This window comes from Lysinibacillus sp. A4, from assembly GCF_024919535.1.
GTDB lineage: Bacteria > Bacillota > Bacilli > Bacillales_A > Planococcaceae > Lysinibacillus > Lysinibacillus capsici.
The window spans coordinates 1-57,671 of the sequence record NZ_JANWTB010000015.1; the positions used below are offsets into that span (position 1 = coordinate 1).

Genomic DNA, 57,671 nt, shown 5'->3' on the forward strand with positions numbered 1-57,671 from the left:
CTCCAGATGGTTATACTTACCGTACGGATAACAATGGACGTATTACTGAATGTGAAGGAACGCTTATTCTAGGCACTGCAGAACGAAACGCATACACACAGAGAACTGTGGGAGGAAAAGATAGATTACCTGATGACGACGGTGGACACTTAATAGGAGCACAGTTTAAAGGGCCAAAGGATATCGATAACCTAGTTCCACAAAATAGCCAAATTAACCGTTCTGGTGGTGAATGGTTCAATATGGAGACTGAGTGGGCAAATGCATTGAAAGAAACACCTCCGAAAAAAGTTACTGTACAAATTAATCCGACGTATTCTGGAGATTCAATGAGACCAGATGCATTCGAAGTAATTTATCATATAGAAGGACAAAGACAAGTAGAAAAGACAATTAAAAACCAAGCAGGAGGCTGATTTATTTGAGTATGGAACAAGAAATGAATAGAATCTACCATGAAATTGCAGAAATTGTGAATGAGATGATTCCAGAAAAATGGGAAAGTTTTTATTGTTATGCGCAAGTTTCAGAGACAGGGGGAGGGACTTATTTTTTCTATAATACCCCATATAAAAAAGAAGAATTTATTTATAGTTTAGATATATCATCATATTTTAATATTGATAAAAATGAGTTTAATATTTTAAAAAGAAAACTATTTAGTTTAAGCGAAAAATTAAGAGAAGTTTTTATTTATCATGGACAGGAACTGTGGCACTCTTTTACATTATCGCTTGAACAAAGTGGAAAATTTAAGATCCATTATGATTATACTAATTGGTTTGAGACAGATTATGGATTTAATGAACAAATGGTGATATGGGAGTATAAGTATTTAGGAATTATACCAATAGATGAAAAGCAAAAAAAATTGATTGAAAGGTATTTAGAAGAATATCCAAATAACCCGATTTAATTAGGAATACGAATATTATGGATAAAATTTAAAGGTTATATTTACATGGATTAAAGTATAATTTTTTGATGGCACCTTTAAATAAGAAAATTTATCGACCAATAATTGATTATGGAATGTTGATTTAGCTAACAAATCCAATATGCAGAATGGGGTAATTAATAAATAGAATCTCAAGGTGTCGAGATAGTTTATTAAGATGGCAATATGGCTTACTCTCCAATAAGTAGGGAATAATTACAATTATGAGAGAAGTAGAATTTGCAGAAAAGATTGGACGTAGAGATATTGTGAATATGCTTTTTGAAAATTACATTCAAGAGAGATTGTTGACGAATTACTTAAAATGATAAAAGAAGTAAGTTGATATATTTGAATATTTTAGAGAAAATCGATAATGGAAATTGTGCAGTTGAAGAGTTGATAGAACTACTTGATGAAAAGAATCCAATAATATTATATTATGCAATGATTGCTATTGGTAAATATGAGATATTCAATGAAGATATAATTAAAACACTAAATGAATTGTCCTTTAAAAGAGAGTCTAAAGATAAGTTGATAGGATATTATAAAATTGGTGATTTAGCTATGGTGACGTTAAAAAAAATTGGATTTAATCTAGAAGTTATCCCTACTTATCAAAAACTTGATGATTTTGAGCAAGGAATGATATTAAAATTATATAGTGAGATAGATTGGTGAAATATTGATTTTTAGAATAAGTGCAAATGCACAAATGTTAAATAATGTTTCAGATTTTGATACAAACTTACCCTAATTTAACAGCCTTATGAGAATATTCTTAGAAATAATATATTTAAGCTGAAACTAGTAAAAAGTATGTAACCAAAGTGTTTAAAATTATTAGATGTTATATTTAACTTAACAGCTCAGGTGCCATTTTAAATGTGGTTGTGAGCTGTTTATTTTTATTGTAAATACTTATAAATATATAAAATATATAAAATATATAGTTACTTTGTCAAAAAGGATCAGGTAAGAATCCATCTCAGCATTGATGAGTGACATTTACCTCCAAGGAGGGTGCCGTCTTTCTACAGCTCCATCAGGATAGCGGCATCACTGTGCATAGTAAGCCCTCCTTGCTGGTCAAAGCCAACGACACGATCACCTTTGCCGGAAAACGTGTGTCCATGAGTGCAGCGGAGTCGATGCGTTTCACATGCGGCTCAAGCAGTCTAGTGTTTGATGGCAATACCGATATTCAGGGACAAGTAGTGACGATGGATGGCTCCATTAAAGCCCCTGTTTCCATCGCTGCGCAAGAAGAGGAAGCAGACCTGGAGGCAGCCCTAGACGTCATGGGGATGATCCCTGTTGGTGGGGGTGATGCCTAATGGGTCTATTAGGATTAGCAGGAAGCTTACTAGGGATGATTCCGAAAGTAGGCTCCCCAGGTGGAAAGAAAAAAGGAAAGAGCGGCGGGTCAAAAGGAAAGAGCACTAAGAAATCCTCCAAAAAGAAGAGCTCTACGAAGAAAAAACAAAGAAAATCCAATAAAAAGAAGAAAAAACGCAAGAAGAAAAAGAAGAAGTGGGGTAAATTCTTTACCAAGGCACGGAAGCTCTATAATAAACTAAGCAAAAGTAAAATAGCAAAGCAATTTAAAAAAGTAGTAAAAAGAGCTGTCCTAGCGGGAAAGAAAACCTATAAACAAGCAGTAAACAAAACGAAAGCCGTTTATAACCAGACAAAGCAAGCAGTAAAGGAAGTAAAACAAACAACGAAGGAACTAGCCATCAAAACGAGTTCAGCTGCAAAAGTGGTGATAAAGGACATCAAAAAACCAGTTGTCAAGTCACTTAATAGCTTCAAAGAAATCGGCAAAGAGTTCAAAAGTGGTGAGTAGATAAAGCACTCGATTCTCCATATGATTTTGCAAATTATCTAACTCTAGGTGCAGTAGATGGCATTTGGTCTGGAGCCAAAGGTAGAGCAGATAAGATGCGCAACATTTGGTTTACGGGAAATATTTTAATAAAGGGATTATCTCTCATTATGCAGTAGAATTGATGGAAATTGGTGACGAAAGTGAATTTGTTCATGAACTTGCTTGGGGAATATCTAGTGAAGATTTAGATAAACTCATGTTAGCTATAAGAACTAATTATTTTCCTCAATTAAATGAAGAAAGCACAATATTGGTTAATTATATGCCCCAAGAACTTCCAACTACGCATGAAGATATAATGAAAAGGTTTGAAAATTTTTTAAAACGAGAGAGAATTAGATATAGTTAGCTATTTTAATGGGCAAAGAAAGAAAAGCATAAAAGACAAGTAAAAAAAGTGAAAGAATGGATGAATGGTGGAAAATGAAAAGGGAAGAATTGTTTAAGATTGAACAAGAAAAATGGATTTCTAAGATTTCATTAGAAAACAATTTTCAGTTAGCAGCTATTCGTCGGGTAGCTGGAATTGACATTGCATATTGGACAGAGGGGAAGCAAGATTATGGGGTTTGTTGTATTGTCGTAATCGATTATATTACCAAACAAATTATCGAAGAAGTAGAATATTGGGGTCAAATAGATGTGCCATATATTCCAGGATATCTTGCTTTTAGGGAACTTCCGATGGTGATAGAAGCAGTGAAAAAGCTGCAATGTGAACCAGATCTTTATATGTTTGATGGAAATGGTTATTTACATTATAGGCATATGGGAATCGCAACACATGCCTCATTTTATTTGAAGAAACCCACAATAGGCGTTGCAAAAAGCTACTTAAAGATAAAAGACACGGATTTTCAAATGCCAAAAAATGAAACAGGAAATTTTACTTATATTAAGGTTGATGGAGAAGTATATGGAGCAGTATTGAGAACGAGAAAGGATGTAAAGCCCATTTTTATTTCATGCGGTAACTGGATCGATTTAGAGACTTCAATAAAAATAACTCTACATTTTGTAGAAAAAAATAGTCGATTACCAATTACGACACGTTATGCAGATTTAGCTACTCATGAGAGTAGAAGGAAATATACTCAATAGATTCATTAACAGGTAAACATATTTGTTAGGGTATAAGAAGGAGTTTTTGGTTACTCATAGATTTAGAGGTTATGTGATATAAAAGGTGTCGTACAATCAATAAAGAAATCACCCTACAACGTTATAAACTTAATAAATAAAAGTTCTTTTTTTTCAAATACATATTGGGAAGTTTATGATAAAACACATCAAGACCTTTTAGGACTGGATTCATGTAAAGAGGAATCTGTTTTTTTATAAATATATAGAATCTACATAAAATAAATATCTCACAAAAATATATGGCTAGATTATCTTTTGAAATCAACTGCTTGAATCACCTATTTAAATGTGATTTAAGCTTTTTTTATGAATAAAGGTTAGTGTTAATTCGACTTTCTAATATAATAAGAAATTCTTAACGAGAGATGGATAAAAAATCAAAATGTCAAATAGATGTATCAAACCTCAAATGGAAAGAAGATCACTATTTAATAAAAAGATATAAATTGGTATACTTACATTAATTTGTATTTTAGTTAAAAGGTAGATAATTTGATCTATATTTGCATACAGGTTTTCAAAGCTTATAAGGGGGAAGGAGCAAAAATGCAAGCAACTCAATGTGAATTGAGCTTACCGATAAATAGTGTTCTGAATAATACATATAAAATAAAAGAAGTTGTTGCTACTAGTAAATTATCCATCGTCTACCTTGCGGAAAATATTAACAATGCAGAGCAACTAATTGTTAAAGAATTCTTTCCAAAAGAAATGGCTATACGGGATTTAGATAATAGAACAATCATCAATCGTTTGCCTTCAACAAAGCAAAAATTCAAGGATCTAAAAGGAATTTTTCTAAATGAAGCATTTATTATGCAGCAAATAAATCATCGTAATATAGTCAAATATACTGATCATTTTGAGGAAAATGGATCGATTTATATCATTATGGATTATTATGAAGGAAAACTATTAGATCAATATCTAAAGGATTTTCCTGTCCAGGATCGAGACCATTTATACAAAAGTATCTTTCTTCCTTTAATAGATGCACTGTGCTATGTACATAAACTGGGGATTCTCCATCGTGACATTAAGCCAAGTAATATTTTGATAGATTCAGAAGGTAATCCATTTTTACTAGATTTTGGGTCAGCAATTTTTTATAAAACAGCTAAAGATAATCAAATTTTTACAAGCTCAGGTTACTCTCCTCTTGAGCAATATTCTAATAAGTCCGCGCAAGGTGTATATACTGATGTATATAGTTTTGCTGCAACATTTTACTTTTCAATGACAGATAGTATTCCTCCTGATGTTTCCCAGCGGCTTATTGAGGATAAAATTGAACAAGTAAAAGAACATAATAATAGTGTAAGTCTTCTCTTATCCTACATCATTATGTGGGGGTTGGCAGTACAAGTAAAAAAACGGTGTCCTTCCCTACAAATCATGAAGTGGGTAATAACAGTTGAAGAATTTGTCAATAGGATAAGGAACTATTTAAAGGTAAATAATTCTAAATGACCAATTATCTAGAAAAAGTAATCCATTCTTATCATTTTGTAGTGTAAGATCAGCGCTCTGTACAGCCTAAGAGGATTAAAAAATTCACCCTAGGCTGTCTTTTTTTATTAAAAAAAGTGGAAAAACACATTTTTTTTAAAAAAAATATCATAAAATTAGGTATGTTTAATTTTTCCTATTAAACTATCAATTTACATTTTAATTAACAAAATATTACAATGTAAATATTGACAATAAAATAAGATATTGTATAGTTACGTTGTGATACATAATGTCATTTGTGATGTAGATAAAATGGTTATAAAATTTTAACTTCAGTTTAGCTAAACTGCAGTTTCTTTTTCTTTAAATGGAATTTTATAACTAAAAAGTTAATTTTAAGTTACCGCTCGCAGATGATTGTGCTTACTCGAAATCCGATGTAAAAAGGAGGGATGGCTGTATAATAATACAGCCGAATGAATGGATATTATTAGTCAAACAAACAGAACCATGCTATTTGAAGAAATTAATCCTGAAAAGATGGACTTAATTACGCTTGTTGGAGATGTAAAGGGGATCGACAGTCTAAGTGATGAAAAGATTAAAGAAATTCATCAATATCTTCTTGTCAAAAGCTTTGACGAATTTTTAGATAAGTTTTCTCCAACGGTTTATTCATTCTACAATGCCGCTAATCAAAAGGTAATGTATACCCTGAAGAAACCTGAAGGTATTCAAGATGATTGTATTTCTGAAATAGCAATCGATCAAAATAATGATTTTTTAAAGATGCTCTTCACCCTCATTGATACCAAAAGAAGCCAGGGCATCACAAATGTAGATTTTAAATTCGAAAATCTACTTGATATGATCTCTCCTAAGAAAGTCATGGACGACATTCGCCAAGTTCGTAAGGAAATTCATTACCTTTACGGTGAATATGAGAAGCTAGATGAGGGTGATCCGAAAAAATTAGATACTGGTGACAAGCTGAATCTGATGTTTGAAGTAGCCAGTAAAAATTACAACAATGTCATGGCCATGCTACCTTTAGCAATCGAAGATATTAAAACTAGATTATTGTTAGGCGTTAATCAGGATGAAGGAGAATCCGAAAAATTACAAATTGGGACCCTTTCTATTGGTGATAATGGCGAGTTGAAAATTATTGAGGCACCTCAAAACAATAGCTCGGAACTGATGGTGATTGAAGAAAATAGTAACTATGGTTTAAGTACTGTTTTTGAAGAAGATTATGAGGCCATTACAGAGTCTCCTTCTTCCTATGTAAAAGATTTAGTTGTAAGAACGTTCTCTCCTCTACCAGCTGTGAAGGCGGAATTTGATGTGGAAACAGAGGTTCAAAATTACAATACATACCTTGAGTTCTATAAGAATGCGAAGGATGAATTTGTAAAAACGGTCAAGCCTCTAGTGGAAAAGCTCCTAGGCATTAAAATGTACTTTGATCAGTACACAACGAAAAATAAAGGGATGCAGCCATCATTGCTTGTGACAAACACTAAGCTCGATATGCTCGTGAAAAGTAATAACCTACCACGATTACGGACGTATTTAAATACTGTAAACTCTAAAAATGACTTTACGGATACGGTGTGGTACGGCATTGTTCCTGCACTGGAGCTAGAGGCTACTGGAAAAATGAAGGTCAGCCGATCTAGATTTAAAGGGAATGAAAAGGTTGCCAAGCAAGAAGGCAATACAATGGAATCCCTATCGATTCTTCTAGATACGATAAAAGATTACAAAGTGCAGGTTTTCTTTAACTTCATGGCGGAGGAAGAAACAACATTCAATGGGATTGCAACCGCAGGGATAGATCGTCTGATTGATAAATGCGCCGTGCTTGTTCGAAAAGACTATAGTGAGTTTGCGATACCGTGCTTACCGAACTTCACCATAATTCCAAAGGATAAATCAGGTGTCGTTATTGATGCGAGAATGTACACGACGGAAAATGGCGCCCGTTTATCTAAAGAAAAGGAAGATATTTTAAAGCTATGGATCGAAGGGGTCTATGTCGGGGCTAGCTATGTAGCCGCAGGCATTGTTTCCGCCTACCAATGCCCTGAGTATTTAAAGGAGTCCTTCAGAAATGTAAAACGTAATTATCCTGGCGTACGATTCGATATTGAAGCCGGTGAAAACTCGCTTAGAGCTGTTACAACAATGGCAAAGGAAATCTCAGGCTTTACGAATAATATTAAAGATGCGATTAACAGCAGAAGCTTTGGCTTTGTGTTCTCGTCAGAAAATGCCCAGCTCCAAGATAAAGATATTAAACGTATTACTGTCTATAAAGCTAGAAGCTTAGCGATGGAAGAGGATGGATTCGATTCTATCTACAAAACACAGGTGAGTACGTATATTGAAAGAATACTGCGATTCCAATCAGGTGACTTTAAGCATGAAAATATTGTTAGGTTCTTCAGTAATAATCCAAGCAGTCAAAAAAGTAAATGGCTGAATGATAAAGGCTATGTCAACTCCATTATCCATGATGGAGATGATATCGGCTACATTATCGATGAGAAAACGAGCACGTGTCAAATTGACCTTGTGTTTAATGGCAATGTGAAGAATTTAGAAGTAATGATTACAAAAGGGACAAGTGCTGTTAAAGCCTAACAAGTTTAAACATACAATTATTCAATTTTTCAGTCGTATGTTTAAGATTTTTTAAATCTTTTAACATAAATAAGAATCTTCATTAAGGTGGAGTGTTACATATTTCTCGATGTTTTATTGAGAAATGAAAACAGCAAGTGTTAAAAACTTTCATCTTATGAACAGGAGATTCAAAAAATATTAGGAGGGAATTAGAATGGGTTTTGTATTAAAAGTAGAAGGATCAGAGGCAATTGAACTAGGGTTAGAAAGCATTATGTCTGTTGAATATGAAACAGATACGCCAAATGATTCTAACGCACGTTCTACAGATGTTGGAGCCACTTTAAAAGTAAGAGGTAAAATTCTTACAGCAACTGATGGTGATAATTCTGATGATACGATGAAATTAGGTTTATGGTCATTAGTACCAGCTGAAAAGGCTGACTGTTACCGTAAAGTGACATTAGAGGTTGTTTCAGCAGATCAAGTAGTAAGAAAAATTCATTTCCCAAATGCTTTTGTGGTGGATTATACAGAAAGATATGGTGACACAGAAGGTATTGGTGAATTCTTCTTATTTGTTAAACAAAAGAAAGACAAAACAGATTTGGCAAAAATCGAAGGCGGCTACGCTGTCTAAGAGTGAGATAGCACACTAAAAATTATCTAAGGGGCTTAATATAGCTCCTTAGATAATTTTTGAATAATCCTAGTACTGGGGATGAAAAAATGAAAACACATTATGACACATTAGGTATTAGTAAAGACGCGACACAAGATCAAATAAAGCTCGCTTATCGAAAGCTTTCAAAAAAGCATCATCCTGATGTAAGCGGAGGAAACAAAGAGTCTGAAAAAATTTTCTTAGAAGTAACAGAGGCATATAAAGTTTTGAAGGATGAAGCGGCTAGGAAGGCATATGATGCTCGACTAGATGGCGCTGCGCAAAGCTGGAATCATGAACACTCAGCTAACAAGCAATCGACAAGTCAACAATCGACTGCAAAAAGGCCAGATTTTAATATGAACAATATTGAAAAAAACTTTGAACATTTCTTTGGCTTTAATCCTAAAACAAAGGAAACGTCCTCAACGTTACATAAGAAAAATAAGAAGAATCCTCTTGATACTACAGATTTATTCGAACGTTTCTTTAATAAATAATTCAAAATGGCAAGAGGGAGTGTGATTATATGCAGGAACCATATTCAAGTAAAGATTATAGTAACAATGCAAGGAAAAAAATGTTTATAAGACTCATCGATATTATTATTATCACAATTGCCTTCTTTTTTATCCTATATGTTTTTGTTATGAATCAGGAAGTCCTTTTAAAATTTGTTATCGGAACCGTAATGGTGATACTTGCCATTATTTATGGTTCTCTCAAATACGAGGCAAAATCACTCACTCAAGCGAAAACAAACAACGACATTTCAAAGCTTGTACTACTTAATGAACGCGGGATGAAAGTAGATGAATGGGAGCTTGGTGATCAAATTTCATTGCTTATCGGGAAAAGTACAGCTGAACATAAGGCAGATATTGATTTATGTGGAACGGAATATGAATCTCTTGTGAATTATGAGCATGCTGTATTAAATTGTGTAGCTGGTATTTGGTATATAGAGGATATTGATTCAGTAAATGGTGTTGGCTTAAAAAAAGCTAATAAGCGCGTTAAAAATAGATTAAAACAAGAGATCCCTTACCCATTAGGTAATGGTGACACGATATACATAGCAAATACGCGAATTTTGGTGAAATAGAGAAAGAAATTCGGAACATAGATGGGGGATAACGAAATGAGTTTGATAAGATGTACAAATGGTCACATGTTTAGTTCAAGGAGACATCGCAATATTTGTCCATATTGTAACGTGATGGTGGAGCAAGAGCACAGACAAAATAGCCCAACAGCTCCTGTCGTTGAATCAGAAGATAAAACATTGCCCTATTTAGGAGAAATGGATGGAATTGATCCAGTAACAGGTTGGTTGGTTTGTATTGAAGGCCCTCAAATGGGGAGAGATTATCGCATCTTAACTGAAAAGAATTTTATAGGTAGAGCAGAAGACATGCATATCCGGATAGCAGGAGATAATTCCATCTCGAATCGTAATCATGCTGTCATTGTATATGATCCGAAAAAGCGTAATTTTTATTTATTACCAGGTGATGCCTCGGGATTAGCTTATCTGAATAATGAAGCCGTTTATACCCCAACTGAATTAGCAGCTTATGATGTTATTCAGTTAGGGAGAAGTATGTTTTTATTTATTCCATTATGTGGCGTTCACTTTGAATGGGAAAACAATCAAAGTGAGGAATGATGATATATGGACCAAAATTTAGTGCCTTACATAATTGCCTTAATTTTCATCATTATACTCATCGTTTTGCTAATTATCAGATTTATTCTAGCTCAAAAAATGGATAAAGGGAAAATTTATATTGGGAATGGTCAAACGATTGGAAGACGTGATGAACAGGATGATTATTTCTCCACAACCGAAACAACGCATGGCACAATTGCAGTGCTTGCAGATGGTATAAGTGGTTTAGCCAATGGTCGTATGGCCAGTACTATCGCTGTAACGACATTTATAGAAGAATTTAAAAAGCTTACTACCTTAAAAAATCTACCTAACTATTTTAAGGAAGCAGCCATAGCAAGTAATCATATGATTTTAGAAAATTTAAATGGCTCGAACGGAGGAACTACCCTAGTCACGGCCATTATCGACAAGGAAGGTTTACTCCATTGGGGGGCTGTAGGAGATAGTGTTATCAAAATTTTTAGAAATGGCGAATTTATAGCGGTTAACCAAAAGCATATTTTTGAATCAGTATTAACAGAGCGATATATTTCTGGTGAAATAACTCAGCTTGAGGTGCAAGAAAATCCTCTGAAAAAGAGACTTATCAATTATTTAGGGTATGAAGGCTTTAAAAATTTAGATATAGGGAAGAGCCCTATTCAGCTAAATAGGGGCGATAAGGTCTGTCTATTTAGCGATGGAGTCTATGATACGTTAACAGAGGTTGAAATGGAAAAAATTCTCTCACAGCCAACTCCTCCCTATGATATTGCTCAAGACATTATTAAAGCTGTTGAACAAAAACGCTTAAAAAATCAAGATAATGCAACCATCGTTATTCTAGAAAAAACATGGTAAACATTTTACATGTTAAGGAGGAGTAATCATGAGAAAAGAAAACAGCGACTTTAAAACTAGTTTTCTATCTGAAGCTGGTTCATTTTTGCAGAACAAAGATTACTTTGCCTATACAGAGCTCGACGATGTAGCCTGCTGGGTAGCTGTAAAAGGGTTAGATTCTGATCAGGAAATAAGTAGCGCAGAACTTGCTGTGAAGGCAATTTTGGAAAAGTTTATGGAAAAACCATCTATGTCCAGGAGAAGTATTAAAAAATATCTAAAAAATGCGCAAGCTATACTTCAGGCTCAAAGCTTAAGGGTGAGATTAAAGGCAAGTATTGTTATCGTCATATCAGATTACTCAAAAATGATTGTTGCAGTCGCGGGAAATTCGAGGCTATATCATTTTCGAAATGGTACTTTATCGTATAAAACTACTGATCAAAGCTTAGCGCAGGAGATCGTAAACAGCAGAAATCGTTCACTGGATATAAGCCAGCACGAGGAAAGAAGCAACCTACTAAATTATCTTGGTAAACCTGAAGATTTTAAGCCCTTTGTGTCTAAGAAAATGAAGTTATTGGATGGAGATGTGTTAGTGCTTTGTACGGCGGGCTTTTGGGAGGATGTTAATGAGATTGAAATGGCCGACGCACTGGAGGACACGAAAGACCCTGAGCAATACACGGATTTATTGGAAGAGGTGCTTCTAAGTAGGCAAAGGAAGGTTGTAAATAATTATACAATTGCCACTATATTTGCTAATAAGGTTTATCAGGAAACAAATAAGAAAAAAATGAAGTACATTAAAATGATTGCTGCCGCATTAATCGTAGCGTTAGTCGTTGGGGGCAGTACTATTTTTTATCAAGCGAAGCAAGCCAAAAAAATGGCAGAATTAACCGTTGAAATGAAGGACCATGAAAAGAGCGGAAATCTTTATTTTCAAGATGGAAATTATGAAAAAGCGCTTCTGGAATATAGTGAGGGCAGAAATGCAGCCAAAAAATTGAAGGATCCAATACATAGAAATTTACTGGCTAAAAAGTTAAGAATTACTGATCTCATCTTAAATGGAGATAAATCAGCTGAAGCAGGAAAATTTACAGATGCTCTTGAGCAATATGAAAAGGCTAAAAAAGAAGGAAAGCTCATTAAGAACTTTGGAAAGGAAGCTACTGAGCAAAGAATAGCGAATATGGATACGATTGTTCAAATTGCTGAAGCTGTGAAGGATGGAGATTTTCGATTTGAAGCAGAAGATTACAATGGGGCACTTGAAACATATGAAAAGGCAAGGAAAAAGGCCCTCACCATCTCCTATACTGGCGAGCCTCAAATAAAGACAAAAATAGAAGAGACAGAGGCTAAAATTGCTGAATTGAAAAAGGCCCAGAAGGAATTGAAGGCAGAAGGTTTAGAAAAAAGTGGAGATCAGAGCTATGCACGTCAAGAGTACGGAAAAGCGATTGAATATTATACACTTGCACAGGAAATTTATCAGGAGACAGAGCTACTGTCAAAGGTTTTAGGTCTTGAGCGAAAGGTTATGAACGCCAATGATAAATTAAATCCACCTCCTCAGGCACCGGCTACTGATATAGACCCATCTTACGAAGCGGCAATACCATTTGAAGAAGGAGCAGCTGCTAATGAGTCATCTGATGCTGAAGTGATGAAAGAGGGAAAGTAAAGTGATAAAAGAGCTCATGTTTGAACGGTTACGCAAAATAGAGGATTTAGAGCAACGTCAACTGCTAAAAGATATTGTCAGTGGCGTTTTTGTAAATTTAATTGACTATCAGGATGAAATGAATAGAAAGCTTGAAGAGCGAGTATTTAACGAAATGGAAGATGTTGAGAATAGGTTTGACATTTATGTCACGCTTAGTGCAAAGGAGGATGTTGACCCGATTCATCAATGTTTATTTCCGATGCGACCAGCTGATTTAGAAACGAAAGCAATCGATACAGCCAAATTACTTCAATCGTTAAAAAACAAAGAACAAGCCGTCCTGTGTACTTTATTTCTAGAGTGTGACTCGATACAAATTCAGCAGTTATTAGTTGAGAAACGACGCTTTAACGGAACTCTCATCACAACAGAAGGACAACTAGAGATAAAGGTAAGCCTTTCAAGAAATTCAGACTATTTGCAAGAAATCGATCAGCTATATCCGATATTCCAAATTAATGGATTGCCATGGAAAACCATTAATCACCCATACGCCTATAAATTTTTGGATGTACATTTAGTGGATTGTCCACCTTTCAATGAAGATACTGAAATCATTGAGATAATAGTTGATTTAGAGGAATACGAGCCAAAAAAGAGAGTGGACATGGTTCCACTATGGAATATTGAGCGACATGAGGTCAAGAATGTGGGCTTCCCCATTCCTGCTATCGATAAGGTCAATTATGAGCATGTCCTTTCAATCCGCAAAATTGGCAACGAGCATGGGTATCTTGTTGAAGCGGATGAGGAGAATGTTCGCTACGTTAAACGTTCAGATAATGAATTAACCATTGTTTCACCACAAGACAAATCAGGAGTTTGGCAGTTAATCAAAATTGCAAAAATGGAAGATGAAAAAATTGGAAAGCTTCATTATGAGCTTGTTTCCAATCGACGAATAGAGCATTTTATGCACAAATTTGCTAGTAAGTATACTGCAAATGTTAAAACGAAGGGGGAGATTACTAGGATGATTAACTCCTTCGAGGTAGCTGTTAGCGTTGAGCTAGTAGATGTGGAGATAGTGGACTCTTTTTCAAGAGCAGGTTTTACGCATTCAGTAAACCCTTTCTTAACAGAAATGATAGGAGAAAATAGTCATAAAAAAACGATGCTACTAAAGTTTAAGGCAAAAGAGAAAAAAGATTTTATAGCAAATGATATTTTGAGCTTTTTAGTATCCGAGGTACAGCGACATTTCTTTGAATATAAATGTGTAGGTGTGTGGCTATGAATTATATTTGGGATTTGCTCATTAAAGCCGAGGATGAAGGACTTTCTAAAAAGGATATAAATTTTCACCTTGCCGAGACATATTCGCCCTATATGGAGCTTAGTCCACAGTTTTTAAATACACAGTTGGTTGAGCAGCACGTCGAAGTAAATCCGTACTATCGCTACTTTGATATTTTTAACAATCTTTTTCACCCGGATAATACATCTGATAGAGCGTTTAGGGAATATTTTTTTGACATCGTACTGCATTTCTTAGCTGACATTGATCGTATGCAGGGGATGAATAAAAAAGAGTTTTTTATTCGCTTTATTTTAAAAGATATCGAAGCCAATGTATTTGGCAATGTAGTACGTCATAATATTTGTTCGTTTTCAAAAAAGGAACAAGAAATCGTGGTCCTGAACATGCTGAGACTGTACCAGACCGGGGATGAAATTTACTTATTAAAGGATACGCTAAAAAGGCTCTTTAAAGGTTGTTTCATCTATGTAAAATCAGAGGAGCAAGATGAGCTGCTTTTATATATACGTCAGAAGAAGACAGAGCAGAATGAGCAAAAGGTACAGCTCATACAGGAAATATTTTTGCCTATCAGCTTCCATATAGAGGTTTATTGGCAATATCACTTCGGCATAATCGATGCAGAGGAAACAATGAAGCTAGATCGAATAGCTCTTTACTAAACAGGGCAGAGGAGGGATTCGTAATGACGACTAAATATTCATATAAACTGTATGCGAATAAGCGTTATACAGAAAAAAAGTTTATGACCTATACACGAGTAGAATTAATGGAAATGACAACCTTCCAGCTGAGGAATATTTGTTATAAGGAAAAACTTGTGACAGGGCTTATTAATACATTAACCAGAGACGAGTTAATCGACAAAATTTTACGATATCGTGGCGCTGAAGAAAACCCTCTAATTAAAGAAAGTAAGGATGGGGGGTTCGAAAGAGTAGAAGCGGCTGTGCAGCAGTATTTAAAAACACCACTGTCTGACAATGGTGAGATAAAAATTCCTGCCAAAATGAGCTTATATAGCGGTATGAAAATTGATAAGCCAGACCAGTATTTCGTAGAAACAGGAGGATTTCTAGTTGAATCCAATGTACTGCTAGTCAATGAGCAGCTAGATCTTTGCGGCATCCTTCATGTTATAAAAGACGATCAGCAGCCAAACAAGTACTATTTTGCGGCAGATGAGGCACTAGAAATTCGAAAGACTAACAATAAAAACTACAGCTTTATATTTTTACGAAAGCAAGATTCTGAGTATATCTATAAGACTTACTATCAGGAGACCCCACTTCCGCCTACAAACCTTCACTACTATAAGGTTCCAATACCAGATTTAGAGATTAAACAGCTGGAAACAACCGATGCGATTCTTGCCATTGATTTTGGAACTACCAATACAACGGCTGGTGTTTACTTAGAAAGTGATTATGTCTCTTCTCCTTGTAGCCATGACCTATTAAATGACAGAATTCAGCTAAATAGCATTAATTTTGTCCAGTTTCCAGATCCGCTTCACCAAAATGAATGGATCGAAGTAGTGCCGACAGTCATGACAGTGGCAGATTGCTCAAATCAAGATCAAGTGAGCTATTACTATGGCTATGAAGCGTTAAAAATGATGAAAAAAAATAGCTACACTTCATTGGCAACGAAATTCCAAGGCATTAAACGCTGGGTTAGTAATTATGCCAAATTGGAAGAGATAATGGATGCGAACGGAAATACAGCACTTGTTCCGCGAAGTCAGATATTAAGAGAGTTTATGCTTTATATTATTCAAATGGCAGAACATCAATTTAAATGTCGCTTCAAGCATTTACATATTTCCAGTCCTGTAAAGTTGAAAAATCAATTTTTAGATATGTTTCAGACAATTTTACCTGAATACAACATCGAAACAGAACATGCTCTCGATGAAGGGATGGCGGTTCTTTATAATACAATCGCCAATCAAATAGAGAATAATAGCTTCTTGGATGGGAAGGAATATAAGGCACTGGTCATTGATTGTGGTGGTGGAACAACCGACCTTTCCTCCTGTAAGTTTCGAATAGAGGATGGACATATTTCATACAAAATTGATATTCATACAACCTATGAAAATGGAGATACCAATTTTGGTGGCAACAATATTACCTATCGTATTTTCCAATTTATGAAGATTGTCTTTGCCAATTACTATAGTCGGGGAAAAAGTGCTTATGATATTGATGCACTCATTGATATTCCAGGCAAGGATATTTATCGATATGTAGACGATCATGGGGTTGACGAGGTATACAAACAATTTGAAAAAGCCTTTTCAGATGCTGAGTATATCATTCCAACTCGCTTTAAGGAATATGAAAATCGCACACGTGATGAATACTTACGTGTCAGAAATAATTATTATTTCTTATGGGAAATGGCAGAGGAAATGAAGAAGGAATTTTTCCGTAAAACAGGCATTTTAAGAAGCCGCTTTTATTCGGACAGTGATATGCAGCACGATAGCGATTTAAATGTGACAGCAGTAGATCGATGGTGCCTATCTCTGCTTGAAAACAATCAATTTAAGGAAGTTTATGATTATCCAAATGTCTTTTTCAACATAAAAGAAATTAATCATCTTATAAAGGCTGATATTTATGATATTGTGCGTGAGTTTTTAGAGGAATTTTATGAGAGTGGTCTTTTGGGCGAATACTCTATTATTAAATTAACTGGACAGTCCTGTAAGATTGATGCATTTCGTGAGGCCTTAAAAGAATTTGTACCCGGACGAAGCATTGAATTTAGGCAAAAAGCTGAAAATATTGGTAAAGTGCCAGAATTAAAGCTTGCTTGCCTTAGAGGAGCACTGCGTTATTTAAATGCGAAAAAGATAGGCATGATTGAAACAAAAGTGACAAATCATGCTCCTGTTGTACCTTATGCTGTAAGTGCCTTTACACATAATCGCCAGGAAAAATTACTTATTAGTAGCTTAGAAAGGCTAAACCAAATTCATGGTACTATTTCCCGTCCATGGGGTGTAACAGAGGTGGAGTTTTTCCTAACTGGCAGTGACAATCAGTCATCCTATAAATACACTTACTTTAATCGTCCTGAGAATTTTAAGCCTGTTCTTTATGAAAATATTGCGGCAAACTATTACGATAAAATTCCACAAGACGAGACGGATTCTATCATGAATGGCGAAGTGAAATTCTTTGTTTTTGCAGGCGAAGATCATTGGGGCTTTCATGTGGTGCCAGTAGCACGAAAAGACGAACAGCTGTTTATTGGAAAGAAGGAATTCTTCGCCTTTGAAGCTGATTTATCGGAACTAGATTTCTTTGACGGATTAAAGTAGAGCAAGCTCACGTGATAAAAAAGAAAAGAGGTGGGTGACAGCTTGTTTGCTAATCAATATCCACATTTTCATAAAGGTCGCATTTTAAAGCGAGAAATGCTGGAGAATTTGCGAGATTACCCAAGAGATTTTTTAGATTTATATTTTCAAGATTATTCAAACGGCATCATTGCTGGTGTCCATATTATTGTAGCGGATACACGTCTTATCATTACAAAAGGCATTATTAAGCATAAAGGAAGGCTCTATATGCTAGATAGTAGCTATGAGCTTCCTTATGAAGCTACAGGAAGTGAAACGATTTTAAAAGTGCGATTTGCTGAAGAAGCAAATGACTTAGACTTTAGCAATTACAGAACAGAGATTGTCTTAGACGATTCGTTAGAGCTTGCTCATAATGAACTAGAATTAGCGCGCTTTAAATTAAAATTAGGTGCCAAATTACGCTCACAGCATACCGATTTTTTCGACTTTGCGACAGAATATAATACTGTTAATTATCTTCATTGTCAGTATGCAGGGCTGGAAAAAAGCACCTACCATCCACTCATTTTGCAATACTTTTCGCGAGAGCTTTTAAAAAATCGACCCACTAATCCGTATGATATTGCCTTTGCCTTAGAGTGCTTAAATCAGGAGAGAGTGCAACGAGATGTAATTGATTTCTATATTTGCAACCGGCTAGAGTTGGACTATCAATCTTTATCTAATAGCCAAATTCATAAATATTTAAATCGCATTTTGTTGGAATCTAAGGGCAGTAGTCGGATGAAAGGGGTCGGTCAAGGGCGACCTAAGCGCATGATAGTTGATTAATAGTCTACTAGTGAATTAAGAGGTTGGCTAGTTAGAGGAAGATAAGAAATACGAATAACAAAGGAGGGGAAAAAATGAATTTCATGGATGAAGAAGTCATTGAGATGACGAAGCATGCAAGGCAGAAGAAACGACTGGAGAACATTGAAAACCAATTGTTACATACTGACATCGTTCAAGCCATTAAAGAAGGCCAGCTAACGATTGAAGATGAAATGATTGAATTTGCAGAGAGTAGTTTTTATGAGGACCAAATTCGGATGTTTATCCCTACAGCTTTTGAAGAGATGGAACCTGAATTAATGGATATTAAATATCCATCAAGCCGTAGACCCGATTATATCTACACAAGTGAAAGTACATCTATTAACATCACGATGAAAATGATGGAGCAACAGATTCAAGAAGAGGAATTAGAAGATTTCACACATACGATGATGAATATCCTTCGAAAATTACAGCCAGATGCTGATATGTTAGATATTGGCATAAAAGAAGTGGATGGTCGTCAAATCGGCTATTTTGATTTCATTACGAAGGCTCTAGATTCTAAAATTTACAATTTAATGTTTTTGTTTATGGTAGGCGATAATGTAGCAACAGGCTCGGTCAATTGCTTGAAATCAGAAATACCTATTTGGCAACCCATTGCATACGGCATGATGGAATCAATCTCAATCGAAAACAAATCATTAGATGGAGAAGGTGTTGTTTGATGGAGCGAGTAAATAAGGAAACAGCTTTAACGTATAAAGATATGGTTGTGATGCCCTATAATATCCGCGTTAGTGAAATCGAAATTACACAACAAATGAACGAGCATGCAACATTGCGTTTAACAGGCGTGATTCCAGATGAACTTGAAGATTCCTACGTCTATATGACAGATGCAGAAACAGCCATTGAAGTATTACAAATTGGTAGCAATGGACAATCCACACCTATATTTAATGGGCTTGCGTTAGATGTCCAAGTGAAAATGGTTATGGGTACGTATTATTTGGAGGTTAAAGCCGTTTCACATACGTATAAGTTAGATGTGAAGAAGAAAAATCAAACATATCAAAATGCAAGCATGCCCTATAGTGAATTAATCAATGTATGTATTGCCGATCAACCAGGCGCGGATTTTATGGACCATGTCACAAAGGGGGCTAGTCTTGGTAGCTTCACGATGCAATATTTAGAGACCGATTGGGAATTTCTTAAGCGAATGGCATCGAGATTTCATACAGGCTTGGTGCCAGATACCATTCATGGGGCGGCAAAGTTCTACTTCGGTGTACCGTTTCAACCGGGTAACACACCAAAAATGGATGCCCTTAATTACCGAGTTAAAAAAGCAATCGGCAACTTCCTAATCTCTAGTAAAAATCATCTCGATAGCATTACGGATAGTGACTACATGTACTATGAGGTGGAGTCGACTCAATCATTCAAAATAGGTAATGAAGTTACTTTCCAATCAATGAAATTGTATGTTTATAAAATTGTCTCAAAGCTAAAAAATGGTTTATTAAAGCATATCTATACGTTAACACCACAAAATGGCTTTAGTGTTCACACGACTTACAATCAAGCTATTATTGGTGCCTCTATTCAAGGAAAAGTAATTGATGTGGCTGGGGACAAAATTCGTATTCATGTCAATTTTGATGAGGGGCAAGAAAAGGACACGGCCTATTGGTTTCCATATTCAACAATCTATGCATCGGAAGATAATACAGGATGGTATTTTATGCCTGAGCTATCTGACAACGTTAGAATTTATTTCCCAAGCAATCGTGAGGATGAAGGGATTGCCATTAGCTCCGTATCAAAAGCACCTCCCCAATCTGGAGCAATGTTAGCAGCAACGAATCCTACTAGTCAAGATGGTGGTGGGCAATCAGGTGCTACAGCGCCAGAAGATAGTCGCCAAGACCCGATGCGAATGGCTGACCCAGATGTGAAAACACTGAGAACGAAGCATGGGAAACAAATTCTACTAGCTCCTGATCGGATTGTCATTTCTGGTGGGGGATTAATGATTTCACTTATGGATGATAATGGTATTTCAATCATAAGTGATAAAAATATTAACTTAAAAGCAACAGATAAAGTCGTCATCAATGCGAAGCAAATTATGATTAATGCAAATGAGAAAATTGAGATGACGTGTAAAGATAATTCCATCAAGATGGAAGACAAAATGGAAATTAAGGGAACGGAAGTACGAGCAAATTAGTGAGGAAGTGGATGCATGAAACGAGAAGAAGCATTACAGCATTTTATGGATGAATACGTGTCAGTTCATGTCAGCCGATTGCAAGAGAAAGTTGTTCGACGGTTTCGCCAAAACAAGGAACTTTTGCTACAGCCAATCATTCACTCCCTTGAACAGTTGTTTGCGAATATTAGAGAGCAGCAAAGGCAGGGAAGATTAGCATCTGTTGCTTTTATTCATTTTTCATTGCTAAGAACGTCTTTGCTAGAAAACAAGTTTACGTATTTGCTAGAAGCCTATGGAGAAGCTTGGTATTACGAATGGACAGAATGCACGGCACAGTATGAAGCGGATTGGCTGAGTGAGGCAATTACAGAGTTACAAACAATACTTGAAAAAGAAAGAAAACCCTATCTCAGCATTCAAGCAGCGGACGTTCGGGTCATTATTCAGCAGACAGTTATCCTATTTCATCACTTTATCATTCAATTGATACGCTATCTCTTTCGCTATCAAAAAGAATGCGTACCAAAAATCAATTTTCAACGAACAGCGTGCTTACGTTTTCGTGTCGGTGAATATAAAGGGTTCAGTGAAGATGTTGCAATCATCGACGAACGGGAACGTGAGGAGAAGAACCTTCTTTTATGGTTAGAGAACAAAGAGACCGACCAATCGTATACGTTTGAAAACTTCTCGAACCTTCCCTTACAGCAGAAAGATTTCAATCAGCTGGACTTCTCCTATGCGAATTTCAAAGAGAGTAATTTAGAAGGCTCCTCATGGAAACACAGTGTATGCATTGGTACTAGTTTTCAACAGTGTAGATTAGCCAATGCTGATTTTTCATATGCAGCCATTCAAGATGCTGATTTTCGACAGGCTAATTTAGCAGGCGCGAATTTTACTCATGCGCAGGGAAAAACGCTAAGGCTTTCCAATTATGAAGTTGCGAGCTATCTTGGCACAGATTTCAGTAATGCGAATTTAGAAAATGCAAGATTTGAGTTTGCGCAGATGGCAGGTGCCAATTTTACAGGTGCCAATCTAAAAGGTGCAACCTTCTTTAAACGCGATCAAGAAAAGTATCTATTCAGCCCAGAACAGATAAAAGACATTCATTGGATTCATTAACTTTGTACAAAAGTGATGAAGGGAAGCAATGGTGGTTACAGGAGGAAAAGATGGAGTATTTTATTCTTCGGCAAGATCAAAGTATTACTAATCCAATTATTCCTATGAAGACAGACCTCGATGATGATTTTGTCTGTTCGTCTGTTTTTGGAGAAGTGATAGAAAAAGAGAATGCACTCTATTTGGATTATTTAGAAAAGCCTCGGAGAATCGTGTCTGAACAATTAAAAAAGTTATTAGTAAAATACGAGGATAACTTAGCATTTACGGCCATTGTTTTTACGGATGTTATGAAAGGAACACAGCGCATCTATTGGCTTTTGGACATTGTGAAAAAGCATTGTATTTCACATGAAACGACGTATTATCCAGACGGACGCATAAAGGAGCTTGTGATTAACCCCAAAAGTGTGGAATTGGATTGTATTTTTCAGGTTGATGGCAAAAGGGAATCTTTTACCATCGTTAATTTGGATGTGGCAGAAAGTCTCTTAAGGCGATCATTTTTTGGAATTCAGCTACAGCGAGTAAAGCTAGAGAAACGATAAATTATGAAACACTGTAGCTACAGTGTAAACGCGAAAATGATCACAAATAATCTGAAGGGAAGGATAGCAAATGGCTCAAGTTGTAGAAAATTTGGAGACAGAGGGTTCGGGACAAGAGCAATTTAGTTATGTGGTACATGGAGCAATCATTTCCTGTGAGCATGGTAGCCATCTGAATTATTTAAATTTACCACAGGATCATGGCGTTTATATAAAAGGCAAAGCCGTTATGAATGTAGGCGATCGAAACCCTGAAAATATCCCAACCTTTGGTGTTTGCTTGAAATTAAAAAAGCCGTGTACGCCAGCATGTTCCATCGACTGGATGGAAGGGATGGAAAATGTCAATATCGAGGGGAAGCAAGCGCTATTAAACCGTTGTCATACGCAATGCTCTGCAGGCGGAGGCAAAATCGATATAGTTCATGATGGACAAGAGGATTTGGAAATACCAAAACAAGGTTTTTAAAAAATAAATTGCTTGAAAGGAGGTAAGCAATGACAACGCTAGAAAAAAAAGAAGTCCACATGATTAGTACGTATGAGGATCTTGTGCTTGAATGGCCTTATCCTCTTATTCATTTAGATAAACTAACCATTAAACATAAAGGCAATGACCATGCGAGATTGTACTTTACAGGAATGATTGCTGAAGAGCAAGCACAAAAGTATATTCAAAGGGTCAGTCATACTGATGAAGTGGTTGTGAAATTTGGACGAGAGCAAGGTATTTTGTTTTCAGGACGAATCGAAAATGCAGAGTTACAGGCTGTTCAAGGTGTGCATTATGTCTTAGTTGAAGCGGTATCGTTTACAGCAAACATGGATATTGAGAAACGCTCCCGTTCTTTCCAAGATGCGAATATGACGTATGTAGAGTTAATGAATCATATTGTGGGAGCCTACCCTCATGGTGATTACATCGACCATGCTTCTAATAGCCAAGCCATTGGTCATATTTCCATTCAATACTTAGAAACAGATTGGGCATTTATTAAAAGAATGGCCTCAAATCTAAATGCGGTTGTTTTCCCAGATTTAAAAGGAAAAGGGCCGCGATTTTGGTTGGGTACACCGCAAAGTAGGAAAAGCATATCAATCGACCATTTACCTTCCACATTACGAATGGATTTCGATACGTATCGGCTGATTACTGAAAACGATGGCACTGATGTAAGCGAAATCGATTATACTTTTTGTGAGTTTGAAAGCACAGAGGCCTATGAGCTAGGCACTACAGTCCAATTAAAAGGAAGATCCTATGTTATTACGGCTCGGGAAGTCTGTCTTGAGGGTGGTGTCTTAACGTTTCACTATACTGCCCAACCAGAGAAAAGTATTCGCCAGCGATTGGTACGCAATTTAGATCTTATTGGGGCAGCTTTTACAGGAAAGATCATCGATGTCACACAGAACACGGTGAAAATTCATTTGGATATCGATAAAAAACAGGATAAAGCAAAGGCCCATTGGTTTGCTTATTCTGCCGATGCGAATGGGGTTATGTATTTAATGCCTCAAATAGGAGCACGTGCCCAATTACATTTTCCGAGTGCAGTGGAAGAAGAGGCTATCGTTATTAGCTCTGTCCGGGTTGACCCAGTCACACCTGAGGGTGGTCAAAAGCAGACGAAGAAAATGGCGGACACGACCGTTAAATCATTAGCGACCAATGCTGGGAAAGATGTGACATTAGGTGTTGGGGATATTACCTTTAGTGCAGTAGATGGGGTATTGGACTTAAAGATGGATGATGGAGAAGGTGTAACATTTCTTAGTAACAGTACCATCATGCTTGCAGCGGACGAAACACTTGACATTAGCGGTATGAAAGAGCTATCTGTAGAGGCGGAAGAGTGGATTGCCATTTCAGCAAAGGAGCAAAGTCATGTAATCCTTGCTGCTGACACACAGTTAATTAGTACACTTATTGATCAGGAAGGTACAGAGAAGAAAAGCCAACCTCCGAAGTTAAATGAAGAAGCAATCGAAGCTACGTCGAAAGTTGACGTCATTTTCCCCCAAAAGGCAGAGGTGAAAAAAGAGAAAAAAGGCTTTTTTAGTAGTTTATTAGATGGTGTAAGTTTGGCACTGGATGTAGCTGGATTCATTCCTGGTATAGGGACAATTGCAGATATTGCGAATGCAGGTATTAGTTTAGCTCGGGGAGACTATATGGGCGCAGCCATGAACTTAGTGGGGGCGGTTCCAATAGTTGGTGATGCAGCAAAAACAGCATACAAGGCCAAGAAAGCAGCAAAAGTGGCAGAGGCAGCGAGTAAAACGGCAAAGGCTGCGGATAAGGCAGTTGATGCTTCAAAAGCAGTTAAAGGGATGAAAGCAGCTTACACAAAAGTATCCAAGACGCTAGATACCGTATCAGCGGTAGCCAACAAGGGCTCAAAGAGCGTCAAGACAGCAGCAGATAAAGTCATCGCCTCCATGGACGAAGTGCTAGCTGTTTCGAAGGCAGTAGACGGTATGAAAGCAATGGCCAAAACAGAGCTAACGAAATTTAACCATGGGGTATTAAAGAAATTTAATTGTACAAAAGGGTTAAGTGATAAATTCTGTAAAAAAGGCTTTGAACCTGTTGATTTAATTACAGGACGAATGATATATGAAGGTGTAGACTTTGAGCTACCTGGACCAATCCCTCTTTCATGGGAACGAGCTTGGTACAGTGATAGTAGCAGGGTTGGCTTGTCAGGTCATGGTATGCACTTTATCTACGATCTTGCCTTAGAGATATTTGAGGAAGAAGACCTGATTGGGATTGTAGTAACAGATGGTCGTGCAGTTGGGTTTCCAATTTTACCAATAAATTTGCCATATTTTAATAAAAAAGAAAGAATGACCCTGATGAATACAGGGGAAGAGTATCATTTGTTTGAGCATGATACACGATTAATTTATGCATTCGAACAAGTAACAACCTCAACATACCGATTAAAAGAAGTAAAAAATGAGCAAGAGCACCATCTTCAATTCGCCTATAACAATAAAGGTTTCCTATCTCAAGTAACAGATAGCGTTGGCAGAATTCTAGATGTTACGACCAATGAGGCAGGAAGAATGACAGAAGTTGCCTTACGTAATCAGAACAATCGTGAAGTATTGGTGCGCTATGTTTATAATGATGTTCAGGATCTAATCGAAATTCAGGATGCATTAGGTCAGAGCACGCATATAACCTATGTGAATCACTTAATGATGCAAAAAATCGACCGCAATAAAAATAGCTTCTTCTGGCGCTACGATGGCCCAACAACAGGGGCACGAGTAATCAGAACATGGGGAGATGGCAATGTTCTAGCAGGTGAGCTTGCCTATTTCGACGGCTATAATGAAATCACTAATAGTTTAGGACATACAAGCTATTACTATTTTAATGAAGATAACTTGTGTACGAAAATTGTCTATCCAGATGGCAGTGAAGTCAGCTATCAATATAATGAGGACTTTGAATTACTCCAAGAAGTAGATGAAGATGGCCGCACAACAACATTCAGCTATGATGAATGGGCAAATCCGGTAACCATCACTCTTGCAGATGGCAGTACATTATCCTCACAGTATGATACTAAGGATAGGCTCATTCAAGCAGTTAACGCAGAGGGCGGAAGTCGTCAGTGGATCTATAATGAAGACGGTACATTGCAGGCAATTATGTTAGAAGACGGTACAAAGACTGAATTTTCCTATAATGAGTATCGTTTAATTGACACAGTGACAAATGCGCAAGGTCATATGGTAAGCTTAGCGTATGATGCAGATTTGAACTTGAGCCAAGTGACATTACCAGACGGGACAAGCTCCACTTGGACATATGACCGCCGAGGTAACTGCATTAGTACAACCAATCCATTAGGGGCGACAGAGAAGTTCCGTTACGATCACTTGAATCGCCTTGTTCGCGCAAATCTTTCAGATGGTAACGATGTGCAATTACAGTACAATGCCTATGACGATATTATTTTTGCGAAAGATAACCATACGCAAGTTGCCTTTGATTACACGATTCTTGGTAGCCTAACGTCTCGAAAACAAGGTGGTAAGAAAGTACAATTCACTTATGATACAGAGGAGCAATTAACCGCTGTGATCAATGAAAGAGGCGAAGCATATACGTTTGAACGTGATACGAAAGGCCATATCATCAAGGAAATCGGCTTTGATGATATGGAAAAAACGTATGAGCGAAGTCCAGCAGGATTGGTTCAGCGCATCCAACGTCCAGGAAATCGTTGGACAGCGTATCAGCATGATGATCTAGGGAATGTCATACGATCAGACTACTATGATGGCACATGGGAAACGTTTGCCTATGACAAAAACGGCTCGCTAAAAGAAACGGAAAACGACCATGTAACCGTCAAACTAGAACGAGACCCATCCGGCCAAGTCATCAAGGAGTGGCAAAATGACCAGTGGATTGCCAGTAGCTATGACGAGTTAGGCAATCGCTCCCAAATAACAAGCAGCCTCGGTGCCAAAATCGATGTCATGCGTAATGAGCTGGGCAATATCTTACAAATGACTGCCTCTCGCTCCGAGCAAGCCCAGTGGACAGCCTCGATGCAATACAATGAACTCGGGCAAGAGATTGAGCGAATCCTGCCAGGGGATGTCATCAGTAAATGGCAATATGACATCACAGGTAGACCAACACACCATCGCGTAAGTAGTCAAAGCCGAAATACGCGAAGACGTGTGTATAATTGGGATGTGAATCACCAATTACGCAGCATGGTCAATGAGCTAACTGGTGTAAAAGTAACGTATGGTTACGACGAATTCAGTAACCTCGTCTGGGCCAATCAAGACAGTAAATTTGATTTCTTATACCGTAGCGTCGATGATGTCGGCAATCTATATGAAACAAAAGACAAAAAAGATCGTGTTTATGGTGCTGGCAGTAGATTACTAGAATCACAAGATGCCCAATTCTCTTATGATGAAGAAGGAAATCTCGTAGAGAAAGTCGAAAAGAATGGTGATACGTGGAAGTATGAGTACTATGGCAATGGCATGTTGTCGAAGGTCATTAAGCCAGATCATACGGAAGTTACTTTCAAGTATGATTCATTAGGTAGGCGAATAGAGAAGCGTTCTGAGGATAAGGCAACGCATTTTGTATGGGATGGCAATACGATTCTGCATGAGTACTCCACACAGAATGTTGCAGATACTTTAGACAATCTGAAATCTTTACAGACTGATACCGATATAGCAGATGATCTTGTTACATGGGTGTTCAATGACGGCTTCGTCCCTTCTGCAAAGATTACGAGTGAAGGTCATTATAGCATTATTAGTGATTATCTTGGAACGCCTGTTGAAGCCTATGATGAAAAAGGGAATAGGGTTTGGACAGCTGAACTTGATGTTTATGGACGAGTGAAAGAAGTTACAGGTGAGAAAGACTTCATTCCATTCCGTTATCAAGGGCAGTATGAAGATGTGGAAATAGGATTGTATTATAACCGATTCCGATACTACGACTCAGATGTGGGGATGTATACTCAGCCAGACCCGATTGGGCTTGCAGGGAATAACCCAACGTTGTATGGGTATGTTAGAGATCCGCTTATGGATATTGATCCATTTGGGTTGATAAATTGGAAAAAAATTAGTTGGACTGCTACTCGACCAAAGGGTACTAAACAAACATATGATGTATATCAAAGGGATGATATCGACTGGGATAAAGTAAGAACACTTGGTAGTGCAAAGGGGAGAGGAATGACAAATAGAGATGCGGCGAATAAATATGGATTAGCACCTCAACTTGCTGATGGTAGCTTTGTAACTTTACATCACTTAGGTCAAGATTCGAGGGGAGCATTAGTAGAGGCAAGTACTCGATATCATGGAGTAGGAAAATATGGGCAGGATATATTGCATAGCCAATTTGGAAGAAACAAGCCACATCCTATTTATCCAATAAATAGACCTCAATTTAATGTTGATACTAGAGAATATTTTAAAACACGATGTAAAAAATAGAATTTTGGAGGTAAATAAAATATGAAAGATATGAATGAATTACGAAATAAATATAAAGCTTTATATGATATTGATGGAGTTTCTAAAGAGGATTTAGATAAAATTGAAAATGAACTTCAAATAAAGCTACCTAGTGATTTCCGTGAAATATCTGGCTTTTACAGTGGAGGTATTGTTGGTGGGATAGATATCCATTCTTTTCTATTTTCTGAGCCAACTAATTTTATAAGCGAAACTATAAGAATCCGAGAAGCAGTTGGTTTGCCGAACAGATTTATTGTAATTGCTGAAGAAGCTGAAAGTATTATTGTTATGGATACTGAAAAAAAACCATCAATTATGTGGCTTGATTCTGTAGAAGTAACTAAATTAGAAATGCAGGATTTTATTTCTAAACCAGATGTATGGGAGGACTTTTCTGACTTTTTTAATTACTTACTAGATGAGGAAGAGGAAGAACGGAAATATTAAAAAGTTTAATAAATAAGAGTAATATTAAATTAAGAAAAATACTATTACTGATTTAAACGAGACATATGTAAAGTAAATGAATTAGATTTTACTTTACATATGTTTTTGTGTTATTTGAAAACTTATATCTGGCTTTTTGGTAAAATAACAAAATAATACTTGTAACATACAAAAAGTAAAAAACAATTTTTTTATAATTGTATTAATAAAGGATAAGGCAACTCATTTTGTATGCATGGCAATACGATTCTACATAAGTATTCCACGCAGAATGCTGCAGATACTTTAGATAATCTAAATACTTCACAAACCGATACTGCTATTGCAGATAATCTTGTTACATGGGTGTTCAATGATAGCTTCGTCCCTTCTGCAAAGATTACGAGTGAAGGTCATTACAGTATTATTAGTGATTATCTCGGAACGTCTGTTGAAGCCTATGATGATGAGGGTAATAGAGTTTGGTCTGCTCAGCTTGATATTTATGGACGAGTGAAAGAGTTCACTGGTGAGAAAGACTTTATTCCATTCCGTTATCAAGGGCAGTATGAAGATGTAGAAACAGGATTGTATTATAACCGATTCCGATACTACGACCCAGAACAAGGGAATTATACTCAAATTGACCCGATTGGACTTGCGGGTGGGAATCCTACCTTATATGGATATGTCCGGGATACAAATAACAATATTGATAAATTTGGTTTATATTCAGATTTATTGGATACTGGTATGGGACATCATTTGATGCCGAGATCAATAGCAAAGGCTTTAGACATTTCAGAGTTAAGTCAAATTCATTCAATTTCTTGGTATCCAGATGAAGGAGCGGGAACGGCAGAACTTCACAAAAAATTGCATAGAAAGCTTATAGAAGATGGAATACCTTATCATGGTTCAAAATTTACTGGTACAACAGATGAATTTTTTGAAAAAGCTGCTAAAGCTTACAAAGACATTGACGTTAAAGGTTTTTTAAAAATCCCATACACAAAAGAAAAGTTATTCAAAGATTTAACTCCTGCAGAAGCTTTAGAGAAATTAAAAGAATTACATTCTAATGGAAAAATCCCTTGTAAATAGAAAAAAAGGAGATGTTATAATGGATAGAATTTTAGATACTGGGAGTTACGGAATTTGTTTATTTTCAATAGACGTCCTGCAAGACTTTTTAAAGAAAGAAAAAGTTAGGACAAAAAAAATTTTAAAAAATTTTCAGGATAATCATAATCGTTATTTAGCTTCACTTAAAAATGGTATTTGGATACCTTTTTTGCCTATAAATTCCATAGAGTATATAATCAAACTTGAAAATTGTAATCAGTCATTTGACGATGAATGGGAAGAAAAATTCGTTTATCATGACTTTAATATTGAAGTTAAAGATTCATTGTGGATTGCAGATATTGGTTCATTTTATGAATTTGATAAAAATGAATTTTTAGGAAATGATGAAGTATCTTATGAAACTTTAGATGGTAAAACACTATATTCCGGATTTAGATACAGTGTTTCTTCTGGTAAATATTCGGTATCTATAAAAGGATTTGCGCGTAAGAAGAAATTAGATTATCCAAATTCAAACTTTGGTTTTTTGTTTTCTCTAAAAAAAGTAAACGAATTTGAAGGTTTTAATGATCCACGGGAAGATGAAAGATATAACTTTAATGTGGCAAAGATAGATTAAAATAGTATAGGAGAGATACCTAAGTATCAATTCTGAGGGGCAATAAATCACACTAAAGGGATTTTTGCCCCTTTTCAAATTACAGTGATTTCAAGAAATATGGAATAAGATTCTCGATGAGTGTTTCACGCAGAATGATACAGTTGAACGAGAAAACTTAGTTGAGTCACAAAACAAGCATGAATTACAGAACAATCTAGTTACATGAGTATTTAATGAAAGGTTTGTCCCTTCTACAAAGATTACGAGTGAAGGGTAGAAGCTTTTGACGAAGAGGGTAATAGGGTTTGGTATGCTCAGCTTGATATTTATGGACGAGTGAAAGAGTGTTATCAAGGGCAGTATGAAGATGTGGAAATAGGATTGTATTATAACCGATTATCTCGGAACGCCTGTTGAAGCCTATGATGAAAAAGGGAATAGGGTTTGGTCAACTGGACTTGATATCTACGGTAGAGTGAAAGAGTTCACTGGTGAGAAAGACTTTATTCCATTCCGTTATCAAGGGCAGTATGAAGATGTAGAAACAGGATTGTATTATAACCGATTCCGATACTACGACCCAGAGCAAGGGAATTATACTCAAATTGACCCGATTGGACTTGCGGGTGGGAATCCTACTTTGTATGGTTATGTCGGGAACCCAAATAATTCATTGGATATATTTGGTCTAGCCCCTAAATCTCCAATGCTTCCTGGTGTAGATTTATCAGAATTGAACTTAATTATGTATAAACCAACAAAAGTAACACCAATAAATGGATCGTATTATCAAGGTATAGAACGTGCTTGGGAATTAGAAAAAGAATTGGTTGAAAAAACAGGGAGTGGATCTCATCTTTGGGATGAAGCTGAAATAGAAGAACTAAAAAGCCGGGGAAAAGTGAGTGGTTATACAGGACATCATATTACTAATCATAAGAACGGGGCTTTAGGGAATGCTTGGAAGGGAGATCCAAGAAATATTAGATTTTTACCTAATGCTAAACATGTTGGAGGATATAATGAACATTTATATGGTGAGAGAGGTCATAGAGGAAGTTATACTAATGCAACTACTGGTAGACTAATTGATCGCCAAGCAATGATATATAGATATAACAGTGAAAGGAGCTGTAAAAAACGATGAAGTATCTAGCTCGTTCAATTTCTAAGCAAGAAAATGCCAATAAGATAAAATGTTTAGGAACATCTACAGAAACTAAACGGGAGTTAGGAAAAGTTTTCAAACTTCCAATTTTAAGCCAAGCGCTTTTGAAATGGTACAGTGATTTACCAAAATCCAAAGATATAATGTTTTATTGGACTAACGATTTCTATATATTTGGTATAGAAAATCTAACAGTTGCGTTAGTAGGTTACAGGTTTATAAGAGATGATAAAGGTTGGATAGATATTTCAAAGACAATGAAATGGCGTGAAAATTGGATTATTATTTCCAGTTGGAGTGGAAATCCAGTGATTGCCGATATAAGTAAAGCAGAAACTCCAATTTATTACGATTATGTTGGAGAAGATTTTTCACCAAAACTACTAGTGGATTCACTAGAAAAATTCGACTATTTTCTATCTGTTTGGCTTGATAAACACGATGATAGATACTATAAAAGAGGTGAATATCAATCTGATTTTTATGATTTAATGGAGAAAGAGTGGAAAGTTAAGTTAAGTGAGGAGGAAATTAGGGTTTTATGCGGATTTCTTCCTATTGTAAAATCAAAAGATAATTTTGCTCCAATTGAGCAACGGATTATAGAAAAAGCAAAAAAGAATTATGTGTATCTGGATAATCCAGGTGAAAATAAATCAAAAGTGATACTAGCATTAAAAAAAGAAACAGGATTATCACTTGATGAGATACGAAACGGTTTAAATAATAAAGGATTTCTAATAGCTGCGGGATATGGAGAAAATATTTTAGTTTTAGCTGAATACTTTATTTCTTTAGGTGCAAAAGTGAGGATTGAGCAGAAATAAATCATTATAGTGTATTCATTAGAAACTAAAATATAGAGGAATTTAATTTATGAAAAAGAGGCTTATAAAGCCCGAAATAGATAGGTTTGAAAATTCAGAAAAATTTCAAGTTAATCATAATCGTTTTTTTGTTTTAAAGTAGTATTTACCTTTTTACCTTAAACATGAAAATTGTAAACAGTTATCTGAAGTTGAATGGGAAGATAAGGACTATTGAAGATATTGGTGCAATTAATGAATTAGAAGGCTTAATAATCTATGGGAAGATGGAAGGTATAACTTTAATATAGGGGGTAAAGTGGTAATTTTTAAAAATATAATAAGAGAAAGATTATAATATTGGCAATATCATAGTTAGATAAATAATAGTAGAAATATAAAAAAGAAGGCGCTTAAGCCTTCTTTTTTCATATCATCGCGTAAGCGAACAGTTTTCATTCCGTTGCATTTAAGAAATGTTTTGAGAAAACAGTCTGTTAATAGAGACTGAGAATAAACATACATGCAATCTTCAAGCTTGAGCGAGATCCATCTGGTTCTGAAGAGACTTTATTCCATTTAGATATCAGGGGCAGTATGAGGATGTAGAAATCTGATTGTATTATAACCGATTCCGATACTATGACCCAGAGCAAGGGAATTATACTCAAATTGACCCGATTGGACTTGTAGGCGGGAATCCTACATTATACGGTTATGTTAGTGATCTAAATGCAATGATAGATCCCTTTGGATTAATAGTAAGGCAACCAATCATTTTCCTTTCTACTGGTGAGGAGTAATACATCCTAAAACTATAAGTCCGAATAATCCACATGGTATATTTACTATAGATGCAACTGGTTCATATTTTGATGATAGAGCCGCACTTGCAAAAGAAGCTGGAATTAATGATCCAGGCAAAAATTATCGATCTCATCATATAGATTACGATCCTAAGACGAATACAATGAGAATGCAATTTGTACACGAAGAATACCATAAATACCCCACATGTAGGCGGTGCTGATGACTTTAAAAAGGATACAGGTTTTAAATATGGTTCGCCAGAAGCAGTTGCGGAAGCAACTAAAAGAAGAAATAAATTAAAAGGAGGGTGTGTAACCTAAATGAACAACAATTTTAAAAGTAATTCTAATGAATTTTTTAATAATGATATTTTATTTGAGAATTCTTGGAAGAGTATATCGCTTTCCCAAATAAATGAAATTGTACCTGATGAGTTTCCAGGTAAAAAAGATTTTATAAAGTTTTACCTTACTACTAATGGTGGAGTGTTTTCTAAAGGGGCATATATTTATCCGCATAATTTTTATGAAGCTTCAAATAAGGATTATTATTCTATAGAAATTGGTAGTTTTTTTCATATCCCCTTAATCGAAGATGAGGAAGATTCTGATTATACAACATCTATTGAAAGAGCAAAAGATAGAAGGATAGATTATTCTGAGGAATTTGAAGACTTTGTTCTATTTCATATTCCTTTTGCTGATAATCATGCTGATAATGATTTTTGGATTGATATTCAAACAGGAGAAATTAAATACATGGATTATGAAGTAAGTTACGACCCTGAGAATGCTATTATTGTTGCTCCTTCATTTCTTGATTTTTGCAAGCATATTCAGGCAAAACTTAAGTAAGATAATATAGTTTTCAGAAACATGTGTATGAGGAAATAAGACTACGAGGGCATCTAGAGCATTATATAATTATCTGGATTTTTAAGTTGTACAAACGATATTGTTGTTGTATGGATGATGTACACTTTATCCTAATGTTTTGTTTCTTAAAGATTTCAAGATTCTTTCTGAAGTTGTGAGCTTTACTATAATTGAACTAGTAGTAAATATTTATGATGAATATTTCCAAACATAGGTAAGAAGACGCTATTAGCACTTCTTTACCTATGTTTTTGTGTATTAGAGAAGAATTAATGTATCGTGTATTTGGTGTTAATCTATCTTTGGACGTTCAAAGTTATTAAAATTTTCATAACGGAACTTCTCCTTAGTGGATTGTTTGCGCTATTTACCTCGAATATATATAAATGTTTCAAATGTTTTAACATCAATTAATTTTGATGGTTTAGATATGCAAGAATCTCTTGCAATGCTGCGAGGTGAAAACATCAGATTTAATTTAGAAAAAATAGAAGATAAAACTATTTTTAGAGATATTAGAATTAACAATTTGTATCAACGCCATTATTGAAGCTATCTCCCCATTTATACGAAATAAAGTTCGTACTAGTAAAACGCCAACCAGTTAAAGAGTATGCTGAAGCTGTGTTTTGAAATATAGAAAATAATAAAACAAAAGACAGAAGCATAACAGCAAGTTTCGATTTTGATTTCAAGTTAAAACCCCTAGGTATTTTTTAAACAACCCCATTTTATACCAATAATTAAAATATATAAATAATTTTTATAAATTAGTTAATTTTAGTAAAAAGGTAGTTCGAAAGTCTTGGTCAGCCTTGATATCAAAACTTAAAGAGTTGTGGAACGGATTCTTGTTCAACTAACGAAGAAATTTAGTTGAATATGTAACTTTTGGTGGATAATTGGTGTCTATATAAAAGAGGTGGGTAAATAAAATAAAAAAATTATTCTATGGTTTGATCGCATTAGCTTTATTCATGATTACAGGATGCAATATTCAAGGGGGAACTACAACAGTATCAATTGACAGTATAGATGCCGAAGAAGCTTTAACATTAGATTCTGATGCTGATATTTTTCAGTATGATGGAGTTATCTACAAAGCTAATATTGATTGGGTTGAAAAATTGTCTTTAACAAAAGATGTTCAAATCGGTGAAATAAAAACAAAAAATGATGCTAATACAGATTTTAGAGATGAGATGTCGAATAAACTTCCTGTTGGTACAAAGATTTTTTCCACCAAAGAACGAGGAGATATTTTAATTGTTGAATCTGAAGGAGAAATCAAAAAATATCTTGCAATTGTTGAAGGGTAAACAAAATTCCTTGTTCAACAAACGTGGTGCTTTAATTGAATAGATGAATGATGTATCCATCTCATACGAGGTGGTCTTTTTTATTTATACATTGCCGAAAATTAACAGTATTGTATTGTTTTTTGGGAAATGCTTTTTTGTTTGTTTTACCAAATAAGACTCATGGAAATCAAATTATAGGTCGTTTACGTTCGTTTAAGATGGTTATTTTATTCAAGGTTATTATACTCATACTTTGATTTTAAATGGCTTAAGACGTATGGAGGCTTAGAATATTTTGTTTATCATAAGAAGTAAAGATTAAATTCTGATGCTATTTATGCAGAATTTTATACATGCTGCGATTGGTGATCCAATCGAAAAACATTGTTAAATCAACGATGTATAACCTATGGATATTTATCGCGAAAACTCCAAATCTATAAAATTACAACAGTCATTGTAGCGAGGATGTTCGGGGGCATTTCCCATTTTGTATACAGCTTGGGCTTTTTTTACGAATAAGACTAAATATGTATGAACGTGAATAAAACCTTTTTAAAACCTTTTTTTAGGAGGTTGTTAAATCAAATCGAAATTCCCCTTTATAGAGTGTTGCAACAAAATATTGCATAACTTTAGGAGGAACTATCTTATGGCTACAAATTATACTTATTCAAGCGAACTTTGGATGATGGGTCGCCCCTTCGTTCACATGATTAAAACACCTTTATCTAACATTTGCACAGAAACAATCTGTAAACCCTTAACGAGTACATCGTATTATGGTATCAATGGCGGTTTTTTACAACACTCAATCTTACGATCAAACACCTACATCTTCTAGCTCTATCTGTGTTGACGTTAATGAAATTGGAAATTCAATTACTGTGAATGGTAAAACATTCGCAAAAAACCATAACTATAACTTAAACGCTTCAGGTAATCAAACTGCTAAAAAAACAATGGTGATTTACAAAGATGCAAATGGCTCATAAAAAGCTACCTACCGTAACAGCTTCACGTTATACAATCTCAAATGAGTTCCCGAAATTTGAATAAATTATCGGTGGAACATCTTATACATTAGCAGATTGGGGCGAAAAGGCGTATTACGCTCCACTTCCTCGTACAGTATTAGCTTGGAAGGGTGCAAATGCTTATTTCTTATACCGTAGCGTCGATGATGTAGGCAATCTATATGAAACAAAAGACAAAAAAGATCGTGTTTATGGTGCTGGTGGTAGATTACTAGAAACACTCTTACAAATGACTGCCCACTTGAAAATCCAGCATATAGGTATGCAAAGAAAGATGCTGAGGTTTTCATATTAGGTGAAATACCTAGAAATGCTATACTATTCATAAAAAGGGAAAGTGTCTTTAAATTATGAAAATTGATTATGGAAGTGGTTTTGATTGTTAAATATATGCGAATTAAAGTTTTAGTCGAAACAGGACTTTTATTATTGGTTGAAAAATGTATTTGGATATTCCAAAATGGAGGTAAACAGTGGTAGAGAGTCACGCAAGGACTAGTAATAGTCTATTATACTATAAATGTGATAATATTGAATTTTTAAAAGGTTATGGACAATTATATACAGAATTTGATGATGGCGTTGCAACTAGGCAGATCAACATAATAAATAATGATATATATAGTTCTTCATCATTGCACGATTGGAACGAAGATGTTGGATCTTTATTGTATGACGGACATATCGAGAGTTTAGATTTAAGCGATAGTGTACCTATTACTCAATTAGAATTTGAGAATAAATGGCAGGAGGGAATTGTAGCTAACAATTCTCACATAAACTACTTAAAGGGTGATGCTTCTCTTCCTTTCGAAGAACATACACTCATCATTCATGTTGTTAATATTTTAGGAAAATGGGGAAAAGGCTTTGTTTTATCTTTATCAAAGCAATTCCCTTTTGCCAAAAATGAATATATAAAATGGTCGAAGGATAAAGAAACTTTTGGGTTAGGAGAGGTTCAGTTTGTATGTGTAGACCAGCAGAAAGCTACTTTTGTTGCCAATATGCTTGCACAGCATGGTGTGAGGAAAAATGATAAAGATCGTACAGCCTATATTGATTATGATGCGCTTCGTTTATGTTTAAGAAAAGTTGCGAGATTTGCATTAAAAAATCGATTATCGATACAGATGCCTAAAATTGGTTCAGGTTTAGCAGGAGGGGATAGGAGAGAGATTGAAAAAATAATAAATGAGGAATTGATTTATTATAAAATTAAATGTACTGTTTTTGAATTGTGATAAATTAAATAAAAGTTAGGGGTGGCATCAATGGTAGATACAAAATTGAGGGAGCGAGTGTTTGACACTTTATACGGCGGGATTATTGGTGATCTAATGGGCGTACCTGTTGAGTTTAAACAAAGAGGAACTTTCCATGTGCAAGATGTGATGGGGTATGGTACTTATAATCAGCCACCTGGCACTTGGTCTGACGATACTTCGCTAACACTCTGCTTGGTCGAGAACATTATTGAAAATGGGGATACCAAAACATTAATGAACAAATTTGTACAATACATGGAGCAGGGCTATCTTACACCATTTGGCGAAATGTTTGATATTGGAATAACTACAGCAGAAGCCGTTTCCAACTATAAAAAAGGTGTTCCGCCAGCACAATGTGGTAAAACGGGCGAGTTTGATAATGGCAATGGTACACTAATGAGGATAGCTCCTTTAGTATTCGTGGTCATGCATGAGTTAGATTTTGCTAAAAGAAAAGATTTAGTACATCAATATACAGAGATTACTCATGGTCATCCGCGTTCCATAGTAGGATCCATTATTTACATTGAGCTATTATTAAGCTTATACCGAAATAATTCACTAGAAGTGGCCTTAAAAGAGGTTTTTGAACTACTTCAAAATAATTTACAACATGAAATGAAAGCAGAGTTAAATGCTTATGCAAGGATTTTTCATGAAAACTTTTTAAATACGCCTGAAGACGAGATTCAATCTAGTGGCTATATTGTTCATTCGCTAGAAGCGGCTATTTGGTGTGTAGGTAATTCTACAACATTTAAAGAAGCGATTCTGACGGCAGTTAATTTAGGAGAAGATACAGACACCGTTGGGGCGATTACAGGATCGATAGCGGGTATGTATAAACAGTTGGATGAAATTCCAGAAGAATGGTTGGGTAAAATTGTCAGTAAACAAAAGGTAGATGACTTAATCCTAGCATTTTATGAATTTTGTACAGCCCAGATGTGAAAAAAATATAGAGGAAAGGACGGTGACGACATGTTACCTATACATAATAGCTATACGGCATATCCTCCAGCAACAGATCGCCAAATTTTACACATAGAAAATAAGTTGAATTGCCAACTTCCGAGTGCGTATACACTTGTATTAAAGGAAAGTAACGGTTTATCGTTTACGAATGGTGTGTTCATTTATGGTACAGAGGAAGTAATAGAAAGAAACCAGACTTGGGAAGTGGAGGAATATGCAAAAGGCTATATTGCAATTGGTGATGATAGTGGAGGAATGGTCTTTTTAATGGACATAAAGGCAGAGGATTATCGTGTTTTAGCAGTAGATAGTGGTGATATGAACCCGGAGCATGCAACATTGATTACTTGTGATTTATGCAAGTGGCTACAAGAAGGATGTCAGTATGAGTAAGAAATATAAATGAAAGGCTTCTTCCTACTAGAAGGAAGGAGCTTTTTATTTGTTTCTATGTCTAGTTTTGGAGAAAAATAATTGAAAATAAAGCAAAATTATTACGTATTCTATTATTTTTTGAATTTTTTAGAAAATAATGTTGAATTATTGGAGAGTGGTAGTATAATGAAAATATAGTTACATATATGGTTAATAATTCCTTATTAAGAGGAATTATTGGCAAAAAATAGTGACTATAAACTTAAAAAATGAAGAAATGAGGCGATTTTAATGATTAACATGATTCAGTATTTAGAGCAAAATCCGACGTTGGTGACATTGTTAAAAGAAAAAAAAGCTTCTCTCATTGGTGTAACAGCATTAGAACAAAAGGCAATATTGGATTCGTTTGATGAAGATGTATGTTTAGAAAATCGCGTTTGGTACTAAAATATTTAAAAAATAAATGGTTTGGGCTTGCTATAGGATTCTATTTAATTTCAGGTATTTATTTACTTTATATTACTTATAGCACGCCCTTTTTAAATATAGAATTAGAAAAAATAAATGATAATTGGACAATAACGGATTCTTACTATAAAAATTGGGCGTCTAAGCATAAAATTGTTCCTGGAGATATTGTTTTATACGTTGATAATGTTAAAATAAGTAATTTATCTTATATATCCTTTGATTCTGCCATAAGAGCAGCGAAAGAAATTACAATTCAAAAGTCGGATGGAAGGATAGTCTCTATACAGATAAAAAATCTAGATATTCCTCAACAATTTTACTATTTATTGATAATACCAGCTTGTTATTATTTTCTAACATTATTCATTACAATATACTTATATTCTAAAAGAATTAACCAAAAACTTACTAATTTACTTATATTATTTATTCTAAGTGTTTCTTTAGCCTATGTAAGTATTGGTGCTTCAGGACGTTTAGATAATATAGGTATGATTATTAATCGTAGTAGTTTACTTCTGTGTTTAGTCATTTTATTGCTCTTTTTAAAAGAATATTTTTTGTTTTTAGATATAAAGTGGTTATTCTTAAAAAATATAAGAAATTTCTTTGTTTTACCTTTTTTGGCTGTAGCAATGAGTGTTTTTAGTATTTTTTATCCATCAATTAATCCGATATTATCTGAATTGATACTATGGCTATTTTTTCTATTAATACTATTGAATCTTGGAATTTTAATTGTAGGTTTTTTTAAGTATAAATCTTCCCATCTAAAGCTTTTATTAATGAGTATAATTATCCCATTTCTGCCTTTTTTATTTTTATATGCTTTACCTCAAATTTTTGTCAATGAACAACTACTTTCTGCTGATATTTGTTCATTATTTCTTTTACTAATTCCATTCAGCTTCATTTTTACACAACTCACTGAACGTATTTTTGATATGGAGTATTTCATTTCTCGATTGCGTTATTATTTTAATTTCTCATTTGGCTTTACGATATGGCTGTTAATCGGTTTATATTTATTTGCAGATTTATCAGTTTCGCGTATGACAGAGATTTTCTTTTTTGCCTTTCTATCGTTAATGGCGTTGTTCTACATTAAAGAGCGGATTGATTATCGTAAGCGGAAAATTTTATTTTCTACAAAAGGCGACTACATCCACCGTTTGTATACGACCGTTGAGAGTATTGGTAGAGTGGTGAAGATTGAGGACTTATTGGAGAAATTTGTACAAGAGGTTGTGGTGCAGCTTGAAATGGAAAGTGTGTATGTGCTCACATATGATTTTCAAACACATCAAGTTACCTTAACCAATAAATCCAAAGAATACACGCAGCATCAAATAGATGAGGTACTAGTCGAAAGATTAGGCTTGGGAGATATAAAAAAGACAGATCATTTCTATATCGCCTTTATTCATCAGGATGTGAACTTTAAACGAATCCTTGTTGTGGATCATAATAAAACGATTTATCTCAAGGACGAGGAACTGCTATGGCTAGAATTATTGCTACTCTATTTAAATAATTTTATCGAAAACACAAAAATGGTTGAGGAGCTTTTAAATCAGTTAAAGCATATGAAAGAAGCTGATAATCGACAGCTACCATGGCTCAATAAATTGCTTTGGCTAAGGTTTGAGGAAGAAAAATATCAGTTAGCACAGGAACTTCATGATACGATTTTACAAGAGCAACTGCACATTGCAAGGGAAATGGATGTCCTCATGCATACAAAAGAAAAAGAGGAGATCCCATCTAAACTTATAAAGCTTCATGAACATATGATTATCTCTCTGAATGATTTGAGGGGCTACTGCGAAAACTTAAAGCCACCTCTATTAGATACATTGGGCTTAAATGCAGCCCTTGAAAAATTAATACAAAAAATTCATAAACGGGCTAATTTTGTTTTGATCTATACAATTGACCGCCTCTATTTAGAGGATGAGCGCTTAAATTTAATGATTTATCGGCTGTTCCAAGAACTATTAAACAATGCGTTAAAACATTCCTATGCTAATACAGTTGAAATACATTTACTAGGCACCGAAGAGGGATTCCAAATTTTGTATAGCGATGATGGTGTTGGTTGTAATATAGATGATATTCTACTTGCCGATTCTATGGGCATACAAGGCATGCAGGAGCGCGTTCAAGCTTTTAATGGGAAATTCGCATTAAATAGCAAAGTAGGAGAAGGGATGACGATTCGTATCCAAGTAAGTGAAACCCAGCATACGAATCCCTATACCTATAAGACCCTGACCCGACCAACTTATATGATACGAGGATAACCAGATGAAGCGGAAGCAAAAGTGCATATATTTTTTTAATACCTTTTAATCTCTTCGTAGAGGCTACGAATGTGGGTTAGAAGGCTTTTGTTTGAAAAGTATTTTATTTATAATCAAAAATAATAAAACGTTATCAAAAAAATATTATTTGTTAAATAGTAAATCAGGAAAAAATACACTTTTTAGAGTATTTACCTAATATTCAAGGAAATTATGGCCATATGACCGATATAATCAGGAGAAGGATTGAGGAGGTCAATAGATTTGAATAAAAAATTATTTTTAACAGCAGCAGCTATTCCTGTAGCACTTATCGTTCCCACTGTAGCAGGTGCGGCCGAAACAGTTTCAGTCACTGGTGAAAATATTGTCAATGCAACATTAAAAGTAGAAAAATTACCAAATGATACAATCGTCAATGCCTATCAATGGTATTATCTAGAGGAAATTACTGGTGATGAGGGTTCAACAAATAAGCCCATCTCTGGTGCAACGTCTATTTCCTTAAAAGTGCCTGTTGAAGCAGCTGGAAAAAGCATTTTTGTGGAAGCAACTACGACAGACGGTAAAAAATTTAAAAGTGCACCGCGCCATATTGAGCCATTAGAGCTCGATATCACCATCCCAACGTTAGAAGGTCAATCCGCTGGTTTTGTAGCACCTGGAGAAACAGTGAAAGTAGCTGGTATTACTGTCACTGATAAGAATGGTGCAAAATTGCAAAGTGATCAAATTACATATAGTTATCAATGGTTTTATAAATTAGGTGATACCTCCTTTACGATCATAGAGGGTGCTTCAGGTAGTACATATACGATTCCGAAGGATGCCATTGAAAAGGATATTCAAAATATTGCTGTCACCGTCAAAGCAAAAGTGGGTCTTTCTTTTGCGGAATCTAAACTATCTGATACCATTACTGTCTCTAAACAACCCACTGATACTTTAACGAAAGAGATTAAAGCTTTACTGGTCAATGATAATAAATACAATGTATCAAGCTTAGCAGAATTTGGTGCTAAAGTTGCGGAACTAGAAAAAAACTATCAATCCTTATCAGCGGCAGCTAAAGGGAATGTGTCTAATTATGATGTCTTAAAGCGAGCACTTGCTGATGTTGAATTAATAACTAAGTTAAACGAAAAATGGAGCAAAATAGAGACTAGTAATGAAAAAGAAATAAAGGAACTAGAAGAGGCTTATAATAAGCTAGATCTGTTACAGCGTAGCTTAGATGTAGATGAGACCCTATATAAGAGCATTAAAAATCTATTAAACGAGCCAAATGATCTTGAAGAGATAAAAGAAGTGAGAAAACTCAATCAAGCTATTCTTAATTTATTATCCTATGAGAATTCACTTGTGAAATATGTAGCTTCGGATGTTGATTCCTTACAAGCGAGCGTAAAGACAATCGAAGCAGATATTGAGAAATTATCACAAAGCTTCCGAGCCGCTGTTCAAAACCAAGCAATTTTGTCTGAGGCTAAATCGGATATTAAAAAGGTCGAGCAATTCATTAAATCATTTGATAAATTAGCTACAAATAGTACGCCTAATAAACAAGTGACGACTGCTAAATCAATCCGTACAGTCTATGAAAAATTAACGTATAAACAATTAAAATTAGTGCCAGATGTGTATGTGCAGCGTTTGACTACAGCAGAACGTGCAGAAGAAAGCCAAATTATAAATTTAAATAATGTTATAGATAGCTATATTAGCGATGATGTTTATCCGTTCAATCCGTCTGCTGGTTCATGGCAAAGTCATGTCAATAATGTCAATCAAATGATCAAGGAATATAAGAGCTTAACGAAAGCCTCAGCAGCACAAATTATTGGCTACGATAGTCTTGTTGCCTTACAGAAAGATTTAAAAGCAGCTGAAAAAGTAATTAAAGATATGGATGCCTATCAAAAGTTATCTGCAACAACTGGTGTAAAGGAAAGTAAACTTAATTCAAGCTATACAAGTACTTTAAAAGCTTATAATAATCTTACAAATTTACAGCAATCACTTGTATATAATGCTGAAGAATTTTTACTAAACACGCCAAAGATTTCAGTTGATGGCAATGGTAAAGTGCCTACTGATAAAGCAGCAGCAGAGGCGTTAGTGGCGGATATTGCCAAATTTGCGGATGTTACGAAATATTCATTCAATCAATTAGAAACCGCTGTTAATACAGCTTCTGAATCCTATAAAAAATTGTCTTCAGCTGCAAGAAAATACGTGACAAATTATTATTTATTAACAGCAGCAAATAAGGATATTACAGGTGTGAAATCCTTCTATAAAAAAATACAGACCGCTAGAGAAGAAACAGATGCTGCGAAAAAGGCTAAAAAAATTGAAACAGTGCAAAAAGCTTATGCGAAATTACCTGCGAATCAGCAGCATTTAGCAAAAGAACAATATGAAGCTTTATTAAAAAATCAAAATATAGATGAAAATGCATCGAAAATTACACAGCTAAATAATGATATTGCCACAATTGTTTCCAGTAATCTCTATGTCGTAACGATTGAAAGTATTAAAAATCTTTCGACACAATATAGTAGCCTTAGTTCAAGTGAGAAAAAATTGATTACAAACTATGATATTTTAAAAACTGCGCTTGCTGACGTGAAAAAAGTGGAAAGCTTTATGAAGACCTATGAGAAATCCTTTGCTTCAAATCCAAGCACTGTGATCAAGGCATATGAAAAGCTTACATCTAAACAAGTGAGCCTGATTGATGCAGGAACTAGACAATTGATCATTGATAAGCAAAAAGGACAACAGCAAACGAATGAAAATGCATTGTCATTAATTGAATCCATCAATTCACTTCTTGTAAAAGGTGAATATATCAATGGTTTACAGGAGAAAGTAAGTGAAATCCGTAAAGCCTATGATGCTCTGAGTGATGCTGATAAGAAGGTTGTTAAAAATTATTCGAAGCTCACGCAAGCAGAGGGTGATTTGAAGAAGGTTGAAGAGGTCCATGCTATATACGAACCAGCAGGGAGCAGTAATGATGCTGCACGTAAAGCATGGCAAACAGCCTATGGAAAGCTCTCTAAAAGATTAGAGTTACTCTATACAAACATGTATCCAACCGAGCAATAATTGTTACTTCCAGATGGCCTCGAACAGTTTTCGAGGCTTTTCTTTATACATAAGATTTGTCTAGTAATTTGATTGTCCGCTATACTATGTACAACAAAGGAAGAAATTTTTTACATAAGATTGTAGTTTCACAAAGAAGGTAGGAACAAAAGATGTATAAAATAGGTGTTGTTGGTCCCATTCAATCCGTTGAAAGAATTATTGCCTTAGCACGAGAAATCGAACAGGATATGGAATTTATTCCGTATATATATGAAGTGGCGACGGAAACAAAGCATCTTGTGGAGACACATAATCAGGCTGTCGATTTCTGGTTGTTTTCTGGTTACATCCCTTATAAACTTGCCCGCCAAACGAATGTATCCCAAGATAAATTGACCCATATTATTTTTTCCGAAGCGGCTATTTATCGGGGTTTTTTAGAACAATCCTATCAGCAAAAAAAGTTTATAGAAAATGTTAGTATCGATATTATTCCTTCGCCTTCTCAAATGGCTTCAGAAAGTCTTGCAGAGATTCGGCATAATGTCCACCATATGTATCTAAAGGAATTTGATGTCGCTATTGATCCACAAGAGCTATTTGATTTCCACTATAGCCTTTGGCAGGCGGGCAAAATTGATTTTGCGATTACTTGTTATCCCTCTGTTGATGAAGAGCTGAAGAAACGTGGTGTGCCATCTTATTGGGTTTCCCCAACAAAAACAGAAATTTATCATACAGTTCAACTTTTTACAGAGAAGATCAAAACGTCCTATTATAAAGAGACACAAATTGGTGCAGTCATGCTTGAAATTAAGGACTTCGATTCATTAAAAGAGCGCATGAAGCAAGGCTATCGTATTCAATATTTAGAATTGCGCACGAAGGAAAATCTACTACAGCTCTGTGAACAGATTGATGGCTCTCTTATTGAAGAGGGGAATGGTAAATATACGATCTTTAGTACAAGAGGTGCGATTGAAGGGCAAATACGATTTTTACAGGAAAAAATGTATCAGTTGTCGATTGAAATGGAGACAAAGGTGACAGCAGGCATTGGCTTTGCTCAAACAGTGTTCAATGCTGAGTTACATGCTCACCGAGGACTAAGACAGACGAAGGAAAACGAGGCTATTGACATCGTGATGATACAGGATGATGGCACCATTATTGAATCGGTAGGGCATGTAGAAGAGCTATCCTATTCCTACCGAGCAGAAGACCCTTATATTTTAGAAAAACTAAAAAAAGGGAATATTAGTATTAAAACCTATATGAAAATCCATGCACTTGTACAAAAAATGCATTGGAAGCATTTTACGACAAAGGATTTAGCGACACAACTGCAAATGAGCGAGAGAAATGCCCAACGAATCGTAGCAGATTTATGTAATGTAGATTTAGCGAGAATTTGTGGAGAAGAATTACAGCATACTCGAGGCAGACCTATTAAAATGTATCAACTTGTCTAAAAACAAAAATGTCCCAAACCAATAAATGGTGTGGGACATTTTTTTATGCTTTTTGAAGCCTTAAATACTGATAAATCACTAAATTCAGCGGTTATTTAGGTACATAATATGGATTTACGAAGACGATTATCTATTAGAAATTTTCAAAAAAATATTGTCTTTTTATTGAACTTTGATTATTATACGAATATATAACGAAAATGTCGGTATATAAAAGGGGATTTACGGACAAGGGGGCAAGCATATTCAAGAATAGTCGTGGCAATAAAGAGAGGATTTCTATATATGGGAGGGATATGTATGACAACAAATGAAATAACGAAGAAATCTAGAAATGTCATCCTTGCACTTTTATTTTTAGGCTGGTCTTTAGGGAATTTAGATCGCTATATTATGAACTATGCAGTGGTTTCGATTACAGGAGATTTGCAACTGGATGCATCTTCAACGGGTATTATTTTAAGCGCTTTCTTTTTAGGCTATGCCATTATGCAAATACCGGGTGGCTGGCTTGCCGATAAGTTTGGCGCAAAACGAGTTTTATTGATGGCTGTTATCATGTGGTCTATTTTTACGGGCCTAACAGCTATTGCTTGGTCTTTAACAGCGATGATTGTAATTCGTTTTTTATTTGGTATTGGTGAGGGTGGTTTTCAGCCATCAAGCTCTAAAATTATTGCTACGATTTTCCCAAAAGAGGAAAGAGGTAGAGCGATGTCCATCATGCTTACTTCTGGTGGCATTGTTTCACTCATCGTCCCTTTGCTAGCTGCTTATCTATTAGGAACGATTGGCTGGCGCATGATGTTTATCATCATTGGAGCAATTGGGGCCATAATTGCCTTTTTATATTGGAAATACATTCAACTCCCGCAAGATGAGGCAGCTACTGCTGGAACAGAAAATACTACGAACAAAGTGAATTTTAAAGAGTTATTGAAAACACCCCTAATGTGGAATTTAATCATTGCTTATTTTTGTATTTATGCAGTGAACTGGGGATTAGTTTCTTGGATTCCAACATATCTTCAAAAAAATCGAGGCTTGGATTTAATGTCCATTGGTTGGGCGCAAACAATACCAGCTATTACAACGATAATTGGTGTATATGGTAGTGGCTATATCATTGATAAGCTACCAAAAGGTATGGAGAAAGTGTTAGGCTCTATTTCCTGCGCAGTCATTGGTCTTTTATTGTATTTAATGTTTACTGCCAAAACAGTGACGTTATTTATTGGTTACCAAACAGTCGTTTCGATCTTTATTGCGTTTGTCATTACATTACTACCTGTTATTGTGCTCAAGAAATTACCTTCCTCTATCACAGGTTCTGCAATGGGGATTGCCAATACAGGGGGACAATTAGCAGGGTTTGTTACACCGATGGCAATTGGATTTATGGTTGATGCCTTTAATGGCTCCTTTGATGCAGCCTTTTGGATGTTAATTGGCTTTGCGCTTATCTGTATTGTATCGCTTGTCACATTAAACGACCAAAAAGGAACATTATTAAAAGCATAATGAATTTGGAGGGACAAATATGAGTTATCATGAAAAAATTTCAACATTAATTGAAGCAAAACAGCAAGCTACAGTAGCATTAAGCGATGCGATTTGGGCTGTGCCCGAGCTTCATTTTCAAGAAAAGAAATCGATGGAATATATGAAACAGGCACTAGAAAAAGAGGGTTTTCAAACAGAAGTCGGTGTTGCTGCTCTTGAAACAGCGCTTGTTGGAACGTATGGTTCTGGTCAGCCTGTCATTGCCTTTTTAGGTGAATATGATGCGCTTCCAGGCTTGAGTCAAAAAGGTGGGGCGACACAACATGAGCCTCTTGTTGATGGTGGAAGCGGACATGGCTGTGGTCATAATTTATTAGGTACTGGCGCATTCGCAGCTGCTGTTGCTGTAAAGGATTATTTAGAGCAAAATCATCAGTCAGCAACAATCCGTTTTTACGGTTGCCCTGCAGAGGAGAATGGATCTGGTAAAGCTTATATGGCAAAGGCTGGCCTTTTTGATGATGTTGATATCGCGATCTCTTGGCATCCAGGTACGTTTTCGACTGTGATGACGTGTAGTTCTCTAGCAAACTATGCCGCAACGTTTAAGTTTACGGGCAAAAGTGCTCATGCCGCAGCTGCACCACATCTTGGACGAAGTGCTTTAGATGCTGTTGAGCTTATGAATGTTGGGGTAAACTACTTACGAGAACACATCATTCCAGAAGCACGTGTGCATTATGCCATTACTAATTCTGGCGGAACTTCGCCAAATGTCGTTCAACCATATGCAGAGGTAACGTATCTAGTTAGGGCACCTAAAAAGCAGCAAGTGCAGGAAATTTATCAGCGCGTTGAGAACATTGCAAAGGGTGCCACAATGATGACAGGGACGTCAGTGGACATTGAGTTTGAAGGTGCTGCATCAAATCTTATTACAAATAAAACACTTTATGATGTGATGTATCAACAAATACTTGAAATTGGTATGCCAGACTATACAATAGAGGATGAACAGTATGCGCAGGCAATTTTCAATACGTTTACACCAGAAGTACAAGCAGCTTCATTAGTGGGCTTACGCAGAGAAGATGCCAAGCAACTACAAGGCAAAGTGATTGCTGATCATGTTCCAGGCATGCTACCTGAATTTATTATGGGTGGCTCTACAGATGTTGGCGATGTTAGCTGGAACGTACCAACCGTACAGTGTACAACTGTATGCATGGCATTAGGGACACCATTACATACATGGCAGGTAGTGTCTCAGGGAGTGACCCCAATAGCGCATAAAGGAATGCTACAGGCTGCTAAAATTATGGCTTGTACAGCCTTAGCGTTGCTGGATAATCCTCTATACATTGAAAAAGCGAAAAAGGAATGGCAAGAACGTCTAGATGGTGAAACATATCAATCTTTAATTCCAGAGGGAACACAGCCACCTAAGCGCTAACAGGATAGAGTCTTCATAGGAGAACTATGAAGGCTCTGTTTTTGCCTCATTTTGAAAGGAGAACGCGACATGTCAACACAACCCAATCATCAGCATCATCTTCTAGCACAGTGGGTATCACAGTATCGTGCAGCTACCAAAGAAGGGCAATGTGCTAATTATATCCCTGCTTTAGCCAAAAAAGATCCTAATCAATTAGCTGTGGCGATTGTGGGGACTGAAGGCCACGAAATCAAAGCGGGAGATACCGAAGAACTATTTACCCTTCAAAGCGTTTCCAAGGTTATTACCTTTATTTTAGCCTGTATGGATCGAGGCTTACCATATGTTTTAGAAAGAGTAGATGTTGAACCAACAGGAGATACCTTTAACTCAATTATTCGCTTAGAAAGTCATCAGCCAGGTAAACCCTTTAACCCGATGATTAATGCTGGGGCTATTACGGTATCCTCCATGTTGGCTGGTCATTCTCCGCAAGAGAAGGTCACAAAGATTCTACAATTTTTAGAACAAATCATCGGCAAGCAATTGAGTATCAATGAAGAAGTATTCCAGTCAGAGTGGCAAACGGCTAATCGTAATCGAGCATTGGCCTATTACTTAATGGATTCAGGGTTTTTAGATTGTCCAGTAGAGGCGGCACTTGAGGTTTATTTGAAGCAATGTGCAATTGAAGTCAATGTATCAGATTTAGCCATGATTGGCCTAGTTATTGCGAATGATGGCTATCACCCACTGTTAAAGAAACAGCTATTCCCAAAACAAGTGGCAAAATTAGCGAAGGCTTTAATGGTAACGTGTGGTATGTACAATGCCTCAGGGAAGTTTGCGGCATTTATTGGCCTCCCTGCCAAAAGTGGTGTATCAGGTGCGATTCTTGCGGCTGTTCCAGGACATGCAGGCCTGCACTCGCCGTTTCCTACTGGCTGTGGTATCGGAATTTACGGACCAGCGATTGATCCAATAGGAAACAGTGTGGCAGGTGTACAGTTGCTGAAACAGCTAGCAACAGAATGGGATATGACTATTTTTTAATAAGTGAAGATGATTTCAGCGCTTAGTCTGAAGTCATCTTTTTTTCATTTTATAAATAATAAATAAAGCGATAAACCAAATTGGTGTTAACAGCAGTGCTGTACGCGTAGCCTCAGAAATAAACATCACCATTAATAAAAAGGCGAAAAACGCAAGCACGACGTAGTTGATAAAAGGAGTCAGTGGTGCTTTGAAGATGGAAGCTTCATGTAAAGCACGTTTTTTTCGTTTGTAGATGATGTGAGAAATGATGATAATGCTCCACACCCATATAAAACAAATTGCACTGATTGTCGTCACAACACTAAAGGCATTCTCTGGCATCAACTTACTTAACAGAGCACCAACTGATACAACAATAGCAGAAATAACGAGAGCATTACTTGGCACACTGTTTCTGTTGAGTTTTGCGAATGCTGCAGACGCCTGTTTATTGTTACCAAGATTATAGAGCATCCGACTTGTGGAGAATAACCCACTGTTACCTGCTGAAGCCGCTGAAGTAAGCACAACAAAATTTATAATACCAGCAGCAATCGGGATACCTGCTAATGTAAACACTTGGACAAAGGGACTGCTTGAAGCAGACATTTCATACCATGGGTTAATACATAAAATGACAAATAATGCCCCTACATAGAAAAGCAAAATGCGAAATGGAATTTTATTAATGGCAGAAGGAATATTTTTTTGAGGATCTGCGGTTTCAGCTGCTGAAACCCCCACTAATTCCACTCCAACAAATGCAAAGACTACCATTTGGAAGGCCATTAAAAAGCCGTATATACCATTTGGGAACATGCCTCCATGTGCCCACAGATTTTCAACTGATACGGTCCCTGAGCTAGTTTGAAAGCCAGTTACTAACATAATAAGACCAATAATAATAAGTGCGACAATCGTAATAACTTTAATAATAGCGAACCAAAATTCTAGCTCACCAAAAAGCTTAACGGTTAATAGATTTAGTAGTAATAACAATACAAGGCAACCAATGGCTGGCACCCATTGTGGGAGATCAAACCAATATTGTGTATAAACCCCCACCGCAATAATGTCTGCCATTGCGGTCATAATCCAACAGAACCAGTATGTCCAACCTGTTACATAACCTGCCCAAGGCCCTATGTACTCGGATGCAAAATCCGTAAATGAAGTGTAGCCTGCGTTGGATAGTAACAATTCACCTAAGGCACGCATCACAAAAAATAGCGCTGTCCCCACAATTAAGTAGGCTAGGATGATCGAAGGCCCTGCTAAGGCAATGGCTTTTCCAGAGCCTAAAAATAAACCAGTCCCAATTGTTCCGCCAATGGCAATAAGCTGCACATGGCGATTTTTTAAATCTCGTTTTAATTGTTGCTGTTCCACGTTAATCCCCCTCAAAGATGCATAAAAAACTATGACTGGAAAAATAAAAAGAGACTAGTTGTGACACTAGTCTCGGAAAAACGTCAGAATAACAAATATCATTTACTCACAGATGTCTACATGAAATAGGTTAAATATTTTATGTAGCATCGCTTATAAAAGCTGTATTACTCCTCTGTCCTTTTGCCTGAGATAGTGAACCCTTCGGCGACGCAATGTGCGCTCTCTCCAGAACTGCTCCTGCTATAGTTTGATCCATAGCATTCATAGCTTATTAACTTGATAATCAATTATTATTGTAAGATATTATACATCCTAACAGTGCTTCTAAAATTATTCAACAATAAATTTTGACTATTTTCAGAAAAATAGAAGAATGGGGTTCGTAACAGGCATATCTCTAACGAAAAATAGTATTTTTGGTCATACAAAGTGTTTCGTGAAGGGGTTTTTAATATGAGATGGATTATTGGAAGATTGCTCAACATAGCTGTCGAAGTGCTCAAACATAAGTGAAAACCGCTCCAAAAGAGTGTGGAAGTGCTCAAACAAATGAAAAGGACGCTCAAAAAAGTGGACGAAGCGCTCATTTTTATGAGGACCCGACTCAAGTAGCGAACTCGTTCAAAGTAGACTTTGTATCAAAAAGGGGATTATAATGCGTTTTGTTGCTTTACTTTTTTAATTTAATGACATGAAGCTCGTACAGCATCATTTGAAATAGATATAATATAGTAGAAACTCTGAATTTTTTAAAAAAGAAGTCGTCTCATAGTACTTTGAGACGACTTTTTCTGATGAGAGCATTAATATTTTTTTGCTTTTATTTTACCTGTCCAAGTTTTGAAACCACCTTGAAGTTGGTAAATTTGGTTGTACCCACGTTTTTTAAGAAATAGTGCAGCACGTGAGCTACGGCCTGTATTTTGACAGTATAGATATACTGGTAAATCTGGGCGAATTTCTTTATAACGTTGACGTAGTGTTGTCGAAGGAACATTTCGTGCACCAAGAATGTGACCAGCATCAAATTCTTTTTGCTCACGAACATCGATCAGCTGGGCTTTACGATAGCCTTCTATGAATTGCTCTTGTGTTAGGTTGGTTACGGCTTTTTTGAGTCGTAGTGCATTAATTCCGATATATGCAATTGTGACTACTAAAACGACACCGATTGTGATAAGTATGTCCAAGATTTTCTTACCCCTTTCTATCTTCTCTATTATTATAAAAGATGCGCTAGCGATAGTCCAATGAGTTTGATAAAATTAACTAGGTTGTAGCGAAATCGCTTTTTTCGTTACACAAGCAATCGTTCGCAATTTGAACTGTAGTATACTATTCGTTAAAGTTGACCCACAGGTGGGGCCTGATGGATCATTTTATATTTGTAGGAGATGAGCATATGACAACTTGGTATTTTTTAAATTCAGGGAAATGTAGTCCTTCTTTTAATATGGCACTAGATGAAGCCTTACTTGATTGGCATAGTGAGGGGTTAATTCCACCAGTAATTCGTTTCTACGAGTGGGAGCCTGCGACATTATCCATTGGTTATTTTCAACAAGCTAAAAGAGATATTAATTTAGATGCTGTGCGTGAACAAGGCTTAGGTTTTGTACGTCGACCAACTGGTGGACGAGCTGTCCTACATGAACATGAGCTAACTTATAGTGTCATTGTGACGGAAAGCTATCCGAATATGCCAGAATCTGTGACAGAGGCATATCGTGTGTTAAGTGAGGGAATTTTGCAAGGTTTCCATAACCTGGGTATGGATGCCTATTTTAGTGTACCTGATACAGAGGAGAAAAGAGCGGACCTGAAGAGTCCAAAAAGTGCTGTTTGCTTTGATGCACCAAGTTGGTATGAACTTGTCGTAGAAGGGAAAAAAATAGCTGGAAGTGCTCAAACACGTCAAAAGGGTGTCATTTTACAGCATGGCGCCATTTTATTAGATTTGGATCAAGAGAAATTATTATCCGTATTTAATTTCTCCAGTGAAGAAGCGAAGAATCGTATGCGTAGAAAGCTACCAGAAAAGGCTGTTGCCATCAACAGTCTTGTAAAAGAGCCAGTGACAGTTGAACAATGTGTGACAGCTTTTAGAGATGGTTTTGCAAAATCGTTGCAAATTGAATTAAAACCATTTACACTTTCTGAGGAGCAATTAGAATATGTCCAAGCTTTAGAAGAAAAAAAATATGCTTCAGATGAGTGGAACTTTAAAAAGTAAAAAATGGTATGAAAAAAATATTTTTTAACGTTCAATCCTAGTCATAACAAGTAGTTCTGAATCTATTAAAAAAAGCAAGAGTTGAATTAAAAAACTATATATAGTATCTTTTTTAAAGACATATACACAATATGTAGTGTTTAACAACACGAGATATTGTGTATTTATTTTGTAATGAAGAAAATAAGGGAGGCAAAACGATGGTACTCACAAATCATCAACCCGAAGTAAACAATCAATTTGAACAGTTAAACAAAGATATTGAACAATTCCCGCAGGTACATCCCGTAACATCTGATATGCATATTACACACAAAGGTGTATCGAGACTTGTCATGATCGATCGCTATTCGTTTAAAGACACAGAAAAGAAAACATTGAAAGCCGGCGACTTTGTTGTATTAACGGTAAAAGCTGATCCGAAATTTCCTGCACGTGGTTTAGGGACAATTCAAAAATTGGATATGTCTACAAAAACAGCAGAGATTTTGATTGAAGAAGATTATCGTAGCGCATTAGACGATCCGCAAGAGCAAGAAACGGGTGTGATTACGCGTTCAATTGACGTGCTAGAAAAGCCTCTTGAGATATATTATGAACAAATTGCAAAACGAAATGCAACGGGCCTTGCCGCTGTTGAAAAAACACCAGAAAAACGCCAAGAATGGTTTGAAAAATTTTATGAGCAATTAGTATCCTTGAAATTCATTCCAGCTGGACGAGTGATTTATGGAGCTGGATCTGAAACTGATGTAACCTTCTTTAACTGTTACGTGATGCCATTTGTCGCTGACTCTCGTGAAGGTATCAGTGATCACCGTAAGCAAGTTATGGAGATTATGAGCCGCGGTGGAGGTGTTGGAACAAATGGTTCAACATTACGCCCACGTAACACATTAGCTCGTGGTGTAAACGGTAAATCATCTGGTTCTGTATCCTGGTTAGATGACATTGCTAAATTGACACATCTTGTGGAGCAAGGTGGATCACGTCGTGGCGCACAAATGATTATGCTAGCAGATTGGCATCCAGATATTGTGGAGTTTATTATTTCCAAAATGCAAAATCCACGTATTCTGCGTTACCTGATCGAAAATACAACGGATGAAACAATCATCCGTCTAGCCAAAGAAAAATTAAACTTCAAGCCACTTTCTATGCAAGAAGAAGCGATGTATCAAGGCATCGTGAATTATAAAAACATTGAAGGCTTAGGTGGATTTGATACAGCGATCATTCGTGAGGCTGAAAATAAATTACGTGATGGTGGCACGTACACTGTTCATAACCCAGAGTTTTTAACAGGTGCCAACATTTCTGTGACATTAACAAAAGAATTTATGGAAGCAGTTGAAAAAGATGCTGACTTCGAGCTTCGTTTCCCAGCTGTTGAAGAATATACAAAGGAAGAAATGAGCGTTTACAACACGAAATGGCATGAAGTTGGTGATGTTCGTGAATGGGAGAAAATGGGCTATAAAGTCCGCACATACCGTACAATTAAAGCAAAAGAGTTATGGAATTTAATTAATGTATGTGCAACATACTCAGCAGAGCCAGGTATTTTCTTCATTGACAACGCCAATGACATGACAAATGCAAAGGCATACGGTCAAAGTGTTGTAGCGACGAACCCATGTGGCGAGCAACCACTTGCACCATATTCTGTGTGTAACTTAGCTGCTGTGAATTTAGCACAGTTTGCGAATAAAGAAAATCAATCAGTTGATTACGAAGCACTACGTGAAACAGTTCGTGTTGGTGTTCGTATGCAGGATAATGTGATTGATGCGACACCTTACTTCTTAGAAGAAAACCGTGTACAAGCTCTTGGTGAACGTCGTGTTGGATTAGGCGTTATGGGCTTAGCCGATTTGCTGATTTACTGTGAAAAAGAATACGGTTCAGAAGCAGGGAATGCGTTAGTCGATGATATCTTTAAAACAATCGCTGAAACTGCGTATGAGGCGTCTACAGAGCTTGCGAAAGAGCGTGGTAGCTTCCCGTTCTTAGTAGGTGCTACAGACGAAGAAACAGCACGTTTACGTAAAGCCTTTACAGAGACAGGCTTTATGCAAAAAATGCCTGCTCATATCAAAGAGCAAATTTTAGCGACTGGTATCCGTAACTCACATTTATTAACGGTTGCACCAACAGGGTCCACAGGAACAATGGTAGGGGTAGCAACAGGTCTTGAGCCATACTTCTCCTTCACGTACTATCGTTCTGGTCGTCTAGGTAAATTCATTGAAGTAAAAGCTGAAATTGTCCAAGAATATTTGAACCGTCATCCAGAAGTAAATGAGCAAGAGCTTCCAGAATGGTTCGTTACAGCAATGGAGCTAAAACCAGAAGCGCATGCGGATGTGCAATGCATTATTCAAAAATGGATCGATTCCTCTATTTCTAAAACTGTAAACGCACCAAAAGGCTATACAGTACAGCAAGTTGAAAAAGTGTACGAGCGACTATATAAAGGTGGCGCTAAGGGTGGTACGGTCTATGTTGACGGTAGCCGTGATTCACAAGTACTTACACTAAAAGCAGAAGAAAATGATATGGATCAACTTTCATTTGAAGAGGAATTGGTTGAAGAACATACAAAACGTCCAGTCGTATTAGTAGATACGATTCAAGCGTTAGAGTCAACAACTGTTATTGGCTCAGACGTTGGGAATACATGCCCAGTATGCCGTAAAGGCACAGTCGAAGAAATGGGCGGCTGTAATACATGTACAAACTGTGGCGCACAGTTGAAATGCGGTCTATAAATTAAATTTAATAACAGTTGTAACTTTTTACCCCTTTAGATTAAGATAATCTAAAGGGGTATTTTTGTGTAAATGGGAATATTTACTTATTAATTTAGATAAGAAGTATTGAAATGAGAAGGGGGATGGAAGTATGGATGTTTCACAAATAGTTGAAAGAATTGATGAACTTTTTAATGTAACAAATCAGGAAATCTATGCTAATGAATCTGGGGTTACATACAAGGCAAATAAAGAAGTGAAGAAAATAGGATACTGTGTTAACCTAACGCTTGAAACGATAGAGGAAGCAAGAATTCATGGAGTGGACATGATGTTAACACACCATGATGCATGGGATGAAATCTATGGATTAAAAGAGGCATGTACTGAAAAACTAGCAGCGAACGGTATAAGCCATTACTATAATCACTTACCACTTGATGACTGTAACTTTGGCACAAATGATAGCTTATTAAAAAAATTGAATTTAGAGATTATTAAAAGAACCCATGAATGGGAAGGACTGTTCTTCGGTAGAATCGCTCAATATGAGAAAGAAATTGAATTTAAAGATTTCGTAACAAAACTTGAATTTTTACTTGAAGAACCCGTTAGATTTTGGCAGTTCAATAACAAAATGGTGAATCGAGTAGGCTTAGTCTGTGGAAATGGAGGCACAACAGCTTGCCTGAAGGAAGCGGTTGAAAATAAATGTGATGTATATATTACAGGTGAATGTAATTTATATACAATTCAATATGCTCAATTTAAAGGAATAAATCTTATCATTGGAAGCCATACCTTCACAGAATTCTTTGGCATTCAAAGTTTAGCATTAAAATTGAATGACAATAAAAAAGAACTTGAAGTAGTGAGACTAAATGAAGAACATTATGAAGCGAATATTAGAATAAAGCTTAAGGAGACAAGCATATGACGTTATATTCTGTCCTAGT

52 protein-coding genes and 1 riboswitch (1 of these 53 running past the window's edge) are annotated in these 57,671 nt (G+C 36.0%); of the genes, 49 read left to right on the top strand and 3 right to left on the bottom strand.

The window, feature by feature from the left end:
* The 33 genes from NY607_RS21870 to NY607_RS22035 all read left to right on the top strand — a co-directional run.
* Nucleotides 1–416, top strand: a 416-nt coding sequence (locus tag NY607_RS21870; RefSeq protein WP_259420366.1) for a DNA/RNA non-specific endonuclease, incomplete at its 5' end; no start/stop codon positions are given.
* 11 nt (nucleotides 417–427) lie between these two features.
* Nucleotides 428–916, top strand: coding sequence for an antitoxin YezG family protein (locus tag NY607_RS21875; RefSeq protein WP_259420388.1), 489 nt, complete (start codon nucleotides 428–430; stop codon nucleotides 914–916).
* Between the two features lie 372 nt (nucleotides 917–1,288).
* Nucleotides 1,289–1,621, top strand: coding sequence for a hypothetical protein (locus tag NY607_RS21880; protein WP_259420367.1), 333 nt, complete (start codon nucleotides 1,289–1,291; stop codon nucleotides 1,619–1,621).
* 452 nt (nucleotides 1,622–2,073) lie between these two features.
* Complete coding sequence (locus tag NY607_RS21885) at nucleotides 2,074–2,277, top strand: hypothetical protein (protein WP_259420368.1); 204 nt, start codon at nucleotides 2,074–2,076, stop codon at nucleotides 2,275–2,277.
* Nucleotides 2,277–2,789, top strand: a complete 513-nt coding sequence (locus NY607_RS21890; protein WP_259420369.1) for a hypothetical protein — start codon at nucleotides 2,277–2,279, stop codon at nucleotides 2,787–2,789. The genes NY607_RS21885 and NY607_RS21890 overlap by 1 nt, the downstream gene beginning before the upstream one ends.
* 163 nt (nucleotides 2,790–2,952) lie before the next feature.
* Complete coding sequence (locus NY607_RS21895) at nucleotides 2,953–3,180, top strand: hypothetical protein (protein WP_227744910.1); 228 nt, start codon at nucleotides 2,953–2,955, stop codon at nucleotides 3,178–3,180.
* A 56-nt stretch (nucleotides 3,181–3,236) separates the two neighbouring features.
* Complete coding sequence (locus NY607_RS21900; RefSeq protein WP_131520630.1) at nucleotides 3,237–3,932, top strand: endonuclease V; 696 nt, start codon at nucleotides 3,237–3,239, stop codon at nucleotides 3,930–3,932.
* A gap of 588 nt (nucleotides 3,933–4,520) precedes the next feature.
* A complete protein-coding gene (locus NY607_RS21905; RefSeq protein WP_131520631.1) occupies nucleotides 4,521–5,444 on the top strand; it encodes a serine/threonine-protein kinase in 924 nt (307 codons plus the stop codon).
* 462 nt (nucleotides 5,445–5,906) lie between these two features.
* Complete coding sequence (locus tag NY607_RS21910; protein ID WP_036075040.1) at nucleotides 5,907–8,075, top strand: transcriptional regulator; 2,169 nt, start codon at nucleotides 5,907–5,909, stop codon at nucleotides 8,073–8,075.
* Nucleotides 8,076–8,271: 196 nt separating this feature from the next.
* Nucleotides 8,272–8,697: a hypothetical protein gene (locus NY607_RS21915; protein ID WP_036075041.1), complete on the top strand. Its 426-nt coding sequence runs from the start codon at nucleotides 8,272–8,274 to the stop codon at nucleotides 8,695–8,697.
* Between the two features lie 89 nt (nucleotides 8,698–8,786).
* The gene (locus tag NY607_RS21920; protein ID WP_036075042.1) at nucleotides 8,787–9,221 is read left to right on the top strand and encodes a J domain-containing protein; all 435 of its coding nucleotides are present in this window, start codon (nucleotides 8,787–8,789) and stop codon (nucleotides 9,219–9,221) included.
* A 29-nt stretch (nucleotides 9,222–9,250) separates the two neighbouring features.
* Nucleotides 9,251–9,826, top strand: a complete 576-nt coding sequence (locus NY607_RS21925) for an FHA domain-containing protein (protein WP_036075043.1) — start codon at nucleotides 9,251–9,253, stop codon at nucleotides 9,824–9,826.
* A gap of 36 nt (nucleotides 9,827–9,862) precedes the next feature.
* Nucleotides 9,863–10,390 (top strand): FHA domain-containing protein, encoded by a 528-nt coding sequence (locus tag NY607_RS21930; protein WP_131520632.1) that lies wholly within the window; start codon nucleotides 9,863–9,865, stop codon nucleotides 10,388–10,390.
* Between the two features lie 6 nt (nucleotides 10,391–10,396).
* Nucleotides 10,397–11,236: a PP2C family protein-serine/threonine phosphatase gene (locus NY607_RS21935; protein WP_131520633.1), complete on the top strand. Its 840-nt coding sequence runs from the start codon at nucleotides 10,397–10,399 to the stop codon at nucleotides 11,234–11,236.
* Between the two features lie 28 nt (nucleotides 11,237–11,264).
* Nucleotides 11,265–12,911, top strand: coding sequence for a serine/threonine protein phosphatase (locus NY607_RS21940; RefSeq protein ID WP_227744911.1), 1,647 nt, complete (start codon nucleotides 11,265–11,267; stop codon nucleotides 12,909–12,911).
* Nucleotide 12,912: 1 nt separating this feature from the next.
* The gene (locus NY607_RS21945) at nucleotides 12,913–14,190 is read left to right on the top strand and encodes a normocyte-binding protein (protein ID WP_310794755.1); all 1,278 of its coding nucleotides are present in this window, start codon (nucleotides 12,913–12,915) and stop codon (nucleotides 14,188–14,190) included.
* On the top strand, nucleotides 14,181–14,876 hold the full coding sequence (locus NY607_RS21950) for an iron-dependent peroxidase (protein WP_081977432.1): 696 nt from the start codon (nucleotides 14,181–14,183) through the stop codon (nucleotides 14,874–14,876). Before NY607_RS21945 ends, NY607_RS21950 begins: the two co-directional genes overlap by 10 nt.
* 23 nt (nucleotides 14,877–14,899) lie before the next feature.
* On the top strand, nucleotides 14,900–17,548 hold the full coding sequence (locus tag NY607_RS21955; protein WP_036075047.1) for an acetate and sugar kinases/Hsc70/actin family protein: 2,649 nt from the start codon (nucleotides 14,900–14,902) through the stop codon (nucleotides 17,546–17,548).
* A gap of 42 nt (nucleotides 17,549–17,590) precedes the next feature.
* Nucleotides 17,591–18,364, top strand: a complete 774-nt coding sequence (locus NY607_RS21960; RefSeq protein ID WP_036075048.1) for a hypothetical protein — start codon at nucleotides 17,591–17,593, stop codon at nucleotides 18,362–18,364.
* A gap of 74 nt (nucleotides 18,365–18,438) precedes the next feature.
* A complete protein-coding gene (locus tag NY607_RS21965; RefSeq protein WP_131520635.1) occupies nucleotides 18,439–19,080 on the top strand; it encodes a hypothetical protein in 642 nt (213 codons plus the stop codon).
* Nucleotides 19,080–20,591, top strand: coding sequence for a phage baseplate assembly protein V (locus tag NY607_RS21970; RefSeq protein ID WP_036075052.1), 1,512 nt, complete (start codon nucleotides 19,080–19,082; stop codon nucleotides 20,589–20,591). The genes NY607_RS21965 and NY607_RS21970 overlap by 1 nt, the downstream gene beginning before the upstream one ends.
* 15 nt (nucleotides 20,592–20,606) lie before the next feature.
* The gene (locus NY607_RS21975; RefSeq protein WP_259420370.1) at nucleotides 20,607–21,704 is read left to right on the top strand and encodes a pentapeptide repeat-containing protein; all 1,098 of its coding nucleotides are present in this window, start codon (nucleotides 20,607–20,609) and stop codon (nucleotides 21,702–21,704) included.
* Between the two features lie 50 nt (nucleotides 21,705–21,754).
* Complete coding sequence (locus NY607_RS21980) at nucleotides 21,755–22,252, top strand: hypothetical protein (RefSeq protein ID WP_259420371.1); 498 nt, start codon at nucleotides 21,755–21,757, stop codon at nucleotides 22,250–22,252.
* A 70-nt stretch (nucleotides 22,253–22,322) separates the two neighbouring features.
* On the top strand, nucleotides 22,323–22,721 hold the full coding sequence (locus NY607_RS21985; protein ID WP_036075055.1) for a DUF4280 domain-containing protein: 399 nt from the start codon (nucleotides 22,323–22,325) through the stop codon (nucleotides 22,719–22,721).
* A 29-nt stretch (nucleotides 22,722–22,750) separates the two neighbouring features.
* Nucleotides 22,751–28,261, top strand: a complete 5,511-nt coding sequence (locus NY607_RS21990) for an RHS repeat-associated core domain-containing protein (RefSeq protein ID WP_259420372.1) — start codon at nucleotides 22,751–22,753, stop codon at nucleotides 28,259–28,261.
* A gap of 21 nt (nucleotides 28,262–28,282) precedes the next feature.
* Complete coding sequence (locus NY607_RS21995; RefSeq protein ID WP_036074795.1) at nucleotides 28,283–28,732, top strand: SMI1/KNR4 family protein; 450 nt, start codon at nucleotides 28,283–28,285, stop codon at nucleotides 28,730–28,732.
* Between the two features lie 231 nt (nucleotides 28,733–28,963).
* Nucleotides 28,964–29,815 (top strand): RHS repeat domain-containing protein, encoded by an 852-nt coding sequence (locus tag NY607_RS22000; RefSeq protein WP_131520640.1) that lies wholly within the window; start codon nucleotides 28,964–28,966, stop codon nucleotides 29,813–29,815.
* 19 nt (nucleotides 29,816–29,834) lie between these two features.
* Nucleotides 29,835–30,419 (top strand): hypothetical protein, encoded by a 585-nt coding sequence (locus NY607_RS22005; RefSeq protein WP_227744912.1) that lies wholly within the window; start codon nucleotides 29,835–29,837, stop codon nucleotides 30,417–30,419.
* A 370-nt stretch (nucleotides 30,420–30,789) separates the two neighbouring features.
* A complete protein-coding gene (locus NY607_RS24280; RefSeq protein WP_483869383.1) occupies nucleotides 30,790–31,548 on the top strand; it encodes an RHS repeat-associated core domain-containing protein in 759 nt (252 codons plus the stop codon).
* Nucleotides 31,545–32,396 (top strand): hypothetical protein, encoded by an 852-nt coding sequence (locus NY607_RS22020; RefSeq protein WP_259420373.1) that lies wholly within the window; start codon nucleotides 31,545–31,547, stop codon nucleotides 32,394–32,396. Before NY607_RS24280 ends, NY607_RS22020 begins: the two co-directional genes overlap by 4 nt.
* 596 nt (nucleotides 32,397–32,992) lie before the next feature.
* Nucleotides 32,993–33,178: an RHS repeat-associated core domain-containing protein gene (locus NY607_RS22025; protein WP_227744913.1), complete on the top strand. Its 186-nt coding sequence runs from the start codon at nucleotides 32,993–32,995 to the stop codon at nucleotides 33,176–33,178.
* A 180-nt stretch (nucleotides 33,179–33,358) separates the two neighbouring features.
* Nucleotides 33,359–33,505: a hypothetical protein gene (locus NY607_RS22030; protein WP_193767347.1), complete on the top strand. Its 147-nt coding sequence runs from the start codon at nucleotides 33,359–33,361 to the stop codon at nucleotides 33,503–33,505.
* Nucleotides 33,506–34,039, top strand: coding sequence for an SMI1/KNR4 family protein (locus tag NY607_RS22035; protein ID WP_131520648.1), 534 nt, complete (start codon nucleotides 33,506–33,508; stop codon nucleotides 34,037–34,039).
* 542 nt (nucleotides 34,040–34,581) lie between these two features.
* Here the strand turns inward: NY607_RS22035 and NY607_RS22040 are convergent.
* The gene (locus tag NY607_RS22040; RefSeq protein WP_237898239.1) at nucleotides 34,582–34,755 is read right to left on the bottom strand and encodes a hypothetical protein; all 174 of its coding nucleotides are present in this window, start codon (nucleotides 34,753–34,755) and stop codon (nucleotides 34,582–34,584) included.
* Between the two features lie 282 nt (nucleotides 34,756–35,037).
* Here NY607_RS22040 and NY607_RS22045 point away from each other — a divergent pair, with 282 nt between their 5' ends.
* The 12 genes from NY607_RS22045 to NY607_RS22100 all read left to right on the top strand — a co-directional run bounded on the left by NY607_RS22045 (nucleotide 35,038) and on the right by NY607_RS22100 (nucleotide 50,355).
* A complete protein-coding gene (locus NY607_RS22045) occupies nucleotides 35,038–35,379 on the top strand; it encodes a hypothetical protein (protein ID WP_237898238.1) in 342 nt (113 codons plus the stop codon).
* A 764-nt stretch (nucleotides 35,380–36,143) separates the two neighbouring features.
* Complete coding sequence (locus NY607_RS22050; protein ID WP_131522427.1) at nucleotides 36,144–36,356, top strand: hypothetical protein; 213 nt, start codon at nucleotides 36,144–36,146, stop codon at nucleotides 36,354–36,356.
* A 515-nt stretch (nucleotides 36,357–36,871) separates the two neighbouring features.
* Nucleotides 36,872–37,642, top strand: coding sequence for a macro domain-containing protein (locus NY607_RS22055; protein WP_259420374.1), 771 nt, complete (start codon nucleotides 36,872–36,874; stop codon nucleotides 37,640–37,642).
* Nucleotides 37,643–37,672: 30 nt separating this feature from the next.
* Complete coding sequence (locus NY607_RS22060) at nucleotides 37,673–38,620, top strand: ADP-ribosylglycohydrolase family protein (protein ID WP_259420375.1); 948 nt, start codon at nucleotides 37,673–37,675, stop codon at nucleotides 38,618–38,620.
* A 30-nt stretch (nucleotides 38,621–38,650) separates the two neighbouring features.
* Entirely contained in the window at nucleotides 38,651–39,037 is a 387-nt protein-coding gene (locus NY607_RS22065; protein WP_131522430.1) for an SMI1/KNR4 family protein, read from the top strand.
* Nucleotides 39,038–39,310: 273 nt separating this feature from the next.
* On the top strand, nucleotides 39,311–39,469 hold the full coding sequence (comX, locus tag NY607_RS22070) for a competence pheromone ComX (protein WP_131522431.1): 159 nt from the start codon (nucleotides 39,311–39,313) through the stop codon (nucleotides 39,467–39,469).
* The gene (locus NY607_RS22075) at nucleotides 39,442–41,796 is read left to right on the top strand and encodes a sensor histidine kinase (protein ID WP_227745004.1); all 2,355 of its coding nucleotides are present in this window, start codon (nucleotides 39,442–39,444) and stop codon (nucleotides 41,794–41,796) included. Before comX ends, NY607_RS22075 begins: the two co-directional genes overlap by 28 nt.
* A 264-nt stretch (nucleotides 41,797–42,060) precedes the next feature.
* Nucleotides 42,061–44,910, top strand: a complete 2,850-nt coding sequence (locus tag NY607_RS22080; protein WP_131522432.1) for a hypothetical protein — start codon at nucleotides 42,061–42,063, stop codon at nucleotides 44,908–44,910.
* 152 nt (nucleotides 44,911–45,062) lie between these two features.
* Entirely contained in the window at nucleotides 45,063–46,364 is a 1,302-nt protein-coding gene (locus NY607_RS22085) for a hypothetical protein (protein ID WP_131522433.1), read from the top strand.
* 300 nt (nucleotides 46,365–46,664) lie between these two features.
* Nucleotides 46,665–47,885 (top strand): MFS transporter, encoded by a 1,221-nt coding sequence (locus tag NY607_RS22090; RefSeq protein ID WP_131522434.1) that lies wholly within the window; start codon nucleotides 46,665–46,667, stop codon nucleotides 47,883–47,885.
* Between the two features lie 19 nt (nucleotides 47,886–47,904).
* On the top strand, nucleotides 47,905–49,320 hold the full coding sequence (locus NY607_RS22095; protein WP_259420376.1) for a M20 family metallopeptidase: 1,416 nt from the start codon (nucleotides 47,905–47,907) through the stop codon (nucleotides 49,318–49,320).
* Nucleotides 49,321–49,389: 69 nt separating this feature from the next.
* Nucleotides 49,390–50,355, top strand: a complete 966-nt coding sequence (locus tag NY607_RS22100; protein ID WP_048392274.1) for a glutaminase — start codon at nucleotides 49,390–49,392, stop codon at nucleotides 50,353–50,355.
* 33 nt (nucleotides 50,356–50,388) lie between these two features.
* Here the strand turns inward: NY607_RS22100 and NY607_RS22105 are convergent, their stop codons facing one another.
* Together NY607_RS22105 and NY607_RS22110 are read right to left on the bottom strand one after the other, a co-directional pair.
* A complete protein-coding gene (locus NY607_RS22105) occupies nucleotides 50,389–51,726 on the bottom strand; it encodes an amino acid permease (RefSeq protein ID WP_131522437.1) in 1,338 nt (445 codons plus the stop codon).
* Nucleotides 51,727–51,891: 165 nt separating this feature from the next.
* Nucleotides 51,892–51,968: riboswitch (glycine riboswitch) on the bottom strand.
* Nucleotides 51,969–52,532: 564 nt separating this feature from the next.
* A complete protein-coding gene (locus NY607_RS22110; RefSeq protein ID WP_004231073.1) occupies nucleotides 52,533–52,919 on the bottom strand; it encodes a rhodanese-like domain-containing protein in 387 nt (128 codons plus the stop codon).
* Between the two features lie 212 nt (nucleotides 52,920–53,131).
* Here NY607_RS22110 and NY607_RS22115 point away from each other — a divergent pair, with 212 nt between their 5' ends.
* The 4 genes from NY607_RS22115 to NY607_RS22130 all read left to right on the top strand — a co-directional run.
* Entirely contained in the window at nucleotides 53,132–53,962 is an 831-nt protein-coding gene (locus tag NY607_RS22115) for a lipoate--protein ligase family protein (RefSeq protein WP_048392686.1), read from the top strand.
* 200 nt (nucleotides 53,963–54,162) lie between these two features.
* Complete coding sequence (locus NY607_RS22120) at nucleotides 54,163–56,733, top strand: vitamin B12-dependent ribonucleotide reductase (RefSeq protein WP_237898230.1); 2,571 nt, start codon at nucleotides 54,163–54,165, stop codon at nucleotides 56,731–56,733.
* 133 nt (nucleotides 56,734–56,866) lie between these two features.
* Nucleotides 56,867–57,652, top strand: a complete 786-nt coding sequence (locus NY607_RS22125; protein ID WP_131522439.1) for a Nif3-like dinuclear metal center hexameric protein — start codon at nucleotides 56,867–56,869, stop codon at nucleotides 57,650–57,652.
* Nucleotides 57,649–57,671 carry the beginning of a hypothetical protein gene (locus NY607_RS22130; RefSeq protein ID WP_054549155.1) on the top strand. Its footprint extends 454 nt past the window's final position, so only the first 23 of its 477 coding nucleotides appear in the window; the start codon lies at nucleotides 57,649–57,651; its stop codon lies beyond the right edge, outside the window. Before NY607_RS22125 ends, NY607_RS22130 begins: the two co-directional genes overlap by 4 nt.

Coding starts and splice junctions, on each gene's coding strand:
- NY607_RS21970 (WP_036075052.1), top strand. CDS start 19,080: ATGGAGCGAGTAAATAAGGAAACAGCTTTAACGTATAAAGATATGGTT.
- NY607_RS22090 (WP_131522434.1), top strand. CDS start 46,665: ATGACAACAAATGAAATAACGAAGAAATCTAGAAATGTCATCCTTGCA.
- NY607_RS21985 (WP_036075055.1), top strand. CDS start 22,323: ATGGCTCAAGTTGTAGAAAATTTGGAGACAGAGGGTTCGGGACAAGAG.
- NY607_RS22085 (WP_131522433.1), top strand. CDS start 45,063: ATGTATAAAATAGGTGTTGTTGGTCCCATTCAATCCGTTGAAAGAATT.
- NY607_RS22050 (WP_131522427.1), top strand. CDS start 36,144: ATGGTATCAATGGCGGTTTTTTACAACACTCAATCTTACGATCAAACA.
- NY607_RS21915 (WP_036075041.1), top strand. CDS start 8,272: ATGGGTTTTGTATTAAAAGTAGAAGGATCAGAGGCAATTGAACTAGGG.
- NY607_RS22115 (WP_048392686.1), top strand. CDS start 53,132: ATGACAACTTGGTATTTTTTAAATTCAGGGAAATGTAGTCCTTCTTTT.
- NY607_RS21895 (WP_227744910.1), top strand. CDS start 2,953: ATGGAAATTGGTGACGAAAGTGAATTTGTTCATGAACTTGCTTGGGGA.
- NY607_RS21995 (WP_036074795.1), top strand. CDS start 28,283: ATGAAAGATATGAATGAATTACGAAATAAATATAAAGCTTTATATGAT.
- NY607_RS21990 (WP_259420372.1), top strand. CDS start 22,751: ATGACAACGCTAGAAAAAAAAGAAGTCCACATGATTAGTACGTATGAG.
- NY607_RS21935 (WP_131520633.1), top strand. CDS start 10,397: ATGGACCAAAATTTAGTGCCTTACATAATTGCCTTAATTTTCATCATT.
- NY607_RS22120 (WP_237898230.1), top strand. CDS start 54,163: ATGGTACTCACAAATCATCAACCCGAAGTAAACAATCAATTTGAACAG.
- NY607_RS22005 (WP_227744912.1), top strand. CDS start 29,835: ATGGATAGAATTTTAGATACTGGGAGTTACGGAATTTGTTTATTTTCA.
- NY607_RS22065 (WP_131522430.1), top strand. CDS start 38,651: ATGTTACCTATACATAATAGCTATACGGCATATCCTCCAGCAACAGAT.
- NY607_RS21980 (WP_259420371.1), top strand. CDS start 21,755: ATGGAGTATTTTATTCTTCGGCAAGATCAAAGTATTACTAATCCAATT.
- NY607_RS21910 (WP_036075040.1), top strand. CDS start 5,907: ATGGATATTATTAGTCAAACAAACAGAACCATGCTATTTGAAGAAATT.
- NY607_RS21940 (WP_227744911.1), top strand. CDS start 11,265: ATGAGAAAAGAAAACAGCGACTTTAAAACTAGTTTTCTATCTGAAGCT.
- NY607_RS22060 (WP_259420375.1), top strand. CDS start 37,673: ATGGTAGATACAAAATTGAGGGAGCGAGTGTTTGACACTTTATACGGC.
- NY607_RS21920 (WP_036075042.1), top strand. CDS start 8,787: ATGAAAACACATTATGACACATTAGGTATTAGTAAAGACGCGACACAA.
- NY607_RS22000 (WP_131520640.1), top strand. CDS start 28,964: ATGCATGGCAATACGATTCTACATAAGTATTCCACGCAGAATGCTGCA.
- NY607_RS21965 (WP_131520635.1), top strand. CDS start 18,439: ATGAATTTCATGGATGAAGAAGTCATTGAGATGACGAAGCATGCAAGG.
- NY607_RS21930 (WP_131520632.1), top strand. CDS start 9,863: ATGAGTTTGATAAGATGTACAAATGGTCACATGTTTAGTTCAAGGAGA.
- NY607_RS21905 (WP_131520631.1), top strand. CDS start 4,521: ATGCAAGCAACTCAATGTGAATTGAGCTTACCGATAAATAGTGTTCTG.
- NY607_RS21875 (WP_259420388.1), top strand. CDS start 428: ATGGAACAAGAAATGAATAGAATCTACCATGAAATTGCAGAAATTGTG.
- NY607_RS21900 (WP_131520630.1), top strand. CDS start 3,237: ATGGATGAATGGTGGAAAATGAAAAGGGAAGAATTGTTTAAGATTGAA.
- NY607_RS22095 (WP_259420376.1), top strand. CDS start 47,905: ATGAGTTATCATGAAAAAATTTCAACATTAATTGAAGCAAAACAGCAA.
- NY607_RS21885 (WP_259420368.1), top strand. CDS start 2,074: ATGAGTGCAGCGGAGTCGATGCGTTTCACATGCGGCTCAAGCAGTCTA.
- NY607_RS21975 (WP_259420370.1), top strand. CDS start 20,607: ATGAAACGAGAAGAAGCATTACAGCATTTTATGGATGAATACGTGTCA.
- NY607_RS21890 (WP_259420369.1), top strand. CDS start 2,277: ATGGGTCTATTAGGATTAGCAGGAAGCTTACTAGGGATGATTCCGAAA.
- NY607_RS22035 (WP_131520648.1), top strand. CDS start 33,506: ATGAACAACAATTTTAAAAGTAATTCTAATGAATTTTTTAATAATGAT.
- NY607_RS22075 (WP_227745004.1), top strand. CDS start 39,442: ATGTTTAGAAAATCGCGTTTGGTACTAAAATATTTAAAAAATAAATGG.
- NY607_RS22020 (WP_259420373.1), top strand. CDS start 31,545: ATGAAGTATCTAGCTCGTTCAATTTCTAAGCAAGAAAATGCCAATAAG.
- NY607_RS21925 (WP_036075043.1), top strand. CDS start 9,251: ATGCAGGAACCATATTCAAGTAAAGATTATAGTAACAATGCAAGGAAA.
- comX (WP_131522431.1), top strand. CDS start 39,311: ATGATTAACATGATTCAGTATTTAGAGCAAAATCCGACGTTGGTGACA.
- NY607_RS22045 (WP_237898238.1), top strand. CDS start 35,038: ATGATTACAGGATGCAATATTCAAGGGGGAACTACAACAGTATCAATT.
- NY607_RS22100 (WP_048392274.1), top strand. CDS start 49,390: ATGTCAACACAACCCAATCATCAGCATCATCTTCTAGCACAGTGGGTA.
- NY607_RS21955 (WP_036075047.1), top strand. CDS start 14,900: ATGACGACTAAATATTCATATAAACTGTATGCGAATAAGCGTTATACA.
- NY607_RS22125 (WP_131522439.1), top strand. CDS start 56,867: ATGGATGTTTCACAAATAGTTGAAAGAATTGATGAACTTTTTAATGTA.